Annotated in this window: 51 protein-coding genes, 3 tRNA genes and 1 pseudogene (1 of these 55 cut by a window edge); 26 read left to right on the top strand and 29 right to left on the bottom strand. The window is 71.8% G+C overall.

Features of this window, described 5'->3' with window-relative positions:
• The 3 genes in view from NVV95_RS13165 to NVV95_RS13155 are tightly spaced (at most 60 nt apart) and all read left to right on the top strand, a layout consistent with a single transcriptional unit that may run on beyond the window.
• A protein-coding gene (locus NVV95_RS13165; protein ID WP_259487010.1) for a hypothetical protein crosses the window boundary here: on the top strand, positions 1-471 show its 3' portion. The gene continues 90 nt to the left of window position 1, outside the view; the window shows 471 of its 561 coding nt (coding positions 91-561); its start codon lies beyond the left edge, outside the window; it ends in the stop codon at positions 469-471.
• Positions 472-531: 60 nt separating this feature from the next.
• On the top strand, positions 532-792 hold the full coding sequence (locus NVV95_RS13160; RefSeq protein ID WP_259487009.1) for a hypothetical protein: 261 nt from the start codon (positions 532-534) through the stop codon (positions 790-792).
• Complete coding sequence (locus NVV95_RS13155) at positions 789-1,202, top strand: hypothetical protein (protein WP_259487008.1); 414 nt, start codon at positions 789-791, stop codon at positions 1,200-1,202. Before NVV95_RS13160 ends, NVV95_RS13155 begins: the two co-directional genes overlap by 4 nt.
• On the opposite strand, the gene NVV95_RS13150 is transcribed toward NVV95_RS13155, so the two are convergent.
• Both NVV95_RS13150 and NVV95_RS13145 read right to left on the bottom strand, forming a co-directional pair.
• Entirely contained in the window at positions 1,190-2,878 is a 1,689-nt protein-coding gene (locus NVV95_RS13150) for an MFS transporter (RefSeq protein ID WP_259487007.1), read from the bottom strand. The genes NVV95_RS13155 and NVV95_RS13150 overlap by 13 nt on opposite strands.
• Positions 2,875-3,750 carry a TspO/MBR family protein gene (locus NVV95_RS13145; protein WP_259487006.1) on the bottom strand — a complete coding sequence of 292 codons (876 nt, stop codon included), beginning with the start codon at positions 3,748-3,750 and terminating at the stop codon, positions 2,875-2,877. The genes NVV95_RS13150 and NVV95_RS13145 overlap by 4 nt, the downstream gene beginning before the upstream one ends.
• 144 nt (positions 3,751-3,894) lie before the next feature.
• Between NVV95_RS13145 and NVV95_RS13140 the strand changes: the two genes are divergently transcribed.
• Positions 3,895-4,317 carry a DUF2256 and DUF3253 domain-containing protein gene (locus NVV95_RS13140; RefSeq protein WP_259487005.1) on the top strand — a complete coding sequence of 141 codons (423 nt, stop codon included), beginning with the start codon at positions 3,895-3,897 and terminating at the stop codon, positions 4,315-4,317.
• A gap of 51 nt (positions 4,318-4,368) precedes the next feature.
• Here the strand turns inward: NVV95_RS13140 and NVV95_RS13135 are convergent, their stop codons facing one another.
• A complete protein-coding gene (locus NVV95_RS13135) occupies positions 4,369-4,704 on the bottom strand; it encodes a LysR family transcriptional regulator (protein ID WP_259487004.1) in 336 nt (111 codons plus the stop codon).
• 76 nt (positions 4,705-4,780) lie between these two features.
• Positions 4,781-5,740 (bottom strand): DUF6578 domain-containing protein, encoded by a 960-nt coding sequence (locus NVV95_RS13130; RefSeq protein ID WP_259487003.1) that lies wholly within the window; start codon positions 5,738-5,740, stop codon positions 4,781-4,783.
• Positions 5,741-5,895: 155 nt separating this feature from the next.
• Here NVV95_RS13130 and NVV95_RS13125 point away from each other — a divergent pair, with 155 nt between their 5' ends.
• The gene (locus NVV95_RS13125; protein ID WP_259487002.1) at positions 5,896-6,183 is read left to right on the top strand and encodes a hypothetical protein; all 288 of its coding nucleotides are present in this window, start codon (positions 5,896-5,898) and stop codon (positions 6,181-6,183) included.
• Between the two features lie 97 nt (positions 6,184-6,280).
• Entirely contained in the window at positions 6,281-7,981 is a 1,701-nt protein-coding gene (locus tag NVV95_RS13120; protein WP_259487001.1) for a cellulase family glycosylhydrolase, read from the top strand.
• An 18-nt stretch (positions 7,982-7,999) separates the two neighbouring features.
• Here NVV95_RS13120 and NVV95_RS13115 read toward each other — a convergent pair whose 3' ends face one another.
• Positions 8,000-8,284 carry an antibiotic biosynthesis monooxygenase gene (locus tag NVV95_RS13115; RefSeq protein ID WP_259487000.1) on the bottom strand — a complete coding sequence of 95 codons (285 nt, stop codon included), beginning with the start codon at positions 8,282-8,284 and terminating at the stop codon, positions 8,000-8,002.
• 59 nt (positions 8,285-8,343) lie between these two features.
• Between NVV95_RS13115 and NVV95_RS13110 the strand changes: the two genes are divergently transcribed.
• From NVV95_RS13110 to NVV95_RS13100, 3 genes are read left to right on the top strand one after another with little or no spacing between them, the layout of a single operon-like run.
• Positions 8,344-11,592 carry a DUF2207 domain-containing protein gene (locus NVV95_RS13110; protein ID WP_259486999.1) on the top strand — a complete coding sequence of 1,083 codons (3,249 nt, stop codon included), beginning with the start codon at positions 8,344-8,346 and terminating at the stop codon, positions 11,590-11,592.
• Between the two features lie 7 nt (positions 11,593-11,599).
• A complete protein-coding gene (locus tag NVV95_RS13105; protein ID WP_259486998.1) occupies positions 11,600-13,093 on the top strand; it encodes an APC family permease in 1,494 nt (497 codons plus the stop codon).
• A 37-nt stretch (positions 13,094-13,130) separates the two neighbouring features.
• Positions 13,131-14,444, top strand: a complete 1,314-nt coding sequence (locus NVV95_RS13100) for an HNH endonuclease signature motif containing protein (RefSeq protein ID WP_259486997.1) — start codon at positions 13,131-13,133, stop codon at positions 14,442-14,444.
• Between the two features lie 238 nt (positions 14,445-14,682).
• Here the strand turns inward: NVV95_RS13100 and NVV95_RS13095 are convergent, their stop codons facing one another.
• Complete coding sequence (locus NVV95_RS13095) at positions 14,683-14,838, bottom strand: hypothetical protein (protein ID WP_259486996.1); 156 nt, start codon at positions 14,836-14,838, stop codon at positions 14,683-14,685.
• A gap of 120 nt (positions 14,839-14,958) precedes the next feature.
• A complete protein-coding gene (locus tag NVV95_RS13090; RefSeq protein ID WP_259486995.1) occupies positions 14,959-15,324 on the bottom strand; it encodes a VOC family protein in 366 nt (121 codons plus the stop codon).
• Between the two features lie 77 nt (positions 15,325-15,401).
• Here NVV95_RS13090 and NVV95_RS13085 point away from each other — a divergent pair, with 77 nt between their 5' ends.
• A complete protein-coding gene (locus tag NVV95_RS13085; RefSeq protein WP_259486994.1) occupies positions 15,402-15,848 on the top strand; it encodes a MarR family winged helix-turn-helix transcriptional regulator in 447 nt (148 codons plus the stop codon).
• Here NVV95_RS13085 and NVV95_RS13080 read toward each other — a convergent pair.
• From NVV95_RS13080 to NVV95_RS13060, 5 genes are all read right to left on the bottom strand, one after another.
• The gene (locus NVV95_RS13080; RefSeq protein ID WP_259486993.1) at positions 15,835-17,076 is read right to left on the bottom strand and encodes a metal-dependent hydrolase family protein; all 1,242 of its coding nucleotides are present in this window, start codon (positions 17,074-17,076) and stop codon (positions 15,835-15,837) included. The genes NVV95_RS13085 and NVV95_RS13080 overlap by 14 nt on opposite strands.
• A gap of 66 nt (positions 17,077-17,142) precedes the next feature.
• Complete coding sequence (locus tag NVV95_RS13075; protein WP_259486992.1) at positions 17,143-18,432, bottom strand: ABC transporter permease; 1,290 nt, start codon at positions 18,430-18,432, stop codon at positions 17,143-17,145.
• Positions 18,429-19,547 (bottom strand): ABC transporter permease, encoded by a 1,119-nt coding sequence (locus NVV95_RS13070; RefSeq protein WP_259486991.1) that lies wholly within the window; start codon positions 19,545-19,547, stop codon positions 18,429-18,431. Before NVV95_RS13070 ends, NVV95_RS13075 begins: the two co-directional genes overlap by 4 nt.
• Positions 19,544-21,124, bottom strand: coding sequence for an ABC transporter ATP-binding protein (locus NVV95_RS13065; RefSeq protein ID WP_259486990.1), 1,581 nt, complete (start codon positions 21,122-21,124; stop codon positions 19,544-19,546). Before NVV95_RS13065 ends, NVV95_RS13070 begins: the two co-directional genes overlap by 4 nt.
• A 136-nt stretch (positions 21,125-21,260) precedes the next feature.
• Positions 21,261-22,301: a BMP family lipoprotein gene (locus NVV95_RS13060; RefSeq protein WP_259486989.1), complete on the bottom strand. Its 1,041-nt coding sequence runs from the start codon at positions 22,299-22,301 to the stop codon at positions 21,261-21,263.
• A gap of 193 nt (positions 22,302-22,494) precedes the next feature.
• Between NVV95_RS13060 and NVV95_RS13055 the strand changes: the two genes are divergently transcribed.
• From NVV95_RS13055 to NVV95_RS13040, 4 genes are read left to right on the top strand one after another with little or no spacing between them, the layout of a single operon-like run.
• Complete coding sequence (locus tag NVV95_RS13055) at positions 22,495-23,550, top strand: LacI family DNA-binding transcriptional regulator (protein ID WP_259486988.1); 1,056 nt, start codon at positions 22,495-22,497, stop codon at positions 23,548-23,550.
• Entirely contained in the window at positions 23,547-24,302 is a 756-nt protein-coding gene (locus tag NVV95_RS13050) for a glutamine amidotransferase (RefSeq protein ID WP_259486987.1), read from the top strand. The genes NVV95_RS13055 and NVV95_RS13050 overlap by 4 nt, the downstream gene beginning before the upstream one ends.
• Complete coding sequence (locus NVV95_RS13045) at positions 24,299-25,762, top strand: amidohydrolase (RefSeq protein ID WP_259486986.1); 1,464 nt, start codon at positions 24,299-24,301, stop codon at positions 25,760-25,762. The genes NVV95_RS13050 and NVV95_RS13045 overlap by 4 nt, the downstream gene beginning before the upstream one ends.
• On the top strand, positions 25,759-26,505 hold the full coding sequence (locus NVV95_RS13040) for a creatininase family protein (RefSeq protein WP_259486985.1): 747 nt from the start codon (positions 25,759-25,761) through the stop codon (positions 26,503-26,505). The genes NVV95_RS13045 and NVV95_RS13040 overlap by 4 nt, the downstream gene beginning before the upstream one ends.
• A gap of 19 nt (positions 26,506-26,524) precedes the next feature.
• Here the strand turns inward: NVV95_RS13040 and NVV95_RS13035 are convergent, their stop codons facing one another.
• Positions 26,525-27,925 (bottom strand): glucose-6-phosphate dehydrogenase, encoded by a 1,401-nt coding sequence (locus NVV95_RS13035; protein WP_259486984.1) that lies wholly within the window; start codon positions 27,923-27,925, stop codon positions 26,525-26,527.
• 132 nt (positions 27,926-28,057) lie between these two features.
• Here NVV95_RS13035 and NVV95_RS13030 point away from each other — a divergent pair, with 132 nt between their 5' ends.
• From NVV95_RS13030 to NVV95_RS18490, 6 genes and pseudogenes are all read left to right on the top strand, one after another.
• Positions 28,058-28,351, top strand: a complete 294-nt coding sequence (locus tag NVV95_RS13030) for a DUF4287 domain-containing protein (protein ID WP_259486983.1) — start codon at positions 28,058-28,060, stop codon at positions 28,349-28,351.
• Positions 28,352-28,471: 120 nt separating this feature from the next.
• Complete coding sequence (locus NVV95_RS13025; protein WP_259486982.1) at positions 28,472-29,788, top strand: ABC transporter substrate-binding protein; 1,317 nt, start codon at positions 28,472-28,474, stop codon at positions 29,786-29,788.
• Positions 29,789-29,867: 79 nt separating this feature from the next.
• Positions 29,868-30,752: a carbohydrate ABC transporter permease gene (locus tag NVV95_RS13020; protein WP_259486981.1), complete on the top strand. Its 885-nt coding sequence runs from the start codon at positions 29,868-29,870 to the stop codon at positions 30,750-30,752.
• A 4-nt stretch (positions 30,753-30,756) separates the two neighbouring features.
• A complete protein-coding gene (locus tag NVV95_RS13015; protein WP_259486980.1) occupies positions 30,757-31,671 on the top strand; it encodes a carbohydrate ABC transporter permease in 915 nt (304 codons plus the stop codon).
• A gap of 1 nt (position 31,672) precedes the next feature.
• On the top strand, positions 31,673-34,252 hold the full coding sequence (locus NVV95_RS13010) for an alpha-L-rhamnosidase (protein ID WP_259486979.1): 2,580 nt from the start codon (positions 31,673-31,675) through the stop codon (positions 34,250-34,252).
• A 16-nt stretch (positions 34,253-34,268) separates the two neighbouring features.
• A pseudogene (locus NVV95_RS18490) lies at positions 34,269-34,376 on the top strand (hypothetical protein); the annotation flags it as partial.
• Positions 34,377-34,402: 26 nt separating this feature from the next.
• Here the strand turns inward: NVV95_RS18490 and NVV95_RS13005 are convergent.
• Positions 34,403-35,398, bottom strand: coding sequence for a LacI family DNA-binding transcriptional regulator (locus tag NVV95_RS13005; protein ID WP_259486978.1), 996 nt, complete (start codon positions 35,396-35,398; stop codon positions 34,403-34,405).
• A gap of 241 nt (positions 35,399-35,639) precedes the next feature.
• Between NVV95_RS13005 and NVV95_RS13000 the strand changes: the two genes are divergently transcribed.
• On the top strand, positions 35,640-38,531 hold the full coding sequence (locus NVV95_RS13000) for a beta-glucosidase (protein ID WP_259486977.1): 2,892 nt from the start codon (positions 35,640-35,642) through the stop codon (positions 38,529-38,531).
• Between the two features lie 84 nt (positions 38,532-38,615).
• On the opposite strand, the gene NVV95_RS12995 is transcribed toward NVV95_RS13000, so the two are convergent.
• Positions 38,616-39,473: an NmrA family NAD(P)-binding protein gene (locus NVV95_RS12995; RefSeq protein WP_259486976.1), complete on the bottom strand. Its 858-nt coding sequence runs from the start codon at positions 39,471-39,473 to the stop codon at positions 38,616-38,618.
• 82 nt (positions 39,474-39,555) lie between these two features.
• Here NVV95_RS12995 and NVV95_RS12990 point away from each other — a divergent pair, with 82 nt between their 5' ends.
• Together NVV95_RS12990 and NVV95_RS12985 are read left to right on the top strand one after the other, a co-directional pair.
• Positions 39,556-40,314 (top strand): TetR/AcrR family transcriptional regulator, encoded by a 759-nt coding sequence (locus NVV95_RS12990; RefSeq protein WP_259486975.1) that lies wholly within the window; start codon positions 39,556-39,558, stop codon positions 40,312-40,314.
• A gap of 34 nt (positions 40,315-40,348) precedes the next feature.
• Positions 40,349-40,819 (top strand): hypothetical protein, encoded by a 471-nt coding sequence (locus NVV95_RS12985; RefSeq protein WP_259486974.1) that lies wholly within the window; start codon positions 40,349-40,351, stop codon positions 40,817-40,819.
• On the opposite strand, the gene NVV95_RS12980 is transcribed toward NVV95_RS12985, so the two are convergent.
• The 6 genes from NVV95_RS12980 to NVV95_RS12955 all read right to left on the bottom strand — a co-directional run bounded on the left by NVV95_RS12980 (position 40,779) and on the right by NVV95_RS12955 (position 47,112).
• Positions 40,779-41,168 (bottom strand): ChaB family protein, encoded by a 390-nt coding sequence (locus tag NVV95_RS12980; RefSeq protein ID WP_259486973.1) that lies wholly within the window; start codon positions 41,166-41,168, stop codon positions 40,779-40,781. The two genes, NVV95_RS12985 and NVV95_RS12980, sit on opposite strands and share 41 nt — an antisense overlap.
• Before the next feature lie 106 nt (positions 41,169-41,274).
• Positions 41,275-42,696: an amidohydrolase gene (locus NVV95_RS12975; protein WP_259486972.1), complete on the bottom strand. Its 1,422-nt coding sequence runs from the start codon at positions 42,694-42,696 to the stop codon at positions 41,275-41,277.
• Positions 42,693-43,391 carry a purine-nucleoside phosphorylase gene (locus NVV95_RS12970; protein WP_259486971.1) on the bottom strand — a complete coding sequence of 233 codons (699 nt, stop codon included), beginning with the start codon at positions 43,389-43,391 and terminating at the stop codon, positions 42,693-42,695. Before NVV95_RS12970 ends, NVV95_RS12975 begins: the two co-directional genes overlap by 4 nt.
• Before the next feature lie 56 nt (positions 43,392-43,447).
• Positions 43,448-45,145, bottom strand: a complete 1,698-nt coding sequence (locus tag NVV95_RS12965) for an ABC transporter permease (RefSeq protein ID WP_259486970.1) — start codon at positions 45,143-45,145, stop codon at positions 43,448-43,450.
• A 2-nt stretch (positions 45,146-45,147) separates the two neighbouring features.
• Entirely contained in the window at positions 45,148-45,975 is an 828-nt protein-coding gene (locus tag NVV95_RS12960; RefSeq protein ID WP_259486969.1) for an ABC transporter ATP-binding protein, read from the bottom strand.
• A 78-nt stretch (positions 45,976-46,053) separates the two neighbouring features.
• Positions 46,054-47,112 (bottom strand): ABC transporter substrate-binding protein, encoded by a 1,059-nt coding sequence (locus NVV95_RS12955; RefSeq protein WP_259486968.1) that lies wholly within the window; start codon positions 47,110-47,112, stop codon positions 46,054-46,056.
• Between the two features lie 247 nt (positions 47,113-47,359).
• Here NVV95_RS12955 and NVV95_RS12950 point away from each other — a divergent pair, with 247 nt between their 5' ends.
• Entirely contained in the window at positions 47,360-48,376 is a 1,017-nt protein-coding gene (locus NVV95_RS12950) for a LacI family DNA-binding transcriptional regulator (RefSeq protein WP_259486967.1), read from the top strand.
• Between the two features lie 4 nt (positions 48,377-48,380).
• Here the strand turns inward: NVV95_RS12950 and NVV95_RS12945 are convergent, their stop codons facing one another.
• The 8 genes from NVV95_RS12945 to NVV95_RS12910 form a co-directional block, all read right to left on the bottom strand.
• Entirely contained in the window at positions 48,381-49,094 is a 714-nt protein-coding gene (locus NVV95_RS12945; RefSeq protein WP_259486966.1) for an SOS response-associated peptidase, read from the bottom strand.
• 28 nt (positions 49,095-49,122) lie between these two features.
• Complete coding sequence (locus NVV95_RS12940; protein ID WP_259486965.1) at positions 49,123-49,890, bottom strand: spermidine synthase; 768 nt, start codon at positions 49,888-49,890, stop codon at positions 49,123-49,125.
• Positions 49,883-51,016, bottom strand: a complete 1,134-nt coding sequence (locus NVV95_RS12935; RefSeq protein ID WP_259486964.1) for a winged helix DNA-binding domain-containing protein — start codon at positions 51,014-51,016, stop codon at positions 49,883-49,885. The genes NVV95_RS12940 and NVV95_RS12935 overlap by 8 nt, the downstream gene beginning before the upstream one ends.
• A 49-nt stretch (positions 51,017-51,065) precedes the next feature.
• Positions 51,066-51,920, bottom strand: a complete 855-nt coding sequence (locus tag NVV95_RS12930) for a DNA/RNA non-specific endonuclease (RefSeq protein WP_259486963.1) — start codon at positions 51,918-51,920, stop codon at positions 51,066-51,068.
• Between the two features lie 82 nt (positions 51,921-52,002).
• Positions 52,003-52,491, bottom strand: a complete 489-nt coding sequence (locus tag NVV95_RS12925) for a hypothetical protein (RefSeq protein ID WP_259486962.1) — start codon at positions 52,489-52,491, stop codon at positions 52,003-52,005.
• A gap of 114 nt (positions 52,492-52,605) precedes the next feature.
• Positions 52,606-52,678 (bottom strand) — tRNA-Phe (locus NVV95_RS12920).
• 62 nt (positions 52,679-52,740) lie between these two features.
• Positions 52,741-52,817, bottom strand: a tRNA-Asp gene (locus NVV95_RS12915).
• 42 nt (positions 52,818-52,859) lie between these two features.
• Positions 52,860-52,932: transfer RNA gene (locus NVV95_RS12910), tRNA-Glu, on the bottom strand.
• Between the two features lie 121 nt (positions 52,933-53,053).
• On the opposite strand from NVV95_RS12910, the gene NVV95_RS12905 reads away from it, so the two are divergent.
• A complete protein-coding gene (locus tag NVV95_RS12905) occupies positions 53,054-54,307 on the top strand; it encodes a M23 family metallopeptidase (RefSeq protein ID WP_259486961.1) in 1,254 nt (417 codons plus the stop codon).
• Positions 54,308-54,395: 88 nt separating this feature from the next.
• Positions 54,396-55,763, top strand: a complete 1,368-nt coding sequence (locus NVV95_RS12900; RefSeq protein ID WP_259486960.1) for a peptidoglycan DD-metalloendopeptidase family protein — start codon at positions 54,396-54,398, stop codon at positions 55,761-55,763.
• Positions 55,764-56,035: the final 272 nt, after the last annotated feature.

The raw sequence follows: 56,035 nt of genomic DNA, 5'->3' as shown, positions 1-56,035 counted from the left end.
GCCGATCGACCGGCCTGGCCGAAGGAACGCTTCGCCCCCGGCGTGAGCGGCGCGCACTGGGAATACCCCGACGAGCAGCAGCCGCGCGAGGGTCGCGAGCGCAGCATCGAGCACCTGCAGCTGCCGCCCGTCTTCGGTACGGCCCAGCCGCTGCACGGCGTCTCGGGGGCCATCCGCCGCTTCGCCTACGACCGCTTCAGCGAGGGCCGGGCCGCGCACTGGCTGCTGCTCGTCGCCGGTGACCGCGTCGAGTCGACGGGTGCGCACCTGCGTTCGCTGCTCACCCTGCGCCCCGACAACCCCGTCACCGAGACGGGGGTGCTCTCGGAGCTGCACCGGCATCCGATCGCCTCGCGCCGCGGCCGGGTCGACGTGCGCCACCAGCTGCTCGACCCGGTGCTCGTCGCGGGGCCGTGGGTGCTCGCCGGCGGGGTGGTGTGGATGCTCGGGCGGCGCTTGTTGCGGCGCTGAGCTGTCCCTGCCTGCTCCTCTACCACCCCTATTTCACCCACCCCCGAAAGGAACCACTCCATGGATCTCGGACCCCTCGGCGGCTACCGCCTCCCCTCCGCCCTGCAGACCGCGTACGGCGTCACCACCGCGCAGGAGCTCGCCGACCAGCTCGGCGTCACCAAGGCGCCGACGGCCGAGCTCGGCGGCGAGGCCGACGCGGCGTACCAGTCGCTCCGCCAGGGCGACCCGGGCCCGGCTCGCTCGTTGCTCGTAGACAAGCTCGGTGTCAGCGAGCAGAATGCCGACGAGGCCCTGGCTAAGCTCCCGCCGCTGACGTGAGCCGTGAGCCGCTGCCCGCGGACGCCGGTCTCGGCGCGGACGCCGCCGCCGCGGCCGACCTCCGGGCCGACGCCGCCGGTGTCGCGCGGCGGCGGTCGGAGCTCGAGCGCCACGCCGCCGTGCTCTTCGCCGCCGCCTCGCTGGTGATGGCGGTGATCTGCGGGTCGGTGATCGTCTCGGGGTGGTTCGCCGGTGTGCTCATCGACAGCTGGGAGCGCCTGTTCTGGGTGGGTGCCCTGCTCGGCGGCGTGATGGTGGCCGTGTTCGCCGCCGCGGCCGTGCCCGGTGGGGCGGATGCTCGGCGGAGCGTGCCGCGGGTCACGTGGCTGCTCCGGCTCGGGCTCCTTCTGTTCGTGCTGGCGCCGGCGCTGTGCATCGTGGCGCTGGTGGGGGACTTCTACCGGCTCTGAGGCTGGTCGTCGTCGTCGCCGCCAGTGCTGTTGCCGTCGTCGCGCTCGCGGCGGCCGGCGGCGGCGGGGCCCGCTCCGAGGCGCAGCGTGGCGAGGAAGCCGATCGCGAGGAAGCCCGCGGCCGCGAAGGCCGAGTTGCGGGTGCCCTCGCTGAAGGCGGCCTTCGCATCCGTCACCGCGTCGGCCAGCGCCGGATCGTTCTCGAGCCCTGCGATCGCCGCACCCGAGCTGTCGACGACCTGGCTGACGAGCTGCTGCCGCTGAGCATCCGGAACCCCGCTCTCGGCGAGGCGGGCGTCGAGCTGGAGGGACGCCGTGGTGAACAGCACCGTGCCGAGCACCGCGATGCCGAGTGCCGACCCGATCTGGCGCGCGGTGCTCTGCGTGCCAGAGCCCTGGCCGCTCTGCTCGATCGGCACGTCGCGCAGCACGACGCCGGTCAGCTGCGCGGTCGCGAGCCCGACGCCGAAGCCGTAGACCAACAGGAACGGGATCAGGAGCCCCCAGGCGGTGTCGGGCCCGATCACGAGGCCGAGGCCGGCGACGCCGACGATCTCGGCCGCGAGCCCCACGCGCACGATCACGACGGCCCGGATGCGGTTGCCGAACGCCCCGGCGAAGCCCGACGCCACGAACGACCCCACCGCGAGCGCGACCAGGATGAACCCGGTCTGCAGCGCGTCGTAGCCGAGCACGTTCTGCAGCCAGAGCGGCAGCGAGAGGATGATGCCGAACTCTCCGAGCGACACGATCATCGCCGCGAGGTTGCCGTTGCGGAAGCTCGGGATGCGGAACAGGTCGAACGCGAGCATGGCGCTCCGGCCCTTCCGCTCGCGCGAGCGACCCCATAGCACGAAGGCGACGCCGCTCGCGACGGCGACCGTGAAGGCGATCGGCACGGGGGAGAGGGCGAACGGCCAGGTCCAGCCGCCGAGCTGCGGGGCCGTCTCGGTGAGCCACCAGCCGTAGCTGCGGCCCTCGATCAGGCCGAACACGAGACTGGCGCTGGCGATCACCGAGAGCACGGCGCCGACCACGTCGACGCGGCGCGGGGTTCCGGATGCGGTGAGCGGCTCCCGGGACTCGCGCACGAACACCAGCACGCCGACGATGATCACGACGCCGAGCGGGATGTTGATGCCGAACGCCCAGCGCCAGGAGAAGTAGGCGGTCAGCCAGCCGCCGAGGAGGGGGCCGACGGCCGTCATGCCTCCGATCGTGGAGCCCCAGACGGCGAACGCCAGGGCTCGCTCGCGACCTCGGAAGGTGGCGTTGATCAGGGACAGTGTGGTCGGCAGCACCATCGCGCCGCCGACGCCCTGGGCCACGCGTGCCGCGATCAGGAGATCGCCGGTCGGGGCGGTGGCCGCCAGGATGCTCGATGCCGCGAAGACCGCGACCCCGATGATCAGCAGCCGACGGCGGCCGAAGCGGTCGGCGAGCGTACCGAAGACGAGCAGGAGGGCGGCGAAGACGAGGGTGTACGACTCCTGCACCCACTGAACCTGGGTGGAGGTTATCCCCAGGTCGTCGATGATCGACGGGATCGCGACGTTCACGATGGTGGAATCGACGATGATCAGCGCGACGGCGATGCTGATGAAGACGAGGCCCGCCCAGCGGGCGCGGGAGGAGGGTGCGGTGGAGGAACCGGGCGTGGGTCGGGCGGTGGTCATGCGCTGGGGGTGCTGGTCGGGCGGTGGCCGGTGGTCTTGCGGCGGTCTGCGGTGGCCGGCTGCTGGTCGGCGGGCGTCGCCGTGCGGCCGGTCGCGAGGCGGATGACGATGGTCGCGACCACGAGCGCGATCGCGACGATCGCGGCGGTGGTGGCGACCGGCGCCGAGAGCAGCTCGCCCGTGGTGCGGGAGACCGCCACCCAGGCGAGGCCCCAGGCGAGCGACGCCGTGGGCGAGAGCCGGCCGCGGCCGTACAGGGCGAGGGTCAGTCCGGCGAGCCCGGCGACGATCACGATCAGGATGCCCCAGGCGTCCGGCGCGAGCCCGAAGCCGTCGAAGCCGGCGGTCTGCAGCCCGGCGGTGAGGTTGGCGGCGGTGGCGATCGACACCCAGCCGAGGTAGAGGCCGACGGTGCCGTCGAGCACGATCGATTCGACGACGCCCTGGCCGCGGCGCCGGGTGCGCTGCACCAGCACGAAGGTGATCAGGAGGAAGACCAGCAGCACCGCGATGACGATGCAGCTGAGCCAGAGCAGACCGGCCTGCACGCTGAGGATCCACGCGGCGTTGAGCACGAGCGTCGCGGCGATCGGGTAGCCGAGCCGACGGTTGCGCTCGCGCGCGGCCTGCTTCGGGAGGAGCTGCCAGATGGCATAGGCGACCAGGCCGGCGTAGATGACCGACCAGATCGCGAAGGCCGGGCCGGCCGGGGCGATCAGCGTGGAGTCGGCGGAGAGCGATCCGCCGGCGGCATCCTGGATCGGGGTGCCGCCCGCGGCGCCAGAGCCGACGAACGACCCGATGATCGCGAAGACGGCGCTCGAGACGACGACGACCTGTCGCACCCGGTCGGCTCTGGTGGGCTCGCTCATGATCGTCTCTCCTCGCATCGTCCGTCGGTTTCGCTAACTACCTTAGTAACTTTATTACCTAAGTGATTCCCGCGCCACTGTCGGGTTCGAGGGTCACTGTCGGCTTCGAGGGCCGCTGTCGGCTTCGAGGTGGAGACTGGAGGGATGGCGCATCGGCAGCGGGTGAAAGCGGAGGACGGTGCCGGGCAGGGCGGTCCCGGCGACGAGAAGACGTGCGCGGTCTGCGGGCGGCGCATGGAGTGGCGGGCCAAGTGGGCCGCGAACTGGAACGAGGTGCGCTACTGCTCCGACGCCTGCCGCCGGCGAGGCGTCACCGAGGTCGACCGCCGGCTGGAGAGCGCGATCCTCGAGCTGCTCGCGGCCCGGGCGGCGACGTCGAGCATCTGCCCCTCCGACGCGGCCCGCGCGGTGGGCGAGGAGGACACCTGGCGCGACCTCATGGAGCCGGCCCGCCAGGCGGCCCGCCGGCTCGTCGCGGCGGGCGAGGTGGAGATCACCCAGGGCGGGTCGGTGGTGGATCCGTCGACGGCGAAAGGCCCGATCCGCATCCGCCGCCGTCGCGCGTAGCGGCCGGGCCTGGGCTGCCGGTGCGCCGGATTCGGGCTGTCGGCCCGCGGGTCAGCGGCCCTGGCGCTTGGGGTAGGGCTTGGGCTGGCCCTTGACGATGGGGGCGCGGCCCTTGCCCTTCGAGGCCTTCGCCTTGCCGCCCGCCTTCGGGGCCGGAGCCGGCGCCTTCGCCACGCGGCCGCGAGCCTCCCCGCGGAAGGCGGCACCGGCATCCGTCAACCGCACGCCCTCGTCGTCGGCGACGACCAGCTGCTCCTCGCGCTCGGCCTCTAGCGCCGCGACCGACGCCTGGATGGTCGCCCGCGACACGTGCTCGGCGTTCGCGGCGCGCGACCAGTCGCCCTCGTCGGCGACGGCGAGGAAGTGACGAAGCGCGCTGATGTCCACGCCCCCAGGCTACCGGGCCGCGCCCTGGGCTCACTCGCCCCGAGTGTGACCAGCGGTGGTCGCCGCGCCCTGGACCTCACTCGCCCCAGGGTGCCCAGCGGTGGTCGCCGCGTTCGATCCGCTCGCGCACCGGGCCGGCCATCGCCACCATCGTCCCCGAGCGGAGGACCTGCGCCGTGCGGGTCGCGCGCTCCAGCACGTCGTCGGCGCCCCGCTCGCCCACCACTTCGGTCGCGAACTCGACGCCGTCGACGGTCTCGCGCACCCGCTCCTGCACGCGACCCGCGGACGCGGCCTCGACGAAGGCTTCGAGCATCCGCACCCCGTCGTCGTCGGCGCCGAGACCGAATCGCCCGTCGCCCAGCTGCACGGCGACCCCGTCGGATGGGGCATCACTCCTCGACCACGCCAGGATGGCTCCGGGGCCGTGCGGCCTGAAGCTGAGGTTCGCCCCATTCGCCGACCGCCCGACGGATCCGTGGCCGCGCCAACGCCTCTCGAGGTCGTCGGCGAGCCGGGACAGTCGCACCCCGACCGCGTCGACCGCGCGTTCGTCGGCGCGGGCGACCGCCTCGAGGCGCAGCCGCTCGTGCTCGGACTCTTCGACGCTGAGCCGGTAGCCGGGCAGCGCGACCGTCTCGTCGACCTCGAGGGTGACGAGGTACTCGCCGGGCCCCGAGGCGCGTGCGGCGACGGTGTCGAGCGGATGCGCGCGGCGGCCCTCCTCGCTCCACTCGTGCACCCCGGGCCGGCCAGGTCGCTCACGACTCCCGTACTCGACGGCCTCGATCGCGACGACGAGGCCCGTCACCTCCCACTGCGGGACGTCGGCGGGAGTCTGCCCGTGGTGCTCTTCCCGATATCGGGGCAACGGCGTCGGCTTGCCGGTGAACGGCGTCGGCCCTCCGGTGAACGGCGTCGGCCCTCCGCTGACGGGCGGAGCGGCAAGCAGCGAGAACGTCCGCGGCGCCCCGACGGCGAACGCCTCGCCGCAGCATGCGTGCTCCCAGCCGGGAACCGCGACCTCGATCAGCATGCTCTCACGCTACGCCCGACCCGGCGCCACGTTCGTGAAGCCCGTTCGCTACCTCCTTGCCGTCTGGGCGCCAGCCCCTTGCCGGGGCGGGCCACCCCTCGTTCACTGGGAGGACGCCCATCCCGCCACCCCCCCCACCCCACCGAAGGAGCCGCATGTCGGATCTCGACGACCCCACCCAGCGCCCCCAGACCCTGCAGGCCCCGAGCGGCGGCATCGACGCCGTCGCCGTCGTGTCGATCGTCGCCGGGCTGGCGGCCATCGTCACGCTCGTCGCGGGGATCCCCACGTGGCTGCCGCTCCTCCTGGCGGTGGTCGGCCTGTTCGTCGGCATGATCTCGGTGCTGCGCTCGCGCCCGTCGGCCGCACGGTGGGTGAGCACGGTCGGGATCGTGGTGTCGGCGGTCCCGTTCATCCTGATGTTCTTCTTCATCACGACCTGACCTCCACCTCGAACCGTCCACAGGCCCGACGGCGGATGCGGTGGTCGGCTACCATGAACCCACTCCCGGCCTCAGGGGGTGACGGGGGAGGGGCGAGATGAGCGCACGCACACGCATCGGGCGCAGGCTCGCGGCCTCGCTCGTCGCTGCGGCCCTGGTGGTCGTCGGTCTGGTCGCTCCGGGGAGCGCGGCGGCGCCCGCACAGGCCGCCACCCTGCCGGGCTGGCTGCACACGAGCGGTGCCCAGATCGTCACCGCGTCGAACACCCCCTACGTCGTCAAGGCGGCCGCCTGGTTCGGCATGGAGACCTCGAACTGCGCGCCGCACGGGCTCTGGTCGATCTCGCTCGACGCGGGAATGGCGCAGATCGCGTCGATGGGGTTCAACACCATCCGGCTGCCGTTCTCGAACGAGTGCCTGGCGCAGGCGGCGCCGAACTCGATCAACGAGCAGGTCAACCCCGGGCTGTCGTCGCTGACCGTGCTGCAGCTGCTCGACCGGGTCGTCGCCCGGGCGAACGCCTACGGCCTGAACGTCATCCTCGACCGGCACCGACCCGACTCCGGCGGCCAATCCGAGCTCTGGTACACGGGCCGGTACAGCGAGGCGACGTGGATCGCCGACTGGAAGGCGCTCGCCACCCGGTACAAGTCGAACCCCGCCGTGATCGGCTTCGATCTGCACAACGAGCCGCACGGCACCGCGTGCTGGGGCTGCGGCGACGCGTCGCGGGACTGGCAGGCGGCGGCGACCCGTGCGGGAAACGCGGTGCTCGCCGTCAACCCGAAGCTGCTCATCGTGGTCGAGGGTGTCGAGCGCCAGACCGACGGCAGCTCCACCTGGTGGGGCGGCGGCCTCGCCGGCGTGGCGAGCAAGCCCGTCACGCTGAGCGTGGCGAACCGGGTCGTCTACTCGCCCCACGACTACCCGTCGACGGTCTTCGCGCAGAGCTGGTTTCAGGCGGCCGACTACCCGGCCAACCTGCCGGCGGTGTGGGAGAAGAACTGGGGCTTCATCGCCACGAAGAAGATCGCCCCCGTGCTGCTCGGCGAGTTCGGCACCAAGCTCGAGACCAGCAGCGACCAGCAGTGGCTGGCGAAGCTGGTCGACTACCTGGCCACGAAGAAGCTCAGCTTCGCCTACTGGTCGTTCAACCCCAACAGCGGTGACACGGGCGGCCTCGTGCGCGACGACTGGACCACCCCGCAGACGGCCAAGCTCACCGCCCTCCGCCCCCTGCTCGGTACCGGCACCCCCGTGCCGACGCCCACCCCCACCCCGAAGCCGACGGCCACGCCCACTCCGACCGCGACCCCGAAGCCCACGGCGATGCCCACCCCCAAGCCCACGGTCACGCCGACCCCCACCCCCAAGCCCACGGCCTCGCCCACCCCGAAGCCGACGGCGACCCCCACGCCCACGCCGAAGCCGACGAACTCCCCGAGCCCCACCCCGACGCCGAAGCCGACGGCGACCCCCACCCCCACCACCCCGGGTGCGCCGGCGCAGGCGACCTGGGCCCTGCAGAGCGCCTGGGGCGAGGGCTACGTCGCCGACCTCACGATCACGGCGTCGTCCCCGATCACCGGCTGGACGGTCACCTGGCCCGACCCCGCCGTCACCTCCATCACCAACTCCTGGGGGATGACGTGCACGGCCGTCCCGAAGACGTCGATCACCTGCACCGGCACCGACTGGGCGGCGGCACCGGCCTCCGGCCAGTCCGTCCGCGTCGGCCTCCAGGTCGTGGCCGCCAAGGCTCCTACCTCTCCCGCCCTCACGCTCACCACCCGCTGACCCGCGGGTCGGTCGGGGTCACTCCGGCAGGCCCGTGATCGTGTAGTCGCGGGCGAGGTGCGCCGTCGCGCGGCCCCAGGCGCTCGCCGCCGCGCGGGCCTGGTGGGCGCGGAAGGACGGTTCGCCGTCGAAGCGCTCCTCGACGCGCCAGACCAGCGGATCCTCCGTCGGCGTGACCTCGAACGACACGCAGCCCGCCTCGGCGCGGGTCAGGGCGAGGTGCGCCGGAAGGTGCTCGGCGACGAGGGCGGCGTCACGCGCATCCGAGCAGATCAACCGGCCCTGCAGGTGCACCTCGGCCATGCGGCCACTGTAGCGAGCCTGATACGGCGGAGGGGCCGGACTTCTCGTAGGCTCGATCGGTGAGTCGGGGGCCGGCTCACGGGTGGGCCCCAGGGCCGGGTGACGACGGGGGAGGCGACATCAGCGACGACAGCGGCGGGAACGCAGCCAGCGGCACGAGCGACCCCACGACCGGCCAGCCCGACCCCACCGCCCTCCCCGACGACCGCGTCCCCGACGCCCCGCCCCAGCACACCGCCCTCTGGGTCGTGCTCTCGCGCTGGCTGCTCGGCGCCGAGGCCTGGCTGCGGTCGCACGGCGGGACGCGCCTGCGCAACGGCATCCGCGCGTTCTGGGCGCTGGTCGCGATCGCCGGCCTGGTGCTGCTGTTCGGCCCGATCATCAACGAGCCGCTGAGCCTCGACGACATCACCGGTTCGGCCGAGACCGCCACCGACACCTGGATCGCCCGCGACTTCGACGTCGACTACACCGTCGAACGCGGTGACGACGGCCGCCTGACCGCCCACGTCGAGGAGACGATCACCGCGTTCTTCCCCGACGGTGTCGAGGAGTCCGGCATCCGCCGCGTGCTGGCGACGCAGTACCAGGGCCACGCCCTCGAGCCCTCGGTGCTCACCACGACCGTCGACGGGGTGGCCGTCGAGGCCCGGCGCAGCGAGACCACCGACCAGCTGGCCCTCGATCTGGCTCCGCCGGCAGACGGGACAAATGACGGGGCGCGCGACGAGCAGGTGCTCACGGGCGACCACGTCTTCGTCATCACCTACGAGCTGCACGACCTCGCCTACCTGACCACCCGGGCCGACGCGACCAACACCGCCGCCGACGACGACCCCGACACGACCCCGGTCGACCTGCTCGAGTGGGACGTCTTCGGCCCCGACTGGCGCCAGGCCCTGGCCGGTCTCGACGTGTCCGTCACCCTGCCCGACGACGTCGACGCGCAGCTGGTGCAGCAGCCGCGCGGCACGCTCGCCTGGCTGCTGGTGGGCGGCGGCGAGTGGCTGACGCCCGAGGAGGGCCCGCAGCCCGGCACTACGAGCTACGGCTTCACCAACGACCAGAACATGCCGCCGTACGCGCAGGCCCGCTTCCGGATGATCTTCGACGGCGGCACGTTCACCATGCCCCCGCCGACCCTCCTGTTCTGGCTGCAGGTCTACGGCCCGTTGGCGCCGCTGGCGATCCTGCTGGTCACGCTGCTGCTCGCGCTCGCCGCCCGGGCCGTCGCCTGGAGCGACGCCCGTGGCCGCCCCTGGTTCGTCGCCCAGTACGACCCCCCGAAGGGCGTGTCGGTGCGGATGGCCGCCCAGATCCTGCGCGCGCCCGCCGCCCTCGAGCTCGCCGAGGCCCTCGAGAGCGCGCGATCGGCACCCCGCAGCGCCACGAAGAAGCGCCGCTGGGGGCGGCGGGGGGCCAAGGCGTCCGTGCCCGGCGCCCCGAGTGCGGCCCGGCAGCAGCGGTTGAGGGAGGCGTCCCGCGTCGCGGCCCGCACGGGTCGGCTGGGCGACCGGCCCCGCGCCCTCAGCCGGTACCTCTCGGCGTCGGAGCGTGCCGAGCAGGTGCACGCGGGCATCCGCCGCATACCCCGCGGCTTCGTGCGCGACCTGTTCATCGCCGCCCCGCTGGCGCTCACCGTGGTGCAGTGGGGGCTCGTGCGGCAGCTCTCGCACCAGACCGTGCTCGCGGTGGTGTGGTGGCCGGTCGCGTTCGTGTTGCTGTCGTCGCTGGTCGCGCTGGTGGTGCTCGCGCTGGCCCTGACCTCGCGCCCGCTCACCCGGCGCGGTGCTCTGCTCAAGCAGCACCTGCGCGGCATCGGCGTCTACGCCGAGAGAACGCGGATGCTCGCCCGCGGCCCCCTCCGCGAGGACGCCCTGGCGTACGCCGTGCTGCAGTCGCCACCCCGTGAGGCCGGCCGCAGCGTCGTCGCTCTGATCGACCAGGAGCTCGGCGAGGACTCCAGCCGGGGCTGGCGATCGCGATCGTTCCTCGGTGCCGGTCGCATCGGGGTGCGGATGCTCGCCCTGCTCATGGTGGCCGGGGCCATCGCATCCGTGGCGCTGCTGCCCACGCCCTTTCCGCGCTCCTTCGACTACGCCAGCTACTCGGCCGACGTGCCCGGCGCCACGTTCACATCGGTGCAGTCGTTCGACGCGGTCGCGGAGCTCACCTGCGCCGACGACGGCACTGCGCGCCTCGCCGTGACCGAGCGGCTCGACGTCACCTTCGACGACGACGGCTCGCAGGTGCCGCAGTTCGCGCAGCAGTGGCCCAGCGGGTTCGCCGGTCAGGACCTCGACCTCACCGTCTCGGAGGTGCGGGTGGACGGGGCCTCGACGCCGTTCCGCACGCGGCCCGACGGCGACTCGCTGCTGCTCGTGACGCAGCTGACCGAGGTGCTGAGCGGGGCGCACGAGGTGGAGGTCGACTACACCCTGGGTTCGGCGGCGGTGGCGGCGCAGGCCGTGTCGTCGTCGGGCGAAGCTGTCGGCACCGTCGTCGATGCGGTGCGCTGGGCGGCCCTGCTGGACGGCTGGAAATACGACTCGAACTGGGACGACGACCCGGGCCTCGACCCGCTGCGTATCGAGCTGCGGATGCCCACGGCGCTCGCGGCGGAGGCGCTCGACGGGGGGTGGATCACGCGGGACACGGACGTTTACGACGAGCCGAGCCAGTGGCCGGAGGACGTCGTGCCGTTCGGGACCGTCGGCGAGGACGACGATGCCGCGCCGTCGACCGACTCTGCCTCGTCGACCGACTCCGCCCCATCGAGCGACGCTGCCTCGTCGACCGAGTTCGCCCCGTCGACCGACTCCGTCTCGGAGGCCGACGGCATCCGCTCGACGGTGCTCGAGCTGCGGCGGGACGGCGACGCGGGCTGGCCGTGGGAGCTGACGAACTCCGACCTCGGGGCGCGCCTCGACTTCCCGGCCGGCACCTTCACGGGCCCCGACCCCGACGCCCTCGCGGCAACCCGCAACGTGGGGGTGCTGCCGGTCGCGGTGGTCGCCGTCCTCGGTGGACTCTCGCTCCTGCTCGGCCTCGTCGGACTGTCGCGGCGCCGGCGCCACCTCGAGTCGCTCACCACCCCGGGCCTCGCCCGCGACCTCACGCGCTGGCTCGCACCGGCCCTCGGCATCGCGGCGATCATCCTGTTCATCTGGGCGACCATCGACATGCCCGCGGACCGGTCCGAGTTCACCCCGCTCGCCCTCGCAGCCCTGGCGGGCGCGGCGGGCATCACCCTCGCCATCATCGCCACCCGCCGCGCCGGCGCCCGTCCTGCCTCGACTCGCGGCTGACCCGCAGATGAGCGCGCAGAGCGACGACGGCGTGGCCGAGTTCGGGTACCGCCCCACGCTGTCCCGCAGCATCGGCCGGTTCGCGAGCTTCGCCGCCGGGGTCAGCTACATCTCGATCCTGACCGGCACGTTCCAGTTGTTCTACTTCGGCTTCCTGAACGGCGGGCCCGCGTACTGGTGGTCGTGGCCGCTGGTGTTCGGCGGCCAGCTCATGGTGGCGCTCTGCTTCGCCGAACTGGCCGCGCGCTACCCGGTGGCCGGCTCGGTCTACAACTGGAGCAAGCGCGTCGCCGGCCCTACGGTGAGCTGGCTCGCCGGCTGGCTGATGGTGATCGCGTCGATCGTCTCGCTCGCCGCGGTAGTGCTCGCCTACCAGGCCACGCTGCCGCAGCTCTGGAGCGGCTTCCAGCTCGTGGGCGACGGCACCGGCGCCAGCTTCGGCGTGAGTGCGGTGATCTGGGGCGCCGTCCTGATCGTGTTCACCACGGTCGTCAACGCGGTCGGCGTGAAGCTGATGGCCCGCATCAACAGCATCGGCGTGATGATCGAGCTCGTCGCGGCCGTGCTCCTCGTGGTGGTGCTGGCGGTGAACGCGGTGAACCCGCCGACGGTGCTGCTCGATCCGGCCGGCCGCGGCGAGGGCCTGCCCGGCGGCTACGCCGGCGCGTTCCTCATCGCGGCCATCGCCTCCGCCTACGTGATGTACGGCTTCGACACGGCCAGCTCCCTGGGCGAGGAGACCATCGACCCGCGTCGGACCGCACCCGCCGCCATCCTCCGCGCCATCGTCGCGTCGTTCGTGCTGGGCGGACTCATCCTGCTCTTCGCCATCCTCGCCGCCCCCGACCTCGCCGATCCCGCCCTCGGCGAGCCCTCCGGCGGCCTCCAGCTGATCCTGCTGCAGGTGCTCGGCGGGCCGCTCGGCTCCGTCTTCCTCGGATGCATCGTGGTGGCGATCACCGTCTGCGCCCTCGCGGTGCACACCGCGGGCATCCGCCTGGTGTTCGCGATGGCGCGCGACAACGCCCTCCCGGCCGCCGCCGCCCTCGCCCGCATAGACGCCCGGCGCCGCACACCTGTGGTGCCCGCGGTGGTCATCGGGATGCTCGCGGTGCTGATCCTCGCCGTCAACATCGGCACCCCGCAGATCTTCACGGCGGTGACGAGTGTCGCGGTCATCCTGATCTATCTCGCCTACCTGCTCGTCACCCTGCCGCTCTTGGTGCGACGCCTGCGGGGCGAATACAGGTCGACGGATGCTCGTGCCGGCACCTTCTCGCTCGGCCGCCTCGGCCTGCCGATCAACGTGGTCGCGGTGCTGTGGGGTGCGGCCATGGCGGTGAATCTGGCGTGGCCGCGGCCCGAGGTCTACGGCGCGGACGGGCCGCTGCAGTACAGCGCGCTCATCGTCATCGGCGCGGTGGTGGCGGCGGGGATGGCGTGGTACCTGCTGCGGGGGCGGCACCGGGTGGGCACTCTGCCCGAACACAGTTCCGAATAAACGAGCATTCGTCATGGCATTATGATAGAATCTCAGTATGAATTCCGCAACCCTCTCCAGCCTCGGTGATGATGCGCTGCTCGAGGCGATGGCGGCAAATGAGCTCGTCGTGCGGGCGGCTTTGGCAATGCAGATCCGGTTCGCGGGCGAGGTGGGGGTGCGGTCGCGGCCCGAGCTCGGTGACGACGGTCTGAGTCGGTCGCAGAACTTCACGTCGGCGGTGGCGTTGCTCGCAAATGTCACGGGCGCGTCGGCGAAGGAGTGCAAGGCCCGGCTCGATCTCGGGAAGCGCCTGCGGGGCGAGATGTTGCTTGGCGGTGGCGAGGGGTCGGCGCCGTTCCCCCTGGTCTCTGAAGCGCTCGACGCGGGCGACCTGCCGATCGAGGCGGCGGCCACCATCGTGAAGCGCTGCCGCGAGCTCGCCGACCGCGGATGCTCGCCCGACGTCGTCGCCGGAGCCGAAGAGACCCTCGTCGACCGAACTCTTGCCTGCCACTTCTCCGCCGATGAGACCGCGAGGATGGCCATCCACCTGCGGGAAATCCTCGACCCCGACGGGGCCGAACCTCGGCACGAGGTGCACCAGCAGCTGCGGTCACTCACCATCAGGCAGTCCTCCGACGGGATGATCCGCGGCACGTTCGCCCTCACGCCCGAGCAGGGCGGCGTGTGGACGTCGAGCCTGCAAGCGATGCAGAGCCCCCGCGTGGGCGGCCCGCGGTTCATGGAGGAGAGCGACTACGTCACCGCCGACAATCGCACCTCGGCGCAGAAGAACGCCGACACCATCACCGAACTCATCGCCCGCGCCGCCGGTGCCGAGGACATGCCCCGAATCAACGGGGCCACCACCACACTCAACCTCCACATGACGCTCGCCGATCTCGAGGCCGGGCGCGGCGTCGGGTACATCGACGGACTCGACGAGCCCGTGCCCGCGTCGACCGTGGCGCAAATGCGGTGCAGCTCGCCGATGGCAGTGACGCTCTTCGGCGACCGGGGCGAGGTCCTCTTCCACGGCAAAACCAAGCGACTGTTCACCGCCGCCCAGAACCGGGCACTCGCCGCCCGAGACGGCGGGTGCGTGTGGCCCAACTGCGACCGGCCACCCTCGTATTGCGAGACGCACCACGCGGACGAGTGGGTTTCGGATGATCATCCGCCGGGGCGAACTGATATCGACAACGGGGTTCTGCTCTGCCATTTCCACCACTCGCACCTGCACAAGGCGGACTGGAAACTGGTCATGCAGGGCGGGGTGCCGCATCTGATCCCGCCCCGGTGGGCTGACTCCGAACAGAAACCCGTCCCGACCACACGCCGACGCACCATCACGCGCCCAGCGGCGTGACAACGCGCCCACCTACACAACCCGGCCACGGCAACCGAGGGCAAGCGCGAAGCGCGCGGCAGCCCCTCCGAGGCGGGACGCCCGGCGCTGGCTGCCGACAGGCTGCCGCGCGCTGGCGCGCTTGCCCTCGATGGTCATGGCTGGGTCAGCGAGGTTGCAACGCGCGGGCCGCAGCGAGGTAGGTGGCGACGGGTGGGCTGGGTGCGGCGGGTCTCGCCGGACGCGGCTCTCCGCTCGGTCAGACGCCGGGGCGGCCCCAGAGTGCCAGCGTGCTCAGCACGACCGCCGCGAGGGCTGAACCTGAGACGGCTACGGCCTTCAGGGTGGTCCAGCGGCGCTCGCGCTCGTGCTGGCGCGCGATGTCGGGGTATGCGGTGTGGATGTCAATCGCCATGGTTCTCGCCTTTGAGTGTCGGTGGCAGTCGGGTCCGGACCTCTCGGGGGTGCCGGTGATCCGATCATTCCACGTCGGACGAGCCGGGGCGAGGGCGGAACCGCGTGTGTCGGCGGCGGGTCAGGCGCGGTCGTGCAGGGTGATCCGGTAGCCGTCGGGGTCGGCAAAGGTGAAAGTGCGGCCGAACGGGCCGTCGATGGGCTCCGCCGTGATCCGGATGCCCGCGGCGACCATCGCGTCGTGGACGGCCTGCGCATCGGGGGTGTGCAGCCAGATGGCCACCCCGGCGCCGAGCTCGGGGATCGCATCGAGGTCGACACCCGGCAGGGCGCTGCGCACGGCGAACGCGGCCGGGGTGGTGGCGAAGACGACCGCGTGGGGCGGGCCGGCCTGGCGGGTGAAGCCGAGGTGCTTCTCGTAGAACGCCGCGGAGACGTCGAGGTCGCGCACCTGGAGGGAGATGAAGCCGGGGCCGGAGGAGGTCATGATCGCTCGCTTTCGTGTATGTCAGTTGGTTGACACGTTCCAGTATGTCAGAATACTGACATGAATGGGGAATCCACATGAACGGGGAAGCCAACGGAATCGAATTGCCGACCTCGGTGGGCTACCTGCTGAAAGAGGCGGCGACGGCGCTGAGGGTCGCCATGGAGGCGGTGCTGCGTCCGCTGGGCATGAGCGTGACGCACTACTCGTGCCTCGAGCTGCTGGCGCAGCGTCCTGGGCTGTCGAACTCCGAACTGGCGCGGGGCGCCTTCGTCACCCGGCAGTCGATGAACGTGCTGCTGCAGACGCTCGAGCGCGAGGGGCAGGTGACCCGACCGCAGCAGCCGTCTGCGGGGCGGGTGCTGCCGACGGAGCTCACCGCGGAGGGCCGCGCGCTCCTCGCTCAAGCGAGCGCGGCCGTGCGCGGTGTCGAGGACCGGATGAAGGCGGGCCTGGCGCCGGACGAGCAGAAGGTGTTCGCCGATCAGCTCCGGCGGTGCATCACGTCGCTCACCGAGGGCTGAGCTCGGGCAGGGCCCCGAACACGACCCGTCCGCGCGAGACGACCGCGACGATGCGTGAGGGGTCGAGCGAGGAGAGATCCTCCCAGGGCCGGCCCTCGATCACGAGGAAGTCTGCGGCGGCCCCCGGTGCGAGCACGCCGAGTCGGCCCTCTTCACCGATGGCTCGCGCGGCGCGGGACGTCGCCGCCTCCAAAGCCCGGGAAGGCGACCAGCCGAAGGTCTGCGCCATCAGGCGCACCTCCTCCATCTGGTCGCCGAAGTCGACGTGGTGGCCGTTGGCGTCGGTGCCCAGCACGAAGTCGACGCCGAGGTCGGCGGCTTCGCGCATCCGGGAGTCGCGTTCGACGACGAGGGCCGCCGCCTTCGACGCCTGCTCGGGGGAGACCCCGTTGCGGCCGGCGGCGATGCGGTCGTTGATGAGCAGCGTGGGGGCGACGGTGATGCCGAGGCCCGCGATGCGGTCGGCCTGGGCGGCGGTGAGCAGGGTGCCGTGCTCGATCGAGTCGACCTCGTGCCAGATGGCGGCGTCGATGCCCGCCTCGGTGTGGGCGTGTGCGGCGACCCGCAGGCCGAGCGCGTGCGCCTCGTCGACGATCGCGTCGATCTCGGGCGCCGTGTAGTTGCGCCAAGCGCTCTTGTCGCCCACCGAGAGCACGCCGCCGCTGGTGGCGATCTTGATGCCGTCGGCGCCGGCGCGGGCCCAGTGCCGCACGAGCTTGCGGCACTCGTCGGGTCCGTCGGCGACAGGCCTGCGCAGCGGGTAGGCCGCCGGCGTGAAGAGGTCGCCGTGCCCCGCCGTCATGCTGACCATGCCGTGCGCCTGCAGGCGGGGGCCCTCGACGACGCCCTGCTCGAGCGCGCGACGCAGCGAGAACTGGATGTCGTCGGCCGAGAGGTCGCGGAGGGTCGTGACCCCGCCGCGCAGAGCAGCCCGGGCATTGGCCAGGCCGTGCAGGGTCTGCTCCTCGGGGCGCGTGGTGAGCGGCCAGGTGAGGAAGTCGGCGGTGCCCGGGCCGGCGTGGCCGACCAGGTGCACGTGGGTGTCGATCAGGCCGGGGATGATGCTGACGCCGGCGGGGAGGCCGGCGCCGGCGGACGAGGCGTCCCCGGCGTCGGCGGGCCGCAGCCCCGACACGACACCGTCGGTGCCGTCGACCGTCCAGTCGAGGATGACGGTGCCGCGGGCGGTCGTGCCGTCCCAGAGCTCGGCGGTGAGGGAGTGGTTCATGGGGTCCTGACGGGTGGGGAGGGACGGGTCAGCTGGGGGAGGAGCGGGAGGGACGGAACGAGCGGCTCAGCTGCGCGAGTTACGCCGCGGGAACAGGTGCCCGAGGGCGGCCGGCGGGCGCATGGTCGTTCCGGCCACCACGAGCACCGCGAGGGTGACGAGGTACGGCGCCGCCGTGGCGAGCTCGGGGGGCAGCGGCACGAACAGGAACACCAGCACGAGCACCGCACCGAGGGCGAGCGGGGCGATCCCCGAGCGGCGGGATGCCCGCCAGAACCGCAGGGCTCCGACGACGAGGAACACTACCGCGAGGATGAACAGCAGCGCCCGGAACGTCTCGGGCCGCCCGAGGCCGACGGCGTCGGAGAAGCCGAACAGCGACGATCCGAGGAAGACGCCCGAGGGCATCCAGTTGCCGAAGATGAGGGTCGCCAGACCGATGAAGCCGCGCCCCGCGGTCTGGTTCTCGACGTAGGCCTGCGAGATCAGCGCGAGGTAGCCGCCCGCGAAGCCGGCCAGGCCGCTGCCGACGAGCACGGCGATCCAGCGGGTGCGGTGCACCTTGCCGCCGAGCGCCTGCAGGGCCGCGGGCTCCTCGCCGGCCGCACGCCAGCGCAGACCGAACTTGGTGCGCCACAGCACGTAGGCCGTGGCCGGGATGAGCAGCAGCCCGATCACGGCGGCGAGCGAGACGTCGTGGGTGAGGCCGCCGACGATGCCGCCGAGCTGCGACACGACCGGGATGCCCGACTGCTCCATGTCCCCGGTGAGGTCGGGCGTGCCGAGCCCGCCCGAGAGGAACGGCACGCTGAGCACCGGCAGCGAGCCGTCGATGCGAGGCGAGCGGGCGATCGTACCGCCGTCGACCCCGTTGAACACGATGTCGCTGGCGAAGCGGGCGGATGCTCCGGCGACCACGTTGATGGCCACACCCACGATGAGCTGGTTGAGCCCCATCTCGATGCAGAGCACCGCCATCAGCAGCCCGAACACGAGCCCGCCCACGACGCCGCCGCCGAGGGCGGCCCACGGGCCCCAGAACCAGCCGAAGACGCCGGCCATCCAGGTGCCGCCGATCATCATGCCCTCGAGGCCCACGTTGATGACCCCCGCGCGCTCGGAGTAGAGCCCGCCGATCGCGACCACGGCGATCGGCACCGTGAGGCGCAGCGCGGAGCCCCAGGTGGACGAGGCCGCGATGCCGGGCGCATCGGCGACGTACTGGGCGACGATGATGAGACCGAGGCCGAGCAGACCCCAGCGGAGCGCCGCCCGCAGCCGCTGCCGGCTCGGGGCGAGTGAGCGGGGGGCGGCCGCCGGGGCGGTGGGGACGGTGGGCTCGACGGTGTCGGTCATCGCGTGGCCTCCATTCCGGTCGGCAGGGGTGCGGCGGGCGGCGGGGTCTCGCGTCGGCGGCGGCGCAGGGCGTTCCAGAGCGCGACGCGCTGGTCGGCCCGTTCGGTGAGCCAGTACCCGACCGCCGAGCTCAGCAGGATGACGGCCATGAACACCGACCCGACCTCGGTCGGCAGCTGCACGAGGCCGAGCACCTGCGAACTGCGCTCGACGAAGGCGAGGATGAACGCGCCGACCGCGATGCCGATCGGGTGCGAGCGGCCGAGCAGCGCCGCCGCCAGACCGGTGAACATCAGGTCGGTGGGCAGGGTGCCGTCGAAGCGGAACGCCGTGCTCAGCACGTGCGGCATCCCGACGAGCCCGGCGATCGCGCCGGAGCCGAGCATCGCCCAGATGATGCGGCGGTTCACCTTGATGCCGGCCGACTCGGCGGCCTCGGGCGACCGTGAGGCGACCTGCAGGGTGAAGCCGAAGACCGTGCGGTACTGGATCAGGTAGAACAGGATGCCCACTACGATCGCCACGACGAGGAAGCCGGTGATCGAGGTGCGGTTGCCGATGCCGAGGTCGATCAGCACGGGCATCGCGCCCTCGGCCCCGATGATCGCGGTGCCGGTGTTCTGGCCCCCGCCGGAGCGGAACACGTCGGCGAGCAGGATCGCGACGACGGTGGTGGCGATGGCGTTCATCAGGATCGACGTGATCACCTCGCTGACGCCCCGGTAGACCTTGAGCAGTGCGGGCACGAGGGCCCAGAGGGCGCCGGTGACGCAGCACACGATGAGGGTGATCGGCAGTCGCAGGTAGAGCGGCAGGGGCAGGTTCGCCGCGACGACGGCCCCGGCCAGGGCGGCGACCCGGTACTGGCCGTCGACGCCGATGTTGAACAGGCCCATCCGCAGCGCGAAGGCGGCGGCGACGCCGGCGAGGTAGAGCGGCACGGCGTTGTTCAGCGCCGAGACGAGCGAGGCGGGCTCGATGCCGTAGTTCCACATCACCTCGTAGGCGCTCGTGGCCGAGTAGCCGCCGATCGTCAGGAAGAGGGTCGTGACGAGCAGCGCGAGCAGCACCGAGACGACGGGGCCGGCCAGGGTGACCGCGATGCGCCGGATCATGCGGCGTCTCCTTCCGACGGAGAGGACGGCGAGGACGGAGCGGCCGGGCCGGCCGAGGTCCTGACCCCCGTCATGTACTCGCCGAGCTCCTGCGCATCGACGTGCCGCGGGTCGAGCGCCCCCACGATGCGTCCGCGGTAGAACACGAGCAGCCGGTCGCTGAGGGCGAGCAGCTCGTCGAGGTCGGCCGAGATGAGCAGCGTGCCGAGGCCGCGGTCGCGCGCGGCGGTGAGCTCGCTCCAGACCGCCGACTGGGCGCCGATGTCGACACCACGGGTCGGATGCGCGGCGATCAGCACACGCGGATCGCTGCCCAGCTCGCGGCCGACGATGAACTTCTGCTGATTCCCGCCCGAGAGCGCCGACGCCGGGGTGGACGGGTCGCCGCCCCGCACGTCGAAGCGGCTGATGATGGCGCGGGCCTGGGCGGCGGCACCGGATCGGCTGAACCACGGCCCCCGCTTCACCGGCGGCCGGCCGTGGTAGCCGAGGGCGGCGTTCTCGCGCAGCGCCATCGACAGCACGACGCCGTCGCGGTGCCGGTCCTCAGGGATGTAGGCGAGGCCCCGGGCGCGGCGGGTCTCGGTGGGCAGGCCGTCGATGTCCTCACCCGCCAGGCTGATGCGCCCGGTGTGGGCGACCCGGCCGAGCAGGGCCATCAGCAGCTCCGACTGGCCGTTGCCCTCGACGCCGGCGATGCCGACGATCTCCCCCGAGTGCACCTCGAGCGAGACGTCGTCGAGCGCCGGCAATTCGCCGGCCTCGCCGACGGTGACGCCGTGGGCGGCGAGCACGACGTCGGATCCCGGCGGAACCGTGCGCGGCGCGACGGCGGGCATGGCGACCTTGACCATCAGGCCGGCGAGGTCGGAGGCGCTCGACTCGGCGGGCGTCGTCTGCCCGACCACGGCGCCGGCGCGGATGACGGTGATCTCGTCGGCGAAGTCGAGCACCTCGTCGAGCTTGTGCGAGATGAAGATGACGGCGGCCCCGGCGTCGGTGAACCGGCGCATGGCGGCGAACAGCGAGGCGGCCTCGCTCGGCACGAGTACGGCCGTGGGCTCGTCGAGGATGATGATGCGGGCGTCGCGGTAGAGCACCTTGAGGATCTCGACTCGCTGCCGGCCGCCGACACCGACGTCGCGCACCACAGCGTCGACGTCGACCTCGAAGCCGTTGCGGGCGGCGAGGTCGGCGACCCGGGAGCGGGCGGCGGCGCTGTCGAGCCGGAACGCGGATCCTGGTTCGTCGGCCAGCACCACGTTCTCCCACACGCGGAGCGCCGAGGCGAGCAGGAAGTGCTGGTGCACCATCCCGATGCCGGCCTGCTGGGCATCCCGAGGTGACGAGAACGTGCGCGGCGAACCGGCGATCTCGATCGTGCCCTCGTCGGGGCGCTCCTCGCCGGCGAGGATCTTCATCAGGGTCGACTTGCCGGCCCCGTTCTCTCCGACGATCGCGTGCACGGTGCCGGCGCGCACGGTGAGGTCGATGCGATCGTTCGCCACGAAGGTGCCGAAGCGTTTGACGATGCCCGTCAACCGCACCAGCACGTCGGGCTCGGCTGTCTCGCTCATCGGGTGCTCCTGTCGGGAGAGGTCGGAGGTCGGAGGGTCGGGGAGGGCTAGAAAGGCGGAGGGGAGGGGAACTGGGAGCGCCCGACCGCCGGCGGTGTGGGGCCGCCGGCGACCGGGCGCCGTCTGGGGGCGCGGATCAGACCGCGCTCGGCACCTCGACGGTGCCGTCGATGATGCCCTGCTTCGCCTTCTCGAGCTGGTCGGAGTAGGCGTCGAGGAAGCCACCGCTGGTGGAGTAGCCGACGCCGTCGTTCGAGAGGTCGAAGTCCTGCTCGCCCGCTTCGAGGCTTCCGTCGAGGAACGACTTGATCGAGTCCTCGACAGCGACGTTCACGTTCTTGATCGCCGAGGTGAGGATGAACGGCTTGATCGACTCGTCCACCTGGTTGTAGACGTCGCCGTCGACCCCGATGGCCCAGTTCTTCTGCGCATCCGTCGACGAGGCGGCGGCCTGCTCGTAGACGCCCTGGCCCGAGCCGCCCGCGGCGGCGTAGATGACGTCGGCGCCACCGGCGTACATCGAGGCGGCGGCCTCCTTGCCCTTGGTGGGGTCGGAGAAGCCGGTGAAGTCGCCGAGGGGGGAGAGATACGTGGTGTCGACCGTGATCGACGGGTTCACCGACTTGGCCCCGGCCTCGTAGCCGACGAAGAAGTTCTGGATGCTCGGCTGGTCGACGCCGCCGACGAAGCCGATGTGGCCGGTCTTCGAGGTGAGGGCCGCGGCCACTCCCACGAGGTACGACGACTGCTCGGCCGCGAACGAGATGGTGGTCACGTCGGGGATGGAGGTGCCCTTGTCGATGTCGACGGCCACGAACTTCGTGTCGGGGTGGTCGGTGGTCTGCTCCATCGGCGTCGCGTACTGGAAGCCGATGCCGATCGCGAGGCCGGCGCCCTGCGAGATCGCGAGGTCGAGGCGGTCCTGGTAGTCGTCGGTGTTCGGGCTCGAGAAGTCGAGCGGCGTGAACGAGAACTCGGACTGCGCGTCGGTGAAGCCCTTGTAGGCGCTGTCCATGAACGAGAAATCGCCCGTGGTGCCGTAGAGCATGGCGACCTTGGGCAGGTCGGCGTCGGCGCTCGGCTGCACCGTGGCGGTCTTGCCCGAGCAGGCCGAGAGCAGCAGGGCTGCGGTGAGGGCGGTGGCGCCGAGGGCGGCGGCCTTGCGCGAGATCGTCATGGGGCTCCTTGGAAATCGTTTGCAGAAACGTCGGGCGGGAAGAGCGGGAAAAGGGGTGCGGGAACCAGTGTTCGTCCGCGCGGTGACAACGGTATTACTCGTATGTTTCGGGCATGTTTAACGTCGGCAACAACCTGCAATCGTTTGCCTGGTTTTGCCCGATCTGTGCCTGAAGAGCGCCTATGCTGTCGGCATGCAGACCCCTGAGCCGACCCTCGCCGATGTGGCGGCCCGCGCCGGCGTCAGCGTCGCCACGGCGTCGCGGGCGCTCACCGGGGCCAGGCCGGTCAGCGACACCCTGCACCGCAAGGTGCGCGATGCGAGTCGCGAGCTCGGCTACCGGCGCAACGCGGTCGCGAGCGCCCTGCGCCTCCAGCGCACCGAGACGGTCGGGCTGGTGCTGCCGCGCTACACCACCGGCTTCCTCTCGGCCCTGATCGAGTCGGTCAGCGACGGCCTCGAGCGCAACGACCTCTCGCTGGTGCTGCGCTACTCCGAGCCCGACGCGCTGCACGACGTGGGCAACGTCGAGTCGCTGATGGCGCGACGGGTCGACGGCATCATCATCTGCCCCTCCTCGCTCGAGGCGAGCCAGGAGTCGATCGAGGCCGCCGGCCCCGTGCCGATCGTGCAGGTCGGGCGCTTCGTCATCACCGACCGCTCCGACTCGGTGGGGCTCGACGAGGACCGCGCCACCCAGATGCTCATGGCGCACCTGGTCGAGCGGTCTGCCCGTCGCGTGCTCGTCGTGGGCCTCGATCCGGATGCTCCCGCCGACGCCCGCCGCATCCGCGCCCTCCGCGGCGCCGCCGAGGGCGCAGCCGACGTCGACGTCGCGCCCTTCACCGCCGCGGTGCTCGACGGCGGGATCCGCGCGGCCGAACGGCTCGTCGCGGCCGGACCGGGCGCCCTCCCCGACGCGATCGTTTGCGCCAACGACGACGTGGCCTCGGGCGTGCTCGCGGTGCTCCGGATGCGCGGCATCGCGGTTCCCGGCCGGGTGCAGGTCGCCAGCCTGCTCGATCTGTCGCCCGGTCGGGAAGATCTCACGGTGACCACCCTGCGGCATCCGTGGCCCGAGATGGGGCGGGAGGCCGTGCGGTTGCTGCTCGACGCGCAGCAGAGCCGCCGCGAGCCCGGTGCCGAGCGGATCGCCCGCCGCGTCAGCCTCGCTCCTCAGCTCGTGCCGGGTCACTCGACCCGGGACCGCACCGTCCCCACCGCCCCCGACTCGAAGGAGACTCCGTGACCCGAATCCTGCTGCTAGGCGAGTCGTGGTTCGTACACTCGATCCACCAGAAGGGCTTCGACTCCTTCACCACGTCGGAGTTCACCCTCGGGGGTGCCGAATTCTCCGCCGCGCTCCGCGCCGCCGGTCACGAGGTGACGCACCTGCCCTGTCACGAGATCGTCGGCGGGCTGCCGGCCACCGCCGAGGCGTTGCGCGAGATCGCCGACGTCGTCGTGATCTCCGACGTGGGCGCGAACACCTTCCAGCTGCCGACCGCCACGTTCGTGCGCTCCGAGACGTCGATCGACCTGATCGAGGTGCTGCGCGCCTTCACCGAGCTGGGCGGCGGGCTCCTGATGGCCGGCGGCTACATGACCTTCTCGGGGATCGACGCGAAGGCCAGGTGGGGGCGCACGGCCCTCGCCGAGGTGCTGCCGGTGGGGGTGCTCGATCGCGACGACCGCGTCGAACTGGCGTCGGGGGCGGTGCCGGTGACGTCGGCCGCCCATCCGGTGACGACGGGCCTCGAGGGGGAGTGGCCGGCGCTGCTCGGGCTGAACGAGGTGACGGTGAAGGAGGGGTCGACCGAGCTCGCACGGTGTGGCGGGCATCCGCTGCTCGTCGTGGGCGGTTACGGCGCCGGTCGCACCGCGGCGTTCACCTCGGACATCGCGCCGCACTGGGCGCCGCCCGGCTTCGTGGAGTGGCCCGGCTACGGCACGCTGTTCGACAACCTGGTGCGCTGGCTCGGCGGGGAGGTGCGCGCATGACCACCGACGAGCGCATGACCACCGACGAGCGGATGCACGCCGACACCGTCACCGTGGCGAGCGGTTCCGACACCGTCGACACGGTCATCACGCCGGTGACCGTGCTCGCGGGCACCACCCGCCCCGCCCCCGGCTACCCGGAGCTCCCGCGCGACGACGTCGCCGCCCGGGGAACCGCCACATTCCTCGAACGGCATGCGATCGGCATCCGGGACGGGCTGATCGCCTGGATCCGCCCGGCCGACGAGGTCGAGCCGGCCACCCTGGCCCAGGCGACGGTGATCGACGGCAGCGGCCAGGTCGCCATCCCCGGCCTGATGAACTCGCACACCCACTCGCCGATGACGATGTTCCGCGGCTCGGCCGAGGACGTGCCGATCAAGGACTGGTTCAACAAATACATCTGGCCGATGGAGGTGAACCTCACCGAGCGCGACGTGACGCTCGGCGCCCGCCTCGCCGTGGGCGAGATGCTGCTCGGCGGCGTGACCGACTTCGCCGACCACTACTTCTTCACCGACCGCATCGCCGAGGTCGTGGCCGAGAGCGGTGCCCGCGGTCACCTGGCCTCCACGTTCTTCTCGTCGCAGGGCGCCGAGGGTCTGGAGCGCTCCGCCGCCTTCGCCGAGCGCTGGAACGGCGCCGCCGGCGGGCGCATCACGACCGCGCTCGGGCCGCACGCCACCTACACCGTGAACGACGCAGACCTCGAGGCCACGGCCGAGCACGCCCGCCGCCTCGGGGTGCGCACGCACATCCATGCCGCCGAGAGCATGAACCAGACCGAGTCGAGCCTGGAACGGCACGGCCGGACCCCGATCCAGGTTCTGCACGACACCGGCATCCTCGAGACGGGCGCCATCGTCGCCCACGGGGCCGGCATCGTCGAGAGCGACCTGGAGTGGCTCGTGCCCTACGCCGACCGGGTCGCGGTCGCCTCGTGCACCAAGGTCTACATGAAGCACGCGCACACCACGACGCCGGTGCGGATGCTTCACGACGCCGGACTGACGGTCGGGATCGGCACCGACGGCCCGGCCTCGCACAACACGCTCGACGTGCTCGAGAGCGTGCGGATGATGTCGCTGAAGCAGAAGGACGACCACCTCGACGCCACCTGGCTCACCTCGGCGCACGCCCTCGACCTCGCCACCCGGCAGAGCGCGGCGGCCTTCGGGCTGCAGGACTCGCTCGGCGTGCTCGCGCCGGGCTTCAAAGCCGATGTGGTGCTGATCGACCTGCAGAAGCCGCACCTGCAGCCGATGCACGACCTGGCGGCCGCGCTGGTGCTCAGCGCGAAGTCGAGCGACGTCACGACGGTGCTCGTCGACGGGCGGGTCGTCGTGGAGCACGGCCGCCTCGTGACGATGGACCTCACCGACACCTTCGCCGAGCTCAACCGGCGCCTGCCCGAGCTGACCGATCGCTCGCGCGGCACGATCCAGGACTACGCCCCGTGAGCCGCCTCGACGCCTACGCGACCCCCTGGACCGATGTGGCCCGCCACCTCGCCGAGGGCGAGGGTCTCGCGCTGCTGCCGTTCGGCGCGCTCGAGCAGCACGGCCCGCAGCTGCCGCTCGGCACCGACACGGCCACCGCGACGGCCGTGGCCGAGCGGATCGCCGACCGGCTCGACGCCCTGCTGCTGCCGCCCGTGCACTACGGCGACACCTGGAACAACGCCGGCTACCCCGGCACCGTCTCGCTCTCGCCCGAGACGGTCACGGCGATCGCCGTCGACATCGGCCGCTCGCTGGCCGCCTCGGGTGCACGCGCGCTCGTGGTCGTGAACGGGGACTGGGGCAACCGGCAGCCGCTCTACACGGCCGTGCGCCGGCTGAACGCCGAGCGCATCCTGCCGGCGATCGCGCTGGACTACCCCGGCATGGACGACGCCATCGCCCAGGTGCGCACGAGCCCCGGGGCCGCACCCGGGCTCAACCACGCCGAGGAGGTCGAGACGTCGATCATGCTGGCGGTCGAGCCGCAGCACGTGCATCCGGAGCGCTACGCGGCGGAGTACCCGGTGTTCCCGAGCGACTTCGGCACGCGACCGATGCAGCTGCACCCGTTCTCGCCCTCGGGAGTGTTCGGCGACCCGTCACACGCGACCGCCGAGAAGGGCGAGCGCATCCTCGCGGCTACCGTCGAGGGATCGCTCGCGGTGCTCGCCGACTTCATCTCGGGGCTGCCGGCCCGCTGAGCCGACGAGGCCGCGGCGCTCACCAGTCGGCGGGCCCCGAGCTCCCCGCCTCGTACTCCTCGAGCGGGGTCTCGTCGGCGGCCCAGGCGTTCAGCACCGGCGTGACGATGCGCCAGCACTGCTCGGCGATGTCACCGCGCACCGACAGCAGCCGGTCGTGCGCCAGGATGCCCGCCAGCACCTGCCCGTAAGCATCGAGCTCGGCCTCGTCCGGCCGCGCCTCGAGCTGCACCCGCTCGAGCCGGTCGGTGTCGTCGGCGCTGTTCACGAACAGGTCGAGGTCGACGTCGCCGTTCAGCAGGGACATCCGCAGCACGGTGCCCGCGCCCGCGTCGGCGCCGCCGAGGCCCTCGGGCGGGACGGACCCGCGGAAGTGCACCGCGACCTCGGCCCGCGGCGAGCCGATCGCCTTGCCCGAGCGCAGCACGAACGGCACACCCTCCCAGCGCGGGGTGTCGACCTGCAGCAGCAGCTGGGCGAGGGTCTCGATGCGGTTCGCGGGGTCGACGTCGTCCTCGTCGACGTACGACGGGAAGAAGCGGCCGTCGATCCGGCCCTCGGTGTACCGGGCGCGGCGGGCAGTGTGCGGGTCGTCGCGCCAGAGGCGCACGGCGCCCAGTACTTCGGCCATGCGGTCGTGCACCTCGTCGGCAGTGATGCGCTCGGGCCGCTCGAGGGCGGTGAGCGCGAGCACCATCAGCAGGTGGCTCTGCAGCATGTCGCGCAGCGCGCCGGTGGAGTCGTAGAACGCCGCCCGGCCCTCTAGACCCAGCTCCTCGTCGAAGACGATCTCGACCTTCTCGATCTGCTCGGCGTTCCAGCCCGCCTCGAGCAGGCGGTTGCCGAAGCGCAGGCCGAGCATGCCCAGCACGGTCGCGTTGCCGAGGAAGTGGTCGATCCGCCACAGGCGCTCCTCGGGAATGACGGCGGCCAGCGCCTCGTTCAGCGCCCGGGCGTCGTCGAGGTCCTCGCCGAACGGCTTCTCGATCGCCACGACCAGGTCGTCGGGCAGCTCCAGCTGCGCGAGCGACTCGGCGACCTCGTGCCCCATCGCCGGCGGGAGCGCCACGTAGAGCACCGGGGAGGACGGGCAGGCGTCGAGCAGGGCCTTCAGCTCGGCGGGGTCGGAGGCGTCGGTCCCGACGAACCGCGCGGCCTTCGCCAGGGCGTCGACGGCGCCCGGCGCGATCTCGGCCGCCTCGAGGCTGCGGCGCACCAGACGCTGCCACTCCTCGTCGCTCTGCGGCGTGCGGGCCGCGCCGATGAGGGTGAGGTCGAGCCCGCCGGCCAGCTCGGCGACCTTCCCGAGACCGGGCAGCAGCAGCCGCTCGGTGAGGTCGCCGCCCGCGCCGAGGATGGCGATGCTCCGCGGCTCACGGCCGAGCGACTCGGCGTCGGGGATTCCGGGCTGATCCGACATGCTGACTCCTCACGGGCGGCCCGTCCGGACGCCTCGCCCGCGACCCTACTCGCGCTGCAGCACGGCGGCCCGGCCCGCTTCCGAGGCGCCGGTGTCGTGCGGCACACTGGGGTAGACCCCCAAGGAGGACCCATGTCGTTCCAGGCCTACCTCGACACCGTCGAGAAGAAGACCGGTCTCACGCCCCGCCAGCTCGTCGACCTCGCCACCGAGCGCGGCTTCGGCGCCGACACCAAGGCGGGCCCGATCCTGGCCTGGCTCGCCGAGGACTACGGCCTCGGCCGCGGTCACGGCATGGCGATGGTGCACGTCATCACCAAGGGCGACCGCATCTCGTCGAAGCACGTCGACTCGGGCACCGCCCACAGCGACCCGAACGACCATCTCTGGCTCGACGGCGTCGCGACGAAGCCCGAGGGCTACTGATCCCGCCGCGTTGAATCGTTATACCGGGCTGCATCCCGCGCTTGACAGCAGCCCGGCGCGTTCTTATGGTGGTCACTTGAAGCGCTTCAATAACGAAGGCTCGCACTTCAAGGAGGAATTGTGACCACAGCACGCACTGCCCGTCTCCGCCGCTCCCTCGTCCCCATGGTCGCGCTGGCCGGCGCCGGCGCCCTGGTTCTGACGGGATGCTCGGCGGGCGGCTCCGGATCGGGAGGATCCGGCGACGGGGCCTCCGAGTTCACCTACCTGTCGCTCACCGAGAACACCGCGGTGGCCGACATCCTGACCGGTCTCAGCACCGGCGCCTGCAAGGCCGAGAACGACGCTCTGCCGCTGAAGGTCACCAACCAGCCGCAGGCGAGCATCGACCAGCAGCTCCAGCTGCTCGCCGGCCAGGACGCCCTGCCCACCCTCTTCGCCGCCGGCAACACGCCGCAGCTCCTGAAGGACCTGAACGACAGCGGCCAGGTGCTCGATCTGAAGAGCACCTTCGACGACCTCGGCGTCTCCGACGACCTCCTGCCCGCCGCCACCTCGACCATCGACAGCCTCTACGGCGCCGAGATCGCGCTGCCCACCGAGTTCAACGTCGAGGGCCTCTGGTACAACAAGCAGATCCTCGAGCAGAACGGCATCACGCCGCCCACCACCTGGGACGAGCTCACCGATGCCGCCGCGAAGCTGAAGTCCGCGGGCGTGCAGCCGTTCTCCGCCTCGGGCGAGCAGGGCTGGCCCCTGACCCGTCTCGTCGGCAACTACCTGTTCCGCACGATCGGGCCGGATGCTCTGCAGAAGGTCGCCGACGGCGACGCGAAGCTCACCGATCCCGAGTACGTCGAGGCCGCGGCCGCGGTGGCGCAGCTCGGTGCCGACGGCTACTTCGGCGACGGCGTCGGATCGATCGACTACGACACCTCGCTGAACACCTTCACCACCGGCAAGGCGGCGTTCCTCTACATGGGCAGCTGGGCGCTCAGCGCGTTCAACGCCGACACCAACGAGATCGGCGCCGAGAACATCGGCTTCGTCGCGTTCCCCGACGTCGCCGGCGGGAAGGGCTCGAACGCCCAGCTCGCCGCGAACGTCGGCGTGCCGATCGCCGTGTCGAAGAAGGGCTACAACGACAAGGTCGGCGCGTGGCTGACCTGCATCGCCGACAACTACGGCGCCGCGTCGCTGGGCGACCAGGGTGTGCTGAGCGGCTTCGCCGTGAAGGACGACTCGGTCGAGGTGCCCCCGCTCACCGCCGAGCTCCAGACGACCATCGACGGCTCGAGCGACAGTGTGCTCTGGTTCGAGGCGCTCTTCGACGCGCAGGCCACCACCACGAGCCAGACCAACGCGGCCCAGCTCGTGACCGGCGCCATCACGCCCGAGAAGTTCATGGAGCTGGTCCAGGCCGACCTCGGCAACTGACCCCCCGGTCGATCCACCCGGGCGGCGGAGCGCACCCTGCTCCGCCGCCCCATCGCACCCACCACCCAGAAGGCCCACCATGAACAACGTCTTCGGCAACAAACGCGCCGTGCTCGTCTTCCTCGGACCGGCGCTGCTGATCTACACGGTGATCATGCTCGTGCCGGTGCTCTGGTCGCTCGGCTACACACTGTTCACGGGCAGTGTCATCACCGGCTTCGAGTTCTCCGGCTTCGACAACTTCGCCAAGCTCTTCAGCGATCCGAAGGTCGGCGAAGCGCTGCTCTTCACGCTCAAGTACGCGGTGATCCTCACCGTCGGTCAGGTGCTGGTGGGCTACGCGCTGTCGCTGCTCTACGTGTTCTGGCTGCGCAAGGCGTCCAGCCTCGTGCGCACCCTCGTCTTCTTCCCGATCGTGCTGCCCACCGTGGCGGTCTCGCTGCTGTTCCAGAAGATGTTCGAGGTCGCCCCGCAGAACGGCATCGTCAACGAGTTCATCAACCTCCTCGGGATGCCGTCGGTCGACTGGTTCGGCTCGGCCGACACGGCCTTCCTCGTGCTGGTGATCATGGACATCTGGCGCTCGATGGGCTTCTACGCGGTGCTCCTGTACGCCGGGCTCCTCGACATCCCCGAAGAGGTGATGGAGTCGGCCCGGCTCGACGGGGCCGGCGGCTGGACGCTCATCCGCCGCATCGTGATCCCGATGTCGCTGCCGGTGCTGCTGTCCTCGATCATCTTCAGCATCAACGGGACGCTCAAGGTGTTCGACTCGGTCCTCGCCCTGACCAACGGTGGACCAGGGTCCTCGACGACACCACTGACCCTTCTGATGTTCCGCACGGCCTTCAGCTACGGCGACTACGGCTACGGCAGCACCATCGCGCTGCTCCTGACCGTGATCTGCCTGCTCGTCACGGTCTTCATCTTCCGCTCGTCACGACGTGACCTGACCAAGGGCTGATCCCATGACCGCCACCACCACGGCCCCCGGCCGCCCCGCGTCGGCGAAGCCCGGCCGCCCGCTGCGCATCCGTCGCCGGATGACCCCGCGCCGCGCCGGCAGCATCGTGCTGAAGACGCTCGTCATCGGCTTCCTGCTCGCCATCACCGTGCTCCCGCTGATCTGGCTGCTGCTCGGATCGCTGAAGACCCAGAACGAATGGCTGAACAGCCCGTCGTGGGCGCTGCCCGAGAACTTCCTCAACTTCGAGAACTACCAGGTCGCCTGGGTCGACGGCGACATCGGCCGGTACATCCTGAACAGTGCGCTCGCGACCTTCCCGTCGCTCGCCCTGATCGTCGTGCTCGGCGTCGCCGCCGGCTTCGCGCTCGAGGTGCTGGTCTGGCGCGGTCGCGGCGGCGTGCTGCTGCTCTTCCTCGCCGGCATCATGGTGCCCGGCCAGATGATCCTGCTGCCGCTGTTCTCCGCCTACTTCCAGACGCACCTCACGGGCACGATCTGGCCGCTCATCCTGACCTACACGGCCACCGGTCTGCCGCTGACGGTCTTCATGATGGCCACCTACTTCCGTGCAGTGCCGCGCGAGATCTTCGAGGCGGCCGCGATCGACGGTGCGAGCATCTACCGCTCGTTCCTCTCGATCGGCTTCCCGATGGTGCGGAACGCCGTGTTCACCGTCGCCCTCGTGCAGTTCTTCTTCATCTGGAACGACCTGCTGATCGCGCTCACGTTCACGAGCGTCGGCGACTTCCAGACCATCCAGGTGGGCCTGCTCAACTTCACGGGCCAGTTCGGTCAGGTGCAGTACGGCCCGACCTTCGCGGCCATCTGCATCAACGTCGTGGGCATCCTCGTGCTCTACCTGTTCCTCAACCAGCGGGTCATGCGCGGCCTGACCGCCGGTTCCGTGAAGGGCTGACGTGATCCCCGAACTCTCCGTCGAACACCTCGGCGACGCCCTCGGCGTGGGGACCGCGACCCCGCGACTGTCGTGGAAGATCGCCGCCGACCCAGGGTGGCGCCAGGCGAGCTATGAGCTCGAGGTCGACCGGGGCTCCGGGGCCACCCGGCACCTCGTTCACTCGGACGAGCAGGTGCTCGTGCCCTGGCCCGCCGAACCGCTGAGCTCGCGCGAGCGCGCCACCGTGCGGGTGCGCGTCTCGGCGCCCGACGGTGACCCGTCGGCCTGGTCGGCGCCGCTCACGGTCGAGGCGGGCCTCCTCGACCCCCTCGACTGGACCGCGACCGGGATCCAGCCGCCGTGGCACGAGGACCATTCCGACGACGACCGCCGCCCGCCGCTGTTCCGGCACGGCTTCGAGCTGGACTCGGACCCCCGGCGCGCGCGGTTGTACCTCACCGCCCACGGCCTGACCGAGATCGAGATCAACGGCCGCCGCGTCGGCGACGACATCCTGGCGCCCGGCTGGACCGTCTACCAGGACCGGCTGCGCACGATCGTGCACGACGTGACCGACCACCTCGTGGCCGGCGAGAACGCCATCGGAGCCTGGATGGCCGACGGCTGGTGGCGCGGACGCTACGGCTTCGACGGCGGCACCCTGAACATCTACGGCACCGACATCGCCCTGCTCGCCCAGCTCGAGGTGGAGCTCGAGGACGGCTCGGTGCGGGTGATCGGCACGAACACCGACTGGGTCGCGCATCCGTCACCGATCGTCAAGTCGAGCCTCTACACCGGTGAGACCTTCGACGCCGAGCTCGTGCCCGATGGCTGGACACAGCCGGGCTTCGACGACTCGGCCTGGCAGGCCGCGAAGGTCGCCGAGTTCGCGCCGGGCACCTTCGTGGCGCCCGAGGGCCCGCCGGTGCGCTGCACCGAGGAGCTGCGGCCGGTCGACGTGCGACGGACGGAGCGCGGCTCGGTCGTGCTCGACTTCGGCCAGAACTTCTCGGGGCGCCTGCGCGTGCGGGCCGCCGCGGGCGTGGGGGAGCGGCTCGTGCTGCGGCACGCCGAGGTGCTGCAGGACGGCGAGCTCTACACGCGCACCCTGCGCGACGCCACCTCGGTCGACGAGTACCGCGGCTCGACAGGGTCGATCGACTGGGAGCCGCGGTTCACGATCCACGGCTTCCGCTACGCCGAGATCGAGGGCTACGACGGCCCGCTCGATCGGCTCGACGTCGTGGGCCGGGTCTACCACTCCGACATGCGGCGCACCGGGTGGCTGACCACCTCGCACGAGGGGCTGAACCGCCTGCACGAGAACATCCGGTGGAGCCTGCGGAGCAACTTCGTCGACATCCCGATGGACTGCCCGCAGCGCGACGAGCGGCTCGGCTGGACCGGTGACATCCAGGTGTTCACCCCCACGGCGAGCTTCCTCTACGACTGCTCCGGCCTGCTCAGCAGCTGGCTGCGCGACCTCTCGGCCGAGCAGAAGCGCTTCGGCACGGTGCCCTGGTACGTGCCGGTCATCCCGGGGGCGCCGATGTGGACGCCGATCCAGCCGGCTGCCGTCTGGGGCGACGCGGCGGTGCTCACGCCCTGGGCCCTCTGGGAGCGCTTCGCCGACCGCGAGCTGCTCGCCCGGCAGTACCCGAGCGCGGCGTCGTGGGTCGACCAGGTGACCCGGCTGGCCGGCCCGTCGAGGCTGTGGAACACCGGCATGCAGCTCGGCGACTGGCTCGACCCGAACGCGCCGCCCGACGACCCGGCGCTCGCCGTCACCGACCCGTACCTCGTGGCCACCGCCTACTTCGCGTGGTCGGCCGAGAAGCTGGCCGACACCGCTGCGGCGCTCGGTCATCAGGCCGATGCCGAGCGCTACCACCGGCTCCACCTCGAGATCGCCGACGCCTTCACCGCCGAGTGGGGCGGCGACGACCGCCCGCTCGACGATCCGACGCAGACCTCCCTGGCGCTCGCCATCGCCTTCGGGCTGCTGCGCGACCCCGCCCGCCGGGCCGAGGCGGGCGACACCCTCGCGCGGCTCGTGCGGGAGGGTGGCCACCGGGTGGGTGCCGGCTTCGCGGGCGTGAACCTGCTGAGCGACGCGCTGACCGCGACCGGTCACGTCGAGACGGCCTTCGCCCTGCTGCTCGAGCACGGCAGCCCGTCATGGCTGTCGATGGTCGACAAGGGGGCGACGACGATCTGGGAGCGCTGGGACAGCCTGCTCGACGACCTCACCGTGAATCCGGGCAACATGACGTCGTTCAACCACTACGCGCTGGGGTCGGTGGCCGACTGGATGCACCGGGTGATCGGCGGCATCGAGGCGACCGCGCCCGGGTACCGCACGGTGCGCATCGCGCCCCGGCCGGGGCCGCTCGGCTGCGCATCCGCCCGTTTCGAGTCGGCCTACGGAGCGATCACGAGCGACTGGACCGTGGTGGACGGTGCCTTCTCGCTGAGCGTGCACCTCCCGACGGGTGTGACCGGCACGGTCGAGCTGCCCGACGGCAGCGCGGTCGCGGTGGGCCCGGGGGAGCACGCCTTCCGTACGAGCGTCGAGGCGGTGCCGGGCGTAGCGTGACGGCTTCGAGGGCCGCGACGCCGCCGGGAAGGGCGGCGCGATCAAGCGCATCATGCAGCGCCCGTCGCGCGAGCGGTTCCAGTACGTGACCGACCACGCGCACGAGCTGGGCACGGCGGGCTAGCGGCGCACCGAGCTGGGCAAGGCCGACTAGCGGCGCACCGAGCTCGCGCGGGTGATGAGGGTGGGGGCGAGCACGACGTGCTCGTGCTCGTGGTCCGGCCCGTCGGCGACCTCGCTCCAGAGCAGGCGGGCCCCGATCTCGCCCATCTCGCGGCCGGGCTGGGCGATGGTCGAGATGGGGATCGTGCTCTCGCGCACCGCGCTGTTGTTGTCGTAGCCGATCACCGCGAGGTCGTCGGGGATGCGCAGCGCCGCCGACAGAGTCTGCACGAGTCCGAGGGCCAGCAGGTCGGAGGCGGCGAAGACGCCGTCGGGTCGTTCGGCCGGGGCCCGGTCCAGGATGATCGACCCGGCCGCCCGGCCCTCCGGAGCGTTCACCGCGCCGACGATGATCTCCTCGAGCGTCACCGCGCCGTTCGTCTCGGCCACGGCGCGCTCGGCGCCGAGGCGGCGCTCGAGCAGCGGTTCGAGGCGGTCGGGCCCACCCACGAAGGCGAGCCGCCGGCGGCCCTCGTCGATCAGGTGCCGGGCGGCGAGGTACCCGCCCTGCTCGTTGTCGACCACGATCGAGCACCCCTCCCCGACCGGGACCGCCACGTTCAGCAGCAGCACGGGACGCCCGTGCCCGCGCAGCCGGTGCGCGCTCTCGGGCGCCGCCTCGAACGGGGCCAGCAGGATGCCCGCGAAGCGCGCCTGGTCGAACAGGTCGAGGTAGGTCTCCTGCTTGGCGTAGTCGTTGTCGCTGTTGGCGAGCAGCAGGGTCATGCCGTTCAGGGCGGCGCCCTCCTCGGCCCCCCGGGCGATGTCGACGAAGAACGAGTTGCCGATGTCGGTCACGACGAGGCCGAGGGTGGTGCTGCGGCCCATCGCGAGCGAGCGGGCCTGGTTGTTGCGCACGAAGCCGAGCTCGTCGATGGCGGCGTGCACCCGCCTCAAGGTCGCCTCCGCCACCTTGTCGGGATGGTTCAGCACGTTCGAGACCGTGCCGAGGGCGACCCCGGCGCGCGCCGCGACGTCGCTCATGCTCGGCATGCTCTTGGTCGTCGACATCGTTCTCCACGGCTCGGCTACGGGCTCCCGCCAGCTTAGGGAATTTCCCGTCGACTCCTGTTGACACACGCTGACCCGCCACCTACTTTAACTTGAAGCGCTTCAATCGGCGCACACGACACCGCTGGTCACCACCGCCAGTCCCAACCGCGAGTCACATTGGAGTGGCATGAATTCAACGAAGAGATCGAGGCGGGCGATGCTGGCCGGGGGGATGGCACTGGCTCTCGCCGCGGGTGGTTCGGCCCTGGCAGCGGGGCCCGCGGCGGCGGCTCCTGGGGTGACGGGCGCGCGAGCATCCGTCGACCTGGCCGAGTGCCCGTGGATGGACACCGCGCTGAGCGCCGACGAGCGCGCCGGCCTGCTGCTGGACGCCAGTTCGCTCGGCCAGAAGTACCGCTGGCTGAACGAGCAGGCCGCGAACACGCCCGAGCAGACCGAGTTCAGCGGGGTCTCGTACCCCGAGCAGGTCGGTTGCACGCCCACGATCGTCTACACCGACGGGCCCGACGGCGTGCGCTTCACCGAGGGTGTCACCGCCTTCCCCGCCCAGATCGCGCTCGCGTCGAGCTGGAACAGCGACCTCGCCTTCGACAAGGGCGCCGCCCAGGCAGCGGAGGCCTGGGACAAGGGCAAGGCCGGCGTGCTCGGCCCCGGCATCGCGAGCGGCCGCACCCCGCTCTCGGGCCGCACGGCCGAGTACCTCGGTGAGGACCCGCTGCTCAGCGGCACCCTCGGCGCCGCCAACACGCAGGGCCTCGAGAAGGGCGACCCCGAGAAGCCGACCCTCGCCGTGCTGAAGCACTACGTGGGCAACGAGCAGGAGACGGCGCGCCAGACCAGCTCGTCGAACCTCGACGAGCGCACGCTGAAGGAGGCCTACGACCTGCCCTTCGAGATCCTCATCGACGGGGGAGCCCCGGCCGGCGTGATGTGCTCGTACAACCAGATCAACGGCGTGTACGGCTGCGAGAACCCGCTGCTGAACACCGACCTGCGCGGGCAGCTGGGCTTCGACGGCTACGTGGTCTCCGACTTCGGGGCCGTGCACAGCACCGCGGATGCGCTGAACGCCGGTCTCGACCAGGAGCTGAACCGCCCCATCCACTACACGCCCACGCTGCTCGACGCGGCGATCGCCGACGGCTCCCTCACCGAGGCGACCGTCGACACCGCGGCCCGGAACGTCGTGAGGTCGTACATCGGAGCCGGCCTGTTCGACAAGCCGGCGCCGACGACCCCCGTCGCCGACGCCTCGACGCCCGAGCACAAGGCCCTCGCGCGGAGCATCGCCGAGGAGGGCTCGGTGCTGCTGAAGAACGACGGCCTGCTGCCGCTCGACGCCTCCGACGGCTCGACGATCGCGCTGATCGGCCCGACCGTGTCGAACACCCCGACGAACGGCGTCAGCGCCTCGTCGGTCTGCAGCATGTCGTGGCCCTTCGGCAACCCCAGCACGCTGAACTGCGAGGACGTGGTCGCGCCCGACACGGCGTTCACTTCCCGTGCCGCTGAGGCGGGAGCATCCGTCGTCGTGTCGAACGGCGCCGACCAGGTGGCCGCCGCGGCGACCGCGGCCGCCGCCGACGTCGCGATCGTGTTCGGCTACTACCGCTCCGGCGAGTTCACCGACATCCCGGGCCTCGGTCTCGCCGACGGCGGTGACGACCTCATCGCGGCCGTCGCCGCGGCGAACCCGAACACGGTCGTCGTGCTCGAGACCGGCAGCGCCACCGACATGCCCTGGCTCGACCAGGTCGACGGCGTGCTGCAGGCCTGGTACCCCGGTGAGCAGCAGGGCCCCGCGCTCGCATCGCTGCTCTGGGGCGACACGAACCCCTCGGGCAAGCTGCCGATGACGTTCCCGAAGTCGCTCGCCGACACCCCGACCGCGACACCCGAGCAGTACCCGGGCGTCGTCGACGCCGACGGCATCACGCAGGTCGACTACAGCGAAGGGCTGCAGATCGGGCACAAGTGGTACGACGAGCAGGGCATCGAGCCGCTGTTCGAGTTCGGACACGGGCTGTCGTACACCTCGTTCGACTACTCCGACCTCGAACTCTCGACCGCGGTCTCGGGCGGCGCGGTGGAGACGACCGCCTCGTTCACGCTCACCAACACCGGATCGGTGGCGGGCACCGAGGTGCCGCAGGTGTACCTCACGCTGCCGGAGTCGGCGGGCGAGCCGGGCAAGCGTCTGGTCGACTACGACCGCGTCTCGCTCGAGCCCGGTGCGTCGCAGCGGGTGACGACCGTCATCTCCTCGGAGACGGCCGACCACCCGTACTCGATCTGGAACGTCGACACCGACGCGTGGGAGGTCGTCGACGGCGGCTACACCGTCTCGGTCGGCTCGTCGTCACGGGCGCTGCCCCTCTCGGGCCCGGTCGTGGTCGACACGGCCGGCACTGCTCCGGTGGTCACGGTCGCGACCTCGCCCTCGGCTCCCGACGGGGCGGCGGGCTGGTTCGTCTCGCCCGTGACGGTCACGGCGACCGCCGTCGACGACGTCGACTCGGCTCCGGTCGTCTCGACGAACCTCGACGGCGCCGGCTGGGTCGACGGCGGCTCAGTCACGGTGTCGGCCGACGGCGCGCACACCATCGAGGTGCGGGCGACGGATGCGGCGGGCACCGTCTCGGCCGTCACCCGCGTCGAGCTGCCGATCGACCGCGCCGCGCCGACGGTCTCGGCCGCGGCCGACCGGGAGGCGGGCACCATCGTGCTGACGGCGAGCGACGCGACCTCCGGGGTCGGGTCGGTGGAGTGGGCGCCCGCGGGTCTCGCCCCGGCGTGGCAGAGCTACACCGGGCCGCTGCCGGTCGCGTCGGCGGGGGAGACGATCGTCTTCCGGGCCACCGACGTCGCAGGGATCGTGAGCGAGGTCGGGTCGTTCGACTACGCGGCGGCTGCGCCCACGCCGACCCCGACCTCCACGCCGGCGCCCTCGGCCTCTCCCGCTCCGGGTGCCGGGTCGCCGGGCGGCGGTCTCGCCTCGACCGGCTTCGCGGCCGGTGGCATCGCGGCGCTTGCGCTGCTGCTCGTGGCGGGTGGCGCCGTGACGGTGCTCGTGCGTCGACGGGGGGTGCGCAGCGCGGGCTGATGCCTCGCTGATGCCCAGCTGAAGCACCGCCGGCGGCCCCTCCCGTGATCGTGACCGGGAGGGGCCGTCGGTGCGTCCGGCGGCTCAGCCGAGCAGGCGGCGCAGGGTCGACGCGACCGGCAGCGGCGGGCGCCCGAGCAGCTCGCCGAGCGCCGGATCGACCACGTCGAACTCACCGCGGCGGGCCGCTCGGTAGAGGCCCAGGGTGAAGTCGGCCGCCGGTGCGGGCATGCCTCGCTCGATCGCTCCGGCCCGCCACTCCTCGTCGTCGACGACCGTGCGCGTGATCGTGCGCCCGGTCAGGGTGCTGAGCTCGGCGGCCACCGCCTCCAGGTCCAGAGCCTGGGAGGCTGTCAGTGGAGCCGTCGGTCCGTCCTCCGGGTGCTCGGTCGCGAGAAGGATCGCGGCGGCTTCGGCCAGGTCGTCGTGCGCGGTCCACGACACGGGGCCGTCGGCCGGCGCGGCGACCGTGCCGGTGGCGAGTGCTCCTTCGAGGTGCATGGCCAGGGTGGTGGCGTAGAAGCCGTTGCGCAGGGCGGTGTACGGCACCGGCAGCTCGGCCAGGTGCTGTTCGGTGGCGAAGTGCACGGCCTGGGGCGCGAAGAGCGAATCGGGGGCCGAGGCCTGGTGGCTGGTGTACAGGATGCGCCCGGCACCGGCCGCGACGGCGGCGTCGATGGCGGCGAGGTTCGCCCCCACGGCCGCGTCACCGCGGATCGCCGCCGAGACGACCAGCACCCGGTCGGCGCCTTCGAAGGCCTTCGCGAGGGTGGCGGGCTCGGTGAAGTCGCCCGGCCGCACCCGCACCCCGCGATCGGCGAGGTGCTGCGCCTTGGACGGATCGCGCACGCTGACGCCGACCGACTCCGCCGGCACCCGCTGCAGGAGCCGGTCGACGATGCGCGAACCCAGTTCGCCCGTGGCTCCGGTGATGATGATCATTGTTACTCCGATCGTGTTTCCAGTGATAGCAGACCGTAGCAGGCTGTTTCCGATGATTGCAAGTCGCTGTTATCGTTGATCTGTGAGCAATGAGTCGTCCCCCGCCGCCGTGTCGGAGCCGCGCACTGCCGTGCGCACACGCATCGTCGAGGTCGCGGCCGGCCTGCTCGGGGACGGGGGTGCCGCTGCCCTCACCACCCGGCGCGTCGCCGATGCCGCCGGCGTCCAGGCCCCCACGATCTACCGCCTGTTCGGCGACAAGGACGGCCTCGTCGACGCCGTCGCCGAGCACGTGCTCGGGCGGTTCGTCGCCGGCAAGGCGGCGCTGCCTGCGGGCACCGATCCGGTCGAGGCGCTGCGCGACGGCTGGCGCCGGCAGATCGACTTCTCGCTGGGCAACCCCGAGCTGCATCGCCTGCTCGCCGAGCCGGGGCGCAGCGGGCGCACGGCCGCACTCGACGCGGGGCTCGACGTGCTGCGCACGCGCATCCGGGGTCTCGCCGCGGCCGGGCTGCTGCGGGTCGACGAGGGTCAGGCCCTCGGCATCATCCGGGCGGCGGCCACCGGGACCGTGCAGCAGCTGCTCGACGCCCCGCCCGGCGAACGCGACCCGGGCCTCGCCGAGGCGATGCTCGACGCGGTGCTCGGCCGCATCCTGGTGCCCGGCCCGGACGCCGCCGCACCCGCACCCGCACGGACGGCTCCGCGCCTCGACGGCCCTCGCGCCGCGGCCATCGCGGTGCTCGCGCAGCTCGACGACCTCCCGGCGCTCACGGCGGCCGAGCGCCAGCTGCTGCACGAGTGGCTCACCCGCGCGGTCGCCGCCCGGCCCTCGAGCTGACGCGGTTCGCCGGGCAGCAGGGCAGGGTGGAGGGATGACAGCCCCGCGCATCCTGAACCCGTACGCCAAGTTCCTCTACGGCTTCGTCGGCTACCTCGTGCTGCTGATGCTCAATCTCGTCGTGGCGGCGCTGGTCGGGCCCGTCGTCGGCCCGCTGCTGTTCGTCGTGCTCTTCTTCGCCTGGATCGTGATCGGCGCGCGGCTCTTCCGGGTGCCGGAGGAGCCGGTCGCGCCCCCGCGCCCGTGGTGGAAGCTCACCGCACGCCCGACGGCCGGGTTCGTCATCGCGGCCCTGCTCGGCCTGCAGGCTCTCGCCGTCGGCTCCAGTGCATTGCTCGCCGGAGCGGTGGCCGAGCAGGTCGGCCAGCCCGGCCTCGGCGCCTCGACGACGCAGCTCACCGCGGCGGTGGCCTTCGTCGTCGCTGCGGCCGCCTACCTCGGATCGTCACTGACGCTCCGCCGCGTCAGCGCGCCCGGGCCGTCTCCCGCCGGTTCGCCTTCTTGAGCGCCTCGACGAGCTCATCCTTCGTCATGCGCGAGCGCCCGCGCACGTCGAGCCGCTTCGCCAGCTCGAGCAGGTGCGCCTTCGTCGCGTTCGCGTCGACGCCCTCCTCGGTCTCACCCGAACCGCGCCCGCCCTCGGCGCGCGAGTCCGAGGGCCCCGACTCGTCCTTGCGCTCCCAGTGGTCCCCCACCTTCTCGTACTCGTGCTTCAGCGCCGCGAACGCGGTGCGATGGGCGCGTTCACCCTCGCCGTAGCTGTCGACGGCCGAGTCGTGCGCCGCGCTCCAGAGCGCCTGCGCGTGCTTCTCCGAGCGGGCCAGCGTGGAGGGGAGCTCATCCGATGCGGGCATGATCGTCTCCTTCGTTCCCCTCCACCCTCATCCCGCCCGCCGCGAGCGGCAAGGCCGGGCCGCCAGACCCGAGCGGCAAGGCCGGGTGGTCAGGCCGGGCCACCGCCTACGCGTCGTAGTTCTGGATGCTCTTCCCGTGCGACCGGTCGGTCAACCGCGCCAGCCGCGGCGCCAGCTCGGCCACCACGCCCGCCACGTCCACCGTCAGCAGGCGCCGGTCACGCATCAGCACCTGCCCGTCCACGATGGTCGTGTCGATGTCGTTCGACCGCGCGCTGTAGATCAGCGTGCTGGCCAGGTCGTGCACCGGCTGCACCCGCGGGTCGCTCAGGTCGACGAGGATCAGGTCGGCCCGGTAGCCCGGAGCGATCCGCCCGACGACGCCCGCGAGCTGCACGGCGGCGGCACTCTGGGTGGTGGCGTGGTCGAGCAGCTCCTCGGCGCGCATCCACGTCGTGTCGAGCTCGGTGGCCTTCTGCACGTAGGCCATGAAGCTCATCGACTCCCAGACGTCGAGCGTGTTGTTCGAGGCGGCCCCGTCGGTGGCGAGCCCGACCGGCACGCCCGCCGCGGCCAGCAGTCGCACGGGTGTCGTGTCGAAGCCGAGCTTGAGGTAGCCCTTCGGCGCGCTGCCCACGCCGACCCGGCCCTCCGCTGCGGCGGGAGCGAGCAGCGGCAGGTCCTCCGGCACGATGCCGATGCCGTGCGCGATCAGCACCTTCCCGTCGAGGAGGCCGGTGTCGCTCAGCACGCCGATCGGTGTGCGCCCCGTGCGCTCGCGGCTGTGCACGGTCTGCGACCGGCCCTCCGCCGCGTGGATGTGCACGAGCAGGTCGTGCTCCTGCGCCGCCCGCGCGGTGGCCGCGAGGTCGTCGTCGTTCAGCGTGTAGGTCGCGTGCGGTGCGAGCGCGGTGCTGATGCGTCCCTTCGCCGCTCCGCGCCAGCGGGTCGCGAACTCGAGCGACTGCTCCAGGCCCGCCTGTCCGTCGGTCGAGAAGTAGGTCGAGCCGAGCACACCGCGCAGGCCGGTCTCGTCGGTGACGGCGGCGATCCGGTCCATGTTGAAGTAGTGGTCGGCGAAGGTCGTCACGCCGTGCCGGATCATCTCGGCCGCCGCCAGGCGTGTCGCCAGCTCCACGTCGTCGTCGGTGAGGTTCACCTCCATCGGCCAGATGAAGTCGTTGAACCAGCGGTCGGCCGGCACGTCCTCGGCCGCTCCGCGGAACATCACCATCGGCGAGTGCGTGTGGCAGTTGATGAACCCGGGCATCGCCACCTTGCCACGGGCGTCGATCGTCTCGCGCGCCGCGGGCGGGGCGACGGATGCTCCGCCCGCGTCCACCGCGTCGAGCACCGCCTCGAACACGCCGTCCCGGATCACGACGATCTGGTCGGCCGCGAACGAGATTCCGCCGCCCTCGTCGTGCCGCAGCACGGTGGCGCCGGTGATGACGAGGTCGGCGGGGCCGAGGTCGGGCGACGTCGTGGGGGAACCGAGGGCCGAGCCGCCGGGGCCGAACCCGCTCACGCCAGCGCCGCCAGTCCGAACGACACCATGTTCTCGAAGGTGGCCTCACGCTCGGCGGCGGTCATCTCCGAACCGGGCAGGTCGCTCACGGTGCCGACCATCAGCGACTCGAAGCCCTCCTTCAGCGCCACGGCGTAGAGCCCCGCCGCCTCCATGTCGATGCCGATGGTGCCGTAGGCGAGCAACCGAGGCACCAGGTCGACGTCGGGGTTGTAGAAGGCGTCCGTCGTGAACAGCGGCCCCACGTGCATCCGCTTGCCCGTCGCCTCGCCGAACTCGACCGCCTTGCGCAGCAGCCCGAACGACGGGGCGTGGCTGAGGGTGACGCCGGGCACCCACTCGCTCGTCATCGCCGAGTTGGTGTGGGCGGCGCTCGCCGCGATCACGTCGCCGAGCTCGAGGTAGGGTGCGATACCGCCGATGGTGCCGACGCGCACGATGCGCTTGACGCCGTAGTGGCGCGCGAGCTCGGTGCTGTAGATCGACATCGACGGGATGCCCATGCCCGAGGCCAGCACCGAGATCGGGCGGCCCTCGAAGGTGCCGGTGTAGCCGAGGATGCCGCGCACCTCGGTGACGAGGCGGGGCGAGTCGAAGAAGGTCTCGGCGATGAGCTTGGCGCGGCGCGGGTCGCCCGGCATGAGGACGTCGGGGGCGAAGTCGCCGTCGAGGGCGCCGATGTGCGGGGTGGGCATGGTGATTCCTTCCGAGGTGGCGAGGGGCGAGCGGATGCGCGTCCCGATGTCGTGGGTCAGCCGAGCTGCGAGGGCGAGTACTTCACGAGCACCGCGCGCTCGGCCCAGCTGACGAGGCTGTAGAAGATGAGCGAGACGGCGGTGAGGATGGCCGCGGCCGCCCACAGCCCCGTGTAGTCGGAGTGGGCGCGGGACGCGACGATCTCGTGCCCCAGCCCGTCGCCGGTGGCGAGCCACTCGGCGAGGGTGGCCGCGAGCACGGCGGTCGGGGCCGCGATGCGTGCCGAGGCGAAGATCGACGGCAGCGTGTAGGGCAGCTGCAGCCGCCAGAGGTTGCTCCAGACGGAGGCGTCGTAGCTGCGCATCAGCGTGAACGCGTCGGAGGGCACCCGGCGCAGACCGCTCTGCGTGTTCGCGAGCGTGGGGAAGAAGGTGACGATCGCGGTGATCGCGACCACGCCGCCCAGCCCGCGGCCGAGCGCCAGGATGAGCACGGGGATCAGCACGATGATGGGCACCGAGCGCAGCGCCACGGCGAGCGGGGTCAGCACCCGCTCGACCACCGGGAAGGTCACGAACGCGACCGCCATCGCGATGCCGATCACGAGGCCCGCGACGTAGCCCACCCCGGCGTGCACGAGGGTCTCGCCGAGCGCCTTCAGCATCACGGCGCGGTTCTCGGCCGCGTCGTCGGCGGTGAACAGGTAGGCGAACACGTCGAGCGGGGTCTTGCCGACGAACGGCGACATGTCGAAGACGATCAGGTAGGCCCACCAGGCGGCGAGGATCACGAGGATCGAACCGACGGTCCAGGCCACGGTGCGCAGCAGGCGGGCGGCGAGCGGCCCGCGACGGGCGGGCGACGCGAGCTGTGCGGTCGAGATCGAGGCCGACCAGGGGGTGAGCCAGCGGCGCAGCAGTCCGAAGATGCCGTAGGGCACGGCGGCCATCACGGTCGCGATCACCGCGACCGACCAGACGCGGCCGAGCTCGAGCGACATCAGGCCGTTGATCAGCAGTACGCCGAGCCCCGACTTGGCGCCGATGAACTCGCCGAAGATGGCACCGAGCACGGCCGCGGCGGCGCCGATCTGCAGACCGGTCAGGATGGCGGGGATCCCCGAGGGGAAGCGCACGAAGCGCAGGGCCGAGAGCGAGCGCCCGCCCCAGGCCGTCACCATCGTGAGCGGCCCGCCGTCGGCGGAGCGGAGGCCGAGCATCGTGCCGACGAGGGTCGTGAAGAACACCGACAGGGCGGCGAGCACGACCTTCGCCGTGTCGGGGTCGAAGGTCAGCTGCAGCAGCGGGTTCACCGCGACGAGCGGCAGGCAGAACAGGGTGAGCGCGAGCCGGAGGAAGAGCGACTCGAGAGCGGGCAGCTGCACGAACAGCACCGCCACCACGACGGCGGCGAGGTTGCCGAAGAACCAGCCGCGCACCGCGACCCAGGCCGTGGCCGAGAAGGCGTTGAGGTAGACCGGCCAGTCGGCGACGAGGCTCTGGATGATCGCCGTGGGGGAGGCGAGCACGCCGAGGCGGGTGAGCCAGAGCTCGGCGGCGATCTCCCAGAGCACCACGAGGGCGAGGCTGACGAGGGCGGTGACGACCCAGCCGTTCAGGGCGCCGCGGCGGGCGTCGCGACGGCTGCGGGCGCGCTCGGTGGCGATGGCGCCGGCCGCGCGGGCGGCGGCGGTGTCGGCTGCGGTCTCTGCTGCGGTGTCGGTCGCCGTGCTCAGGCTCCCGCCCGTGCTCACGCTCACGCCTCCGCCGGTGCGACCGAGGCCAGCTCGCCGTCGCTCACCAGATCGTCCGGGTCGTCGTCGGTGCCTGCGTGCAGCATCGCCGACAGCTGATCGCAGACCGCGTGGAACTCGGGGGTCGCGAGCAGCTCGCGCCGGCGCGGACGGGCGAAGTCGAGGTCGATCTCGCCGACGATCCGGCCGGGCCGAGGCGACATCACGACGACCTTGTCGGCGAGGAACGCCGCCTCGGAGATCGAGTGGGTCACGAGCAGGGCGGTGGCCTTGGTGGCCGACCAGAGCTTCTGCAGCTCCTCGTTCATGCGCTGGCGGGTGATCTCGTCGAGCGCTCCGAACGGCTCGTCGAGCAGCAGGATCTCGGGCTCGGCGACGATGGCGCGGGCGATCGCCACGCGCTGGCGCATGCCGCCCGAGAGCTGGGCGGGACGCGCATCCGCGAACCCCTCGAGACCGACGAGCCGGATCAGCTCGTCGATGCGGGCGGCCGGGATGCTGGTGCGCATCACCTGGCCGGGCAGGCGGATGTTGTCGCGGACGCTGCGCCAGGGCAGCAGCGACGGGTCCTGCAGGGCGAGGCCGAGGCGGTGCGCCGAGCGGATGGCGGCCGGCGTCTCGCCGTGGATCGTGACCTCGCCGGCCGAGTACGACTCGAGGTCGGCGAGGATGCGGAGGATCGTCGACTTGCCGCAGCCCGACGGCCCCAGCAGGGCGGTGAACGAGCCCTGGGGCACGGCGAGCGACACGTCGTCGAGCGCGAGCACGTCGCTCTTCTTCGACGAGTAGACCTTGGTCAGATTGCTGAGGGTGAAGCCAGAGCCGGTCACGGCGCCTCCAGTGCTGGTGGTGAAGCCCGGGCCCTCCTCCCGCGACGAGATCGCGCAGGAGAAGGGCCCGGGGCGGTGCTACTTGATGGTGTTCGAGCCGTCGTAGACCTCGTCGAGCACCGAGGTGTCGAAGAGCGAGTCGTCGACGCCGGTGATGCCGAGGGTGTCGAGGGTGGCGACGTTCTTCTCGATGCCGTCCGCCGACATCGTCAGCAGGCCGTTCTCCTTGGTCTCGTCAGTGACGAGCAGGTCCATCTGCAGCTGAGCCTGCTTGGTCTGCTCCTCGATCGTCAGGCCGCCGTCCTTCGCGTAGTCGTTGACCGTGAGCTCGACGGCCTCGGTCGGGTCGGCCACGTAGGCCTGCCAGCCCTCGATCTCGCCCTTGAGGAAGCCCTCGATGGCGGCGCGCTTGGTGTCGTCCTCGAGGCTCTCCCGGGTCACGGCGTAGACCTGGGCGTAGATGTCCAGGCCGTAGTCGGCGGTGAGGAACACGGTGCCGGCCTTGCCGGTGGCCTCCTCGTAGGCGATCGGCTGCTCGGAGTAGAACACCCAGAGGCCGTCGACCTCGCCCGACACGAGCGGTGCGACATCGAAGCCGACGGGGACGCTCGTGACCTTCGAGGCGTCGACGTCGTTCGCGGCGAGCAGGGCCTCCTGCGCGGCCTCGTCGCCCGAGGGCACGCCGATCTTCATGCCGACCATGTCGGCCGGGGTCGCGATGGGCTTGTCGGGGCTCGACAGGATGGCCAGCGGGTTCTTCTGGAAGCCGGCGGCGATGATCACCAGGTCGGCGCCCTGCTCGTTCGCGCGGGCGACGGTGTCGGCGTTGCCCATGCCGATGTCGGCCTGACCCGAGACCACGGCGGCCATCGAGTCGACGTCGGGGCCGCCCGGGAGGATGTCGACGTCGACGCCGTTCTTCTCGTAGTAGCCCTCCTTGTCGGCGACGTAGCTGCCGCCGAACTGCACGAGGGGGATCCACGAGGTCTGCAGGGTCAGCGGCGTGGCGGCGCCGTCGCTCGAGGCGGTCTCGCCGCTCGAGGAGGAGGCGCAGCCGGCGAGCACGGCGAGGCTGAGCGCACCGGCGGTCGCGGCGGCGAGCACGCGGCGGGCGCGGCGCGAGGGCAGTGAGGACATGGGTTCTCCTAGGGGTTCGGAGGAGCGGGATGTGAGGAAGGAACGGGTGCTGTGCGGGTGCTGCGGTCGCAAACCGTTTTGCGGCGGGTGCGTGGCCCCAACCTAAGGCGTGGGTGTTTCGGTGCCATTACCCGGTGTTTCGGGGGTGTAAACGACCGGGCATCCGCTCGTCCTGCTTTCAGGATGCTCTGCAACACGTTTTGCGAAACCGGCGTTCGCGACCCGCCCGCTCCGCTACTCTGATGGCGTGAACGACCGACCGCGGCCCTGGACGATGCAGCAGATCGCCGAGGCCGCCGGCGTCAGCGTGACCACGGTGTCGCACACGCTGTCGGGGAAGCGGCCCGTGCATCCGGACACCGCGCTGCGCATCAACCGGCTGATCGACGAGCACGGCTACGTGCCCGACGCGGGCGCGCGCCGCCTCAAGTCGGGCCGCAGTCAGGTGATCGGCCTGGCCGTCCCCGACATCTCGCACTGGTACTTCGGCCGTATCGCCCGCGGCGTCGAGGAGATGGCGAACGAGCACGACCACGGCCTCATCATCGCGAGCACCTCGAACTCCGACCCGCGGCGCGAGAAGCGGTACTTCAACATGCTGCGCACCCGGGCGATCGACGGCCTGGTCTACACGGCCAGCCGCGAGATCAAACCCACCGACGAGCTCGTGTCGATGGCGTCGTCCCCGGCGCCGATCGTGCTCGCCGACGAGGACATCGAGGAGCTCGAGGGTCTGCCGTCGGTGACCTCCACCAACTACTCGGGCGCGCGCGACCTCGGCCGGCACGTGCGCTCGCTCGGGCACACGAAAGCTGTGATCATCGCGGGGTTCCCCGGGCTGCACTCGACGGTGCAGCGGATGCGCGGCATCCGCGAGTCGTTCCCGAACGCCCTGGCGATCCACGGCGACTTCGAGATCCGCTCGGGCTACGAGCTGATGAGCGACCTGATCGCCCACGAGGTGAAGTTCACCGCGGTGTTCGCCTGCAACGACTTCATGGCGATCGGCGCGATGCGGCGGCTCTGGGAGGAGGGGCTCCGGGTGCCCGAGGACGTGTCGGTCGTCGGCTTCGACGACGTCGACATGGCGTCGGTCGTGACCCCCGGGCTGACGACCGTGCGGCAGGACATGCTCGAGATCGGGCGGCAGTCAGCGAAGCTGCTGCTCGACGGGCTGGCGGCCGGGTCGATGGAGGGGATCGGGTCGGTGCGGCTGCCGGTGGAGCTGGTGCTGCGGGGGACGACGGGGCCGGTCGCGGACTGATCCGCTAGGCCGCCGTCAGGGGCTCGATCAGCGTCGGGTCGTCTTTCGCCACGCTGGTGTCGCGCACGTTGTTGACCCGCTTCGACACCGGATAGGTCGTGATGGTCGACGCCACCGCGAGCGAGGAGCGGTCGAGCATCGCCAGCAGCTCCTCCTTCTCGTCGGCCTTCTCGAGCTTCATCGGCTCGACCCAGTGCTCCCTGGTGTCGGGCGTGAGGAACACCGGCATGCGGTCGTGCACCTCGCCCGAGGCGTCGGCGGCCTCGCGGGTGATGATCGTGAACGACACCGACCACTCCTCGCCCACCTTGCGCACCTCGTAGAGCCCGGCCGCCGCCAGCACGCTCTCGGGGGCGTGGATGTAGTGCGGCTGCTTGCCGTGCTCGGTCGCCTCCCACTCGTAGTAGCCGTTCATCGGCACGATGCAGCGGCGCTGGGCGAAGGCGTTGCGGAAGAGCCCGTTGGTGGAGACGCTCTCGAGCCGCGCGTTGATCGGCGCCGGCCCACCCGGCTTCGCCCAGGACGGCTTCAGCCCCCAGCTCGCGGCGTCGAGCTGGCGCACGAGCTCGCCGTCGATCAGGCGTTCGCGCACGATCGGCGACTCCTCGGTGGGCGCCACGTTGTACGACGGGCGCCAGTCCTCGAGGCGCCCGCCCCGCGCCACGAACTCGGCGATCAGCTCATCGGTCTCGGCGCTCATCGCGAACCGTCCGCACATGCTCGCTCCTCCCTCTCCGTCGTGTTCATCATGCTCCCACCGGATGCACGGCTCCAGGGTGCGGGCCGGCCGCCCGCAGCGCCGGAAGCCACTCCAGCAGGGCGGGGGACGCCGAGGCGAGTACGACGCCGTTGCCCGCCCGTGCCTCCGTCACCACCGACGTCGGGCCCGAGAGCACCAGGTGCGGGAAGACCGGGGCGAGCGCCTCGAGGTGGGCCCGCAGGGCGGGGGCGCCGTCGTCGTCGGCGACGTTCACGACGAGCACGCCCTCGGGCGCGAGCAGCTCGGAGGCCGCGCGGTAGAAGCCCGGGGTGCGCAGGTGCGGGGGAGTGCTGGTGCCCTGGTAGAGGTCGGCGATCACCAGGTCGGCAGCTCGGGTGACCCGTTCGCTGCCGTGCAGAACCCGGGCCGCGTCTCCCGGATGCACGGCGAGCCGTGTGCCGCGCGGGAGGGGCAGCACCTCCGTGACGAAGGGCACCAGCCCCTCGGCGAGCTCGATCACGTGCTGCTCGGAGTCGGGGCGCGTGGCCTGCACGTAGCGGGGGAGGGTGAGGGCGCCGGCGCCGAGGTGCACGGCCGTGATCGGTTCGCCGGGCATCCGGAGCCGGTCGACGACCGCCCCGATGCGGCGCACGTAGTCGTGGAAGAGGGAGGCCGGGTCGCCGAGGTCGACGTGCGATTGCGGGCTGCCGCCGATGACCAGCTCGAACGCGCCCTCCATCAGCGGGTCGCGGCGGATGACGGCCTCCTCGCCGGTCTCGCGCAGGCGGGTGCGGGCGACGACGTCGTCAGCCATCGCGGCTCTTCAGCTTGAGGGGGAGCTCGAGGAACGCGGCGTACCCGGCCACGGCGCGCTCGACGCCCTTCTGCTCGGCGACGGTGAGCGGCTCGAACGGGTCGAGCGTGACGGTGACGGCGGTGGCGGTGATGCTGCGCCTCCAGGTGCCGACGATCGCACCGCGCGAGACGAGCATCGGCAGGAACATGCCGTTGTCGCCCGGCACCACGCGGCCGCTGAACTCGGCGGCGAGGGCGGGCTGGCGGGAGCGGTAGCCGAGCAGGAACTCGTCGAAGCCGGGGAGGGCGAGCTGCTGCGGGGACGTGGCCCCTTCCCGGGAACCCGCCTCGACCAGGTACCTCGCGCCGCCCAGGTCGACCTCCTCCAGCCGATCCCGGATGCGCGCGAGGGCGGCCGTGGCGTCGGAGACCAGCAGCTTGCTCCAGTGGCAGAAGTCCTTCAGCGTGGTCGGGCCGTGCCCCCGCACGTAGCGCAGCAGCAACTCGTCGTGCGCGTAGTCGGGTGACCACTCGCGGGTCGCCGGCGCCCACTCGTCGAGCAGCACCAGCGCCTGCTGCGTGCCGCCCTCGGCCAGCGGACCCCAGCAGATCAGACCCTCGTGCGCGAGCAGCCAGATGAGGTGCATACCGCGCTGACCGGCGGGTTCGAGCCCCGCGCTCTGGAGTTCATCGGTGAACTGCTCCCGGGTCGCGCGGCCGCCGCCGTGGAGCAGGCCCGTGGCGACGTCGCGCGCGCGGTCGACCGTCGCGGTGTCGATGCCGAGCCCGCGATGACGGGCGGCGGCACCCGCGACGGTGCGGCGGGCGGTGAGCGAGAGGAACCCGCGCAGGTCGTCGGGGTCGATCAGGTGGAGCGTGCCGCGCATCGGCCACGACCGCACGACCGCCCCGGCGTCGAGCGCGGCGAACACGTCGCGGCGGGTGCTGCCCGGCACCCGCACGCCGAGGGCCCAGACGCCCTGCCCGAAGTCCTGCGCCTGGGTGGCGAGCAGCCGCCGCGCGGTCGCGGCGACGCGTGCGGGGGCGTCGCCCGCTTCAGTGCCCGCAACTCGGCCCGTGAGCCACTGCGACCCCAGCCGCCGCTGCAGCAGCTCCCTCTGCTCGACCGGCATGCGTCTGCTCATGCGCCCAGTATGGCGACGCCCTCCGACATCCGGCACGGGGAGCGCGTCGCTACCAGCGCAGGTGCTCGGGGGCGGTCAGCTCGATCCACCGCTCGCGGTGCACGCCGGCCGTCGGCACCGTGCTCGCCAGCACGTCGGACGCCACGAGCGGCTTGAAGTCGAGGCCGGTCAGCTCGTCGAGGTCGGCGACCGGCAGCTGGAACGTGCGGAAGGGCCCGAGCGGAGGCGGAGCATCCGTCGCCGTCTGCTCGAGGTCGATGCCGCCGAGCTGCGGCGACTGGTCGAGCAGGTAGCCGCTCGCCTGCAGCCGGCCACCGCTCGCCCAGGCGGCGACCTTCCAGAACTGGGTCGGAATGCGCACCCCGCGGTACGGCTCGTCGTCGTCGGCGAACACGGGCCCGGTGAAGACGCTCAGCCGCAGCCGGTTGGCGCTCGCGTACTGCAACACGAGATCCTCGAGGCCGTTCCAGAGCTCGATCGACTGGTTGAAGACGGCTGCCTGCGGTGCCGCGTTGGTGTAGCAGAAGCTGTCGAAGTTCGCCTCGGACGCGATCTCGACGTCGCCCCAGACCGGATCCCTCCGCCGAACGAGATGCCCGCGGTCGAGGTCGTTGCGGGCGTAGAGCTCGGGCCCGGCCTGCTCGTCGGCGGGCACCCGGTCGTCGAGGTGCCAGTCGTCGCCGCGCCCGAGATCGAGCAGGGCGGCCCCGTCGATGTTCACCGCGGTGGCCGCCGCGAGGCGTCGGCCGGCATCGAGCAGCACGGTGAAGTGGGTGTAGTCGAGGGTGCGGATGCGCGCGGCCTGCGCTTGACCGCGAGGGGCGGGTATGGGTAACGCACGTCGGCTGTCGCCGTCGTCGCCATCGTCGTCCAGCTGCAGGAACTCCGGGTCGTATCCGCTCATGACCCGAGTCGACCACGCCCCCCGGCCGGCCCCCAGGGCCCCTCAGCCGATGTTCACCTTCCGCCGACGGGCGGCAGCTCCGTCACTCCAGCCGGAGCGCCGCCGAGGCGGAGGTGTAACCGGGGGCGCTAAAGGTCAGCGTCGCGACCGGCGCCGGGGTCTGATCGGGGTCGGTCCTCCCCAAGATGAGCAGGAGCGTTCCCGCCGTGTCGCCCGCGGGTACGGCCCGGTCGTAGGCGAACGTGAGGCTCTCGCCCGTCGGATCGTCGGGCCCGTAGTTCCACGCCACTTCGCCGCTGAAGCCGCTGTACCAGTACGACGCATCGGTGAGCGGCAGGTACGCGAGGAGCGCCCCGCCGGGGATGTCCGTCGTGCCGTCATTCGTCACGCGGATCACGAACCAGGTCGTGTTCCCGTCCTTGTACGGCGGTGACACGGTCAGGGTCAGCGTGGGCATCGTCTCGCTCGCAGCCGCAGCCGGAGCGGTCACCGCCGCGAGGAGCACGGGCGCAGCCCAGGCGGTGCCGACGACGGTGCGGCGGCTGATCTGGCGGGGTCGCGGCTCGGGCATGAGGCGAGAGTATCGACGATCGCGTGTCCTGATCCGGCCATGTCCACTAGAGGGCGCCCCCGGCCCGGAAACGTAAGAAACCCCCGCCATGTAGAAGCTAGGCGAGGGTTTCAGTGGCTCCGACGGGCGTCGATCCCGTGACCTCACGATTTTCAGTCGTGCGCTCTACCAACTGAGCTACAGAGCCGAAACGGCGGAATGCGCCGCTTCTAGCGAAAAGCCCTCCCGAATGGAAGGGCTTTCACGCCATGGCGACCCTGACGGGACTTGAACCCGCGACCTCCGCCGTGACAGGGCGGCACGCTAACCAACTGCGCTACAGGGCCTTACTTGTGTTCCTATTGTATGTGTTCTCGCACTGGAGCTTGTGACCCCAACGGGATTCGAACCCGTGCTACCGCCGTGAAAGGGCGACGTCCTAGGCCGCTAAACGATGGGGCCGCGGCGCGACAACTCGTCGAGTATGCCACATCTCCGGCACAGTCGCCAATCGAGCCCACTTGTCCACATGCGGCGGGATGAACCACCACCCGAGCCGCCCACAGGTTAGATTCGCAGAGACATGAGCACCCACCAGATCTCCACCGGCCTAGCGCGCCTGCGCCTGGCCGCCGTCGCCGCGGCCTCCGGTCTCGCCGTGGCGGCCGCCGTGGTGTTCGGCGCGGGCGCGGCCCCGGCGTTCGCCGACGACTACCCCACGTGGGACGACGTGAAGAACGCCCAGGCCGACACCGAGGCGAAAGACCAGGAGGTCACGCGCATCCAGGGTCTCATCTCCGAGATGAACGCCCAGGTCTCGGCGGCGCAGCAGCTCGCCACCGAGCGCGGCACCGCCTACCAGGCGGCGCAGGAGTCCTACGACACGGCGAACTTCGTGGCGGCCGAGCTCGAGCAGCAGGCGACGGATGCGCGTTCCACCGCCGAGGCGTCGAACCGTCAAGCCGGCCAACTCGCCGCGCAACTGGCGCGAACGGGTGGCAACGACCTCAGCCTCAACCTGCTGGTCGGTGGCGAACAGCTCTCGAACGACCTCCTCTACCAGCTCAGTGCCATGTCGAAGCTGGCCGAGAAGACCTCGCAGATCTACGCGAAGGCGCGGCAAGACACCAACACGGCGACCGCTCTCACCGCGCAGGCCGAGGTCGCCCGCGACGAGCTGAAGGGCCTCGCCGACGAGGCGCTGCGCCTGCGCGACGAGGCGGTCGCCGCCCAGCAGCAGGCCGAGGTGGCGCTGCAGGAGCAGGAGGACCACCAGGTCGAGCTCCAGGCCCAGCTGCAGGTGCTGCAGGAGAACCGGGCCGCCACCGAGGCTGACTACCAGAAGGGCGTCGACGCCCGGGCCGAGGCCGCGCGCGAGGCGGCGCGGGCGGGGCTCTCGACGCTGCCGTTCATCGCGGCGAGTGGCTGGGCGAGCCCGTTCCCCGGGGCGTTCTCGTCCGACGAGTACGGCATGCGGGTCAACCCCGTCTCGGGCGAGTACCGCCTGCACTCGGGCATCGACCTCGTCTACAACGGCGGCACCTGCGGGGCCACCGTCTACGCGGCCGCCGAGGGCATCGTGAACTTCGCCGGCTGGAACGGCGGCTATGGCAACTTCATCCAGATCGACCACGGCGGCGGCATCGCCACCGCCTACGGCCACAACACCACCCTGCTCGTCGGCAACGGCACCTACGTCTCCGTCGGCCAGCCGATCGCCTACGCCGGCACCACGGGCAACTCGACCGGCTGCCACGTGCACTTCGAGGTGCGGCAGAACGGCACCGCCATCAACCCCCGCCCCTTCATGGCGGCGCAGGGCATCGAGTTCGGCTAGACCATGAACCTGACCCTGACCATGACCATGACCGTGACCGCAGCGGCGCCGACACCGGCCCCGCCCCACGATTGAGCGAGACCCGACGATGAGCATCGCAGACCCCACCCCGCCGACCACCAGCGCCGCCGGCGCCGAGCACGCCGAACGCGTCGAGCGTGCAGAACGGCCCCAGCCCGCGGGCCGCCCTGAGCGCGCCCGCGGGAGGCGGCCGGTGCACACGTGGGTCGCCGCCGTCGTGCTCGCGCTCGCGATCGTCTGCGTCGAGGTGCTGCGCGGGGTCGAGCCCGCGTCGGCCATCGACTACCCCTCATGGGAGGACGTGCTGGCCGCCCGCGGCAGCGAGTCGGCGAAGCAGGCCGAGGTGGAGCGCATCCAGGGCATCGTCGCCCAGCTGCAGACCGAGGTCGAGGCCGCCCAGGCCTTCGCCGCCCAGAAGGCCGACGAGTACACCGCGGCGCAAGACGCCTACGACACCGCCACCTTCCGCGCCGACGAGCTCGACCGCCAGGCCGCCGAGGCCACCGTGCGCGCCGAGGAGTCCAACGGCCAGGCCGGGCAGCTGATCAGCCAGCTCTCGCGAGCCGGCGGCACCGACCTCACGCTCAACCTCATCGTCAGCGGCGACTCCACCGACGACCTGCTCTACCGGCTCGGCGCGATGAGTCAGCTCTCGGGGCAGACCGTCAGGCTCTACGAGCAGGCCGCCCAAGACCGCAACACCGCCAAGGCGCTCACCGACCAGGCCGTCGTCGCCCGCACCGAGCTCGAGGGTCTGAAGAACGCCGCCGAGGCCGCGCTGGCCGAGGCGCAGGAGGCGCAGGCGCAGCTCGAGGGCGCCCTCGCCGAGCAGGAGGCCCAGAGCATCGTGCTCGACGAGCAGCTGAAGGCGCTGCAGGAGAGCACCGCGAAGACGGTCGCCGACTACGAGGCCGGCGTCGCCGAGCGCAAGCGCCTCGAGGAGGAGGCGCGGGAGCGTGCCCGCCAGGAGGCGATCCGCCGCGCCGAGGAGGCCGCGAAGAACGGCGGCGGCGGGGGCGGCCCGATCGCCTCGGTCGACGGGTGGACGAGTCCGCTGGCGAGCTGGCGGGTGTCCGACGAGTGGGGCCAGCGGTTCCACCCGATCTTCCACGAGTGGCGGCTGCACGCCGGCATCGATCTGGTCGCGCCGGGCGGCACCTGCGGCGTGCCGGTCTACGCGGCGGCCACCGGCACCGTGAGCCAGGCCGGCTACAACGGCGGGCTCGGCTACTCGGTCACCATCAACCACGGCGGCGGCCTCACCACCGTCTACGGCCACAACAGCTCGCTCAACGTGGGCCGCGGCCAAGACGTGGGCGTCGGCGAACTCATCGCGTGGGCCGGCACCACCGGCTCCTCGACGGGCTGCCACGTGCACTTCGAGACCCGCGTCGGCGGCGTCTCGCAGAACCCCCGCAACTTCGTCGGCTTCTGACCGGGCGGCGCTAGCGGGGCCGAACCCGCCGGCGCCGGCCCGGCGAACCCGCTGACATCGACCCAGCGCACCACCGGCGCGGGCCCGGCGAACCCGCCGGCACCGACCCGGCGAACTCACCCGAACCCGCCGGCGCCGGCCACGCAGAACCCACCCCCCACACGCAGAACGCCCCGCCACCTCGACGAGAGGGGCGGGGCGTTCTGCGTCAGAACGCGCGGAAGGTCAGTGACCCTCCTCCGCGAGCTTCGTGATCCCGGCCTGCACGATCG

Source organism: Herbiconiux gentiana, from assembly GCF_024978135.1.
Classification (GTDB): domain Bacteria; phylum Actinomycetota; class Actinomycetes; order Actinomycetales; family Microbacteriaceae; genus Herbiconiux; species Herbiconiux gentiana.
The sequence above is the reverse complement of the archived record's forward strand: the minus strand, read 5'-3'. Positions and strand labels throughout refer to the sequence as shown.

Excerpts from the sequence above, each read along its gene's own strand:
- NVV95_RS13020 (WP_259486981.1), top strand. The coding sequence starts at position 29,868 with ATGAACAACGTCTTCGGCAACAAACGCGCCGTGCTCGTCTTCCTCGGA.
- NVV95_RS13125 (WP_259487002.1), top strand. The coding sequence starts at position 5,896 with ATGTCGGATCTCGACGACCCCACCCAGCGCCCCCAGACCCTGCAGGCC.
- NVV95_RS13115 (WP_259487000.1), bottom strand. The coding sequence starts at position 8,284 with ATGGCCGAGGTGCACCTGCAGGGCCGGTTGATCTGCTCGGATGCGCGT.
- NVV95_RS13120 (WP_259487001.1), top strand. The coding sequence starts at position 6,281 with ATGAGCGCACGCACACGCATCGGGCGCAGGCTCGCGGCCTCGCTCGTC.
- NVV95_RS13150 (WP_259487007.1), bottom strand. The coding sequence starts at position 2,878 with ATGACCACCGCCCGACCCACGCCCGGTTCCTCCACCGCACCCTCCTCC.
- NVV95_RS13005 (WP_259486978.1), bottom strand. The coding sequence starts at position 35,398 with ATGAGCGACGTCGCGGCGCGCGCCGGGGTCGCCCTCGGCACGGTCTCG.
- NVV95_RS13000 (WP_259486977.1), top strand. The coding sequence starts at position 35,640 with ATGGCACTGGCTCTCGCCGCGGGTGGTTCGGCCCTGGCAGCGGGGCCC.
- NVV95_RS13100 (WP_259486997.1), top strand. The coding sequence starts at position 13,131 with ATGAATTCCGCAACCCTCTCCAGCCTCGGTGATGATGCGCTGCTCGAG.
- NVV95_RS13160 (WP_259487009.1), top strand. The coding sequence starts at position 532 with ATGGATCTCGGACCCCTCGGCGGCTACCGCCTCCCCTCCGCCCTGCAG.
- NVV95_RS12940 (WP_259486965.1), bottom strand. The coding sequence starts at position 49,890 with ATGGCTGACGACGTCGTCGCCCGCACCCGCCTGCGCGAGACCGGCGAG.
- NVV95_RS12935 (WP_259486964.1), bottom strand. The coding sequence starts at position 51,016 with ATGAGCAGACGCATGCCGGTCGAGCAGAGGGAGCTGCTGCAGCGGCGG.
- NVV95_RS13140 (WP_259487005.1), top strand. The coding sequence starts at position 3,895 with ATGGCGCATCGGCAGCGGGTGAAAGCGGAGGACGGTGCCGGGCAGGGC.
- NVV95_RS13095 (WP_259486996.1), bottom strand. The coding sequence starts at position 14,838 with ATGGCGATTGACATCCACACCGCATACCCCGACATCGCGCGCCAGCAC.
- NVV95_RS13070 (WP_259486991.1), bottom strand. The coding sequence starts at position 19,547 with ATGATCCGGCGCATCGCGGTCACCCTGGCCGGCCCCGTCGTCTCGGTG.
- NVV95_RS12980 (WP_259486973.1), bottom strand. The coding sequence starts at position 41,168 with ATGCCCGCATCGGATGAGCTCCCCTCCACGCTGGCCCGCTCGGAGAAG.
- NVV95_RS12945 (WP_259486966.1), bottom strand. The coding sequence starts at position 49,094 with ATGTGCGGACGGTTCGCGATGAGCGCCGAGACCGATGAGCTGATCGCC.
- NVV95_RS12970 (WP_259486971.1), bottom strand. The coding sequence starts at position 43,391 with ATGCCCACCCCGCACATCGGCGCCCTCGACGGCGACTTCGCCCCCGAC.
- NVV95_RS13060 (WP_259486989.1), bottom strand. The coding sequence starts at position 22,301 with ATGACGATCTCGCGCAAGGCCGCCGCCCTCGGCGCCACCGCCCTCACC.
- NVV95_RS13105 (WP_259486998.1), top strand. The coding sequence starts at position 11,600 with ATGAGCGCGCAGAGCGACGACGGCGTGGCCGAGTTCGGGTACCGCCCC.
- NVV95_RS13085 (WP_259486994.1), top strand. The coding sequence starts at position 15,402 with ATGAACGGGGAAGCCAACGGAATCGAATTGCCGACCTCGGTGGGCTAC.
- NVV95_RS13090 (WP_259486995.1), bottom strand. The coding sequence starts at position 15,324 with ATGACCTCCTCCGGCCCCGGCTTCATCTCCCTCCAGGTGCGCGACCTC.
- NVV95_RS12930 (WP_259486963.1), bottom strand. The coding sequence starts at position 51,920 with ATGAGCGGATACGACCCGGAGTTCCTGCAGCTGGACGACGATGGCGAC.
- NVV95_RS12985 (WP_259486974.1), top strand. The coding sequence starts at position 40,349 with ATGACAGCCCCGCGCATCCTGAACCCGTACGCCAAGTTCCTCTACGGC.
- NVV95_RS12955 (WP_259486968.1), bottom strand. The coding sequence starts at position 47,112 with ATGTCCTCACTGCCCTCGCGCCGCGCCCGCCGCGTGCTCGCCGCCGCG.
- NVV95_RS13080 (WP_259486993.1), bottom strand. The coding sequence starts at position 17,076 with ATGAACCACTCCCTCACCGCCGAGCTCTGGGACGGCACGACCGCCCGC.
- NVV95_RS13045 (WP_259486986.1), top strand. The coding sequence starts at position 24,299 with ATGACCACCGACGAGCGCATGACCACCGACGAGCGGATGCACGCCGAC.
- NVV95_RS13030 (WP_259486983.1), top strand. The coding sequence starts at position 28,058 with ATGTCGTTCCAGGCCTACCTCGACACCGTCGAGAAGAAGACCGGTCTC.
- NVV95_RS13065 (WP_259486990.1), bottom strand. The coding sequence starts at position 21,124 with ATGAGCGAGACAGCCGAGCCCGACGTGCTGGTGCGGTTGACGGGCATC.
- NVV95_RS13130 (WP_259487003.1), bottom strand. The coding sequence starts at position 5,740 with ATGCTGATCGAGGTCGCGGTTCCCGGCTGGGAGCACGCATGCTGCGGC.
- NVV95_RS13035 (WP_259486984.1), bottom strand. The coding sequence starts at position 27,925 with ATGTCGGATCAGCCCGGAATCCCCGACGCCGAGTCGCTCGGCCGTGAG.
- NVV95_RS12995 (WP_259486976.1), bottom strand. The coding sequence starts at position 39,473 with ATGATCATCATCACCGGAGCCACGGGCGAACTGGGTTCGCGCATCGTC.
- NVV95_RS13055 (WP_259486988.1), top strand. The coding sequence starts at position 22,495 with ATGCAGACCCCTGAGCCGACCCTCGCCGATGTGGCGGCCCGCGCCGGC.
- NVV95_RS13075 (WP_259486992.1), bottom strand. The coding sequence starts at position 18,432 with ATGACCGACACCGTCGAGCCCACCGTCCCCACCGCCCCGGCGGCCGCC.
- NVV95_RS12905 (WP_259486961.1), top strand. The coding sequence starts at position 53,054 with ATGAGCACCCACCAGATCTCCACCGGCCTAGCGCGCCTGCGCCTGGCC.
- NVV95_RS13145 (WP_259487006.1), bottom strand. The coding sequence starts at position 3,750 with ATGAGCGAGCCCACCAGAGCCGACCGGGTGCGACAGGTCGTCGTCGTC.
- NVV95_RS12900 (WP_259486960.1), top strand. The coding sequence starts at position 54,396 with ATGAGCATCGCAGACCCCACCCCGCCGACCACCAGCGCCGCCGGCGCC.
- NVV95_RS12925 (WP_259486962.1), bottom strand. The coding sequence starts at position 52,491 with ATGCCCGAGCCGCGACCCCGCCAGATCAGCCGCCGCACCGTCGTCGGC.
- NVV95_RS13015 (WP_259486980.1), top strand. The coding sequence starts at position 30,757 with ATGACCGCCACCACCACGGCCCCCGGCCGCCCCGCGTCGGCGAAGCCC.